Below are 57172 nucleotides of genomic sequence, written 5' to 3' on the forward strand. Positions count from 1 at the left end.
ACAGTTAAGCCTAATTTTTGGTTCAAATCTTGCAACAAGGCCAAAATCTGCTTGGTTGTCTTAGGGTCAAGGGCAGAAGTTGACTCGTCTGAAATCAAGATTTTTGGATCATTTGCTAAGGCACGCGCAATGGCCACACGCTGTTTTTGCCCTCCAGATAGTTGTGAAGGGTAGTTTTCAGCACGGTCTGCCAAGCCAACCAAGTCCAACAACTTGGCTACTTTAGCCTTCTTTTCTTCCTTGCTGAGTCCAGAGTGTTTGAGGGCAAAGGCTACATTCTCCTCTGCCGTCTTCTGGCTCATCAGGTTAAAATGCTGGAAAATCATTCCAATATCTTGACGTTTACGACGTAACTGCTCTGCCGTCAAGGTCACCTTACCATCAAAAATCACATCGTCGTCAATGGTAATTTTCCCTGCAGATGGTTTTTGCAAGAGGTTAATTACCCGTACAAGGGTTGATTTCCCTGCTCCAGAATATCCAACGATTCCGTAGATATCCCCTTCTTGGATGTGAATAGTCACATCCTTGACCGCTGTGATGGTTCTCTTCTTTTGGTGAAAAGTCACATCGATCTGATCTAACTTGATAATATCTCTACTCATAGCTTCTAATCAGCTCCTCTACTAATTCAATATGGGTGTAGTAATCGGCGATTCGCACGTTCTCATCTCCACCGTGGTCTCGGCTATTGGCATTTCCTAGACCAAAAGCCACCATTGGCACCTCTAGGGCATCAAAGACCGTATGCATAGGCCCTGTCCCCGCTGTCGTCGGCAAGACTGAAACGCCCTGTGGATAGAATTTCTTGGCCAACTCGATCACATTGAGAATGGCTGGTGCGCTCATATCGCTTCGATAGCTCATCTCTCCCAAGGTATAGTATAATTCTACCTTATCAAAGCCATTTTTGTCTAGCTGTTTCCGAATTTTTTCCAGAACATCATGCGGTTCTAGACCAGGAACCAAACGAACCTCTAGCTTGGCACTGGCTTCTGCAGGTAAAATCGTTTTGACTCCTTGTCCTTGATAACCTGACTGAATCCCTTCGATATTAAGGGCTGGCTCGAAAAAGAAACGTTTTAGAAAGGCTGCACGCTCCTCTTGTAAGAGAGGCAATTCCAAACCATAAATCTGGCTGATTTCCCCTGGATTTCGTTGGGCATAAGTGTCCACCAAGGCAAACTCTCGTTCATTTGGTCCTTGAACTTCTTCGTACAAACCTTCAACCAAGATACGACCATCTGCGGCACGAAGAGACTGTAGGGCTTGAAGGAGGTACCAGGGAGCTGACTCCACAACCCCACCATAGCTAGAGTGGATATCCACATCAGCACTTTTCACCTTGGCATCAAAGGTTACAATTCCCTTATTCCCTCCAGAAATTTCCAGTTGTTCCAAGGCATTTTTAGTCCCTTGTTCCCAGACCAACAAATCCGCCCCACGGAGTTTATCCGCATGCTTTTCCAAATACTTATCTAGGTCTGTCGAAGCCGATTCCTCCGCGCCCTCCATGATAAAACTGATATTGACAGGCAAATCATCATGGTGCTGCATATATTTTCTCAAAGCACTCAAACGAGCCGTGATATGACCTTTGTCGTCATCAACCCCACGCCCATACATGAAGCCATTGCGGACCGAAAGCGTAAAAGGATCCTCTGTCCAGACCTGATCCCCGTCCGCTGGCACAGTGTCATAGTGGTTATAGAAAATCAAGGTTTTGGCATCTGGACGCGAACTCTTGAAATGCGCCATGACAAAAGGCGCCGTGTAAGACTCATCAATCTCCACTTCAGCCCCAACACGCTTGAAAATCTCACCCAGATAGTTGGCAACTTCTTTGAGACCCACCTGTTGGGCAAAGACCGACTTCTTAGAAATCAAGGTACGCAAAACCTCAAAATAATGCTGGGCTACATGATCCTTTTCAAATTTTTCAATCTGTTCTTGTTCACTAGGAAAAACCATATTCTCTCTACCTTTCTATGAACTACTCTTCCTGACAATCCATGCTCTATACAAAAGCAAGAGGTGGAATTCTCTCTCCCACCTCCCTGTTTCTTATTACCAAACTGGTTGATCCAAACCGTCTGATGTTTCTTCGATAACTTTTTTCACTTCATCTGTATGGTAAGCTGCGATCACTTTCTTGATAGCATCAGCTTTTGGTGATGTTTCCCAATCTTTTTTCGCAACGATGATGTTGTACCATTGTTTTGAGTTTTCATCAGCTTGTTCTTTGAAAAGTGCTTTCTTGTAGTCCAATTTTGCTTCTGTAACGAAGGTATTGTTTACAACGGCAGCGTCAACTGATGACAATGAACGAGCTGTTTGGCTAGCGTCCAATTCAGTGATTTTCAAGTTCTTTGGATTTTCTTTGATGTTAGCAACTGTTGCAAGAGCAGTTCCTGAAACGTCCAATTTAATCAAGCCAGCTGATTGAAGCAAGTAAAGCGCACGGCTTTCGTTTGTAGCATCGTTCGGTACAGCGATTTCTCCGTTTGCTGGGATGTCTTCTACTTTAGTGTACTTGTTGTCACTTCCATTCAAACCTGAGTAAAGGCGGATTGGAGAGATGTAAGTATCAGCAATCGCTACAAGGTCTTTCCCGTTTTCCTTGTTCCAGTTGTTCAAGAAGTTATAGTGTTGGAAAGCGTTCAAGTCTACTTCGCCATCAGCAGTTGCCTTGTTTGGTTGTGAGTAGTCTGTGAACTCTGTAAATTCCAAAGTGATTCCGTCTTTTTTAACCAATTCTTGAACTTTATCCCAACGAGCTTCTTCAGAACCGCTACGGTTAACAGTTGCAATTTTGATAGTTGTTGCATTGTCTGCTTTCTTTTCTGAGTTTCCGCAAGCTGCAAGAGCCAAACCTGCGACTGTAGCAAGGGCTGCTAGGCCAAGCCATTTTTTAATTTTCATGATTCTTTCTCCTTAAAAATAATACCGTACTAGTATCTCACAATTTGTTTTATTTCACAAATTGTTATTAGATAGTCAGATATATAGTTTAAAACTATATCCTTAAAGACTCAGAAATCACCCATCTTACTCAGAATGGATGACTTCAAAAAATTATTTAATATCAGCTTCTGCTGGTAGATAAGTATCTCCGAAGAATTGTTTAGACAATTTTTCAAGCGTTCCGTCTTTGTAAAGTTCTTTGATGCGTTTGTCTACAAATGATTTCAACTCATCTTGACCTTGAGCAAGAAGTGGGTAAACGTAAGGTTGTTGGTCGCTTGGAAGTTCGATAACTTTCAAGTTGTCCAAACCTTGGTTCTTGATCACTGTTTCAACACCGATTTTATCAAAAATCTTATAGTCAAATTGGCCATCGCTCAAACGTACCATGATTTGTTGGAAGTCTGCCTTAGTATAGTTAAGGATAGTTGGGTTATCCGGGTGTTCAGCGTTGTATGCTTCTAACTGCTTAGCTGATGTAGTGGCTTGAACGACTTCCGTCGATTTTCCACCGATATCAGCGAGAGACTTGATACTAGAGTCATCTTTCTTCACTACAAGGACATTAGGGTTTTGGGCAATTGGTGCGGCATAAAGGTATTTCTCCGCACGTTCTTTAGTGTAGCTAAGATTGTTGACAGCCATATTGTAACGGTCAGCGTCAAGACCTGCAAAGACACCTGACCATTCTGTCTTTTCAAACTTGACATCATATTTGTCAGAATCTTTAAAGATAGCGCGAACGACTTCAATCTCGTAACCAGTCAATTCGCCATTTTCTTCATAGATAAATGGTTTTGGCGAGCCATTGGTTGCAACGATGATTTCTTTCTTGCTAGCTGCTGCTCCTTCTTTCTTAGCACCACCTGAGCAAGCCGCAAGCACACCTGCAGCAATAAGCCCTAGAGCAGCAAGAGATGAGTATTTAACGATTTTTTTCATGTCATTTCCTCCAAAATAAAATACCTTATAATCTTAACAGAAAAAGACCATTTACGCCATTATATGATATCTATCTCTGTGATAGGTTTTCTTTATGGCTGATTTAAAAGACCAAACGCAAGATGGCAATCAAGACTACTCCGAAGAGAACCGTTCCGACTAGATTACGGTAGCGAAAGGCTATCCAAGCCGTCGGAAATACTGCTAAGAAGTCCAGCCATTTGATTTGAGGAAGGTTCCCAACCTTGCCTGTCACTACGCTTGAAAGAATCAAGGCAAAGATAATAGAAACGGGCAAGAACTTCAAAAAACGCTCAACGATTGCAGGCAAACCCTTATACTTGACCAAGATGAAGGGAATCATACGGGGAATCCAGGTCACCAAGCCAGAGAAGAGAACTGCTAATAAAAGATACTTACTGACCATCTAAAACCACCCCCATTGTACAACCAAGTAGCGTCGCAAACAGAACAGCTAGTGACTGAGACACCACTGTCAAGAGCAAAAAGAAGGACACCGCAACAACTGCTAGAATAATAAGCAGATTGCGGACAGGAATCCGTCTTTGCATAATCTGGAATTGCGAAGCAAAAATCCCAATGAACATCCCAACCAGGGCAAAATCCAAGCCAAAGATTTCTGGATTTGGCAGCAGACCACCCAGAGCCGTTCCAACCACTGTTCCCACAAACCAAGCCACATAGCTATTGAGGTTGTTTCCGTGCATCCACATAGGATTGACCTTGTCTGTATGGGCTAACTCGCCCATCAAAACGCCATAAGTCTCATCTGTCAAGATGCTAGACATACCGATATTGTGCCAGAGACTAGTATGACGAAAATAGGTCGACGCATGCAAACTCAACAAAAAGAGACGCAAATTGATCAAAAAGACCGTCATCGCAATAGCTGCTACAGGTGCTTGAACCGCAATCAGTGCCAGCATGGCAAACTGGGCACTCCCAGCATAAACAAAGAGGCTCATCAAGCCCATCTCCACAGGTGTCACATAGGGCGCACCAATAATCCCACAGGCCAGGCCGATACTGACATAACCAAGTGCCGTTGGCATAGCTGCCTGCGCCCCCTCCCAAAATCCTTTTTCTTTCATCTTTCTCCTCATATTGTCTTAATAAATGGGCTGAAAAGGCTCCAGCCACAGCATGGACTATTATAACATATTCAGGAAAGAGAAAAAAGTCTGCTGATTGTAATCAGACAGACTCCATTTTATTCTATAGTATCAAAAACAAGACTTGGTTTGGCATTGAAATCCAAGTCTTGCTCATATTCAGATTCATCCATTATGCGATGCTCATGCCGTATTTTATAATGAATCATATTTTAAAAATACCAGACCACACTACTCCCTGCTTATATTTAGCTTCTTTCTTTTGGACAAATTTTGCCAAATCCAATAACTCTGTCGGTGGTTCACCTTTAAAGCCCAATAATTCTTTAGAGACGGCAAATGAGAGACGTACAGCTAGCAAATCTTCACTAGTACTAGAGAACTGTTTTGCTGTTTCCAGCAATTGCTTCCTAAATTCTTCCGTCAAGCTAATTTCTTTATTATTGTACAGGGAATGAATTAAAATTTGTAACTGACTCTGTTTTTCCATCGTTTACCTCATTTTATCTAGGACGCCAAGGACCATATTTAGCCCAACCATCCACCATAACATTTACAGTGTGTTCCAAATTAGAAATATATTGTACAGACTTCCAGTTGCTAGGTGAAATTTCGTTTCTTTCATGGACACCTCTAAAAATTTTTAGAAGTTCTTTTCAAATAATCATGCAACATTCATATAAAATAAATTTTAACAATTAGTATCATTCTTTTTGAAAAAATTACAAATAACTAATAAATAAATTCCTATAGATAGTGTAAATCCATTTATTAAAATACCCAAAATTTTTATATCTGTATAAAATTGAGGAATAATCAAAAATAGAATGGCAAATAAAGCATATAAACTTGAATTAGTCGAATATATCAATCCCATAGTGTCGTATCTATACTCTGAGTAAATCATTTTTTCAAACATATTTCCTGATATACCTATTAAAATAAATGCTAAAAAAAATAACAACAACTTTATTAACGGAAATGGAGTAATAAATACTAGCATGAGTGCTAATCCAGATACAGTATAATCAATAAAGAAAAACATTTTATACGGAATTCCCACTCTAGGAGCCAAAATTGCTCCTATCAAATCGGCAAATCTTTGAGCTCCTAGTACCAATCCCAAATATTGAATAGGTATGCCTTCTGATAAAAGATACAGTGGCATTAAAGTTAAAAGTAGATCTGTACCCCCACTTAAAATTGACTCTGTAACTACTATAAAAGAGGCAAATTTTGATTCTCGAAAAGCAGAAACAGTTTCCAAAAATTGGAAAGAAGAATTACTTTCCAAATCTACCTTTTCAGGTCGAACACTTTTAGTATTGTTTTTGGAACCGGGCAATCTGATTTTAATCATAAAATAAATAGCAGCCACAAAAAACGGAATACTTAAATTAAAAACAACAAAATAAGATAGAAGCCCTAATAGTAGAGATGCAGTTAAATTACTAATAATATCTAACACATTTGATGCCAAGTATTGAACATCTATCGATTTCTTTATTAGCATGTCATCATTATTTAAAGTTTCTGGAACAATTTTCATCTGCAGTGTATTTAATAAATTAGTTGATAATGCGAACAAAAAATTCAATACATAGATATACACAACACGAAAATGATACCTTAAACACAGAATTGTAATCACAATTATAATAAACTGGAGAATCTGGAAAATCACTAGCCAAATTTTATCTCTCTGAATTTTATTTATAAAACTTCCATAAAAAACAGCAAGCAAATTTGGGATAAAACCAATTAGAGTAAATAGAGATAACTGTCCTGCCTCAATATGATATACACTTACTAACCCTATCGATAAAGCAATAAAGTAAAAACTATCTGCAATATTCCTAGACGATCTACCTAATATTAAATTTATAAAATTTTGGCTAAATTTTCTTAATATCATGCTTATAAACCTCAAAATTCATGCAATCGATTTGAATATAATCCGTTAAATTCAATAATCCTGTTAAAGTATCTAATACTTTATAAGATATGATTGATGCAGCCATATATGATATTGGAGAAATAACACTATACGGTATTCTACTATCCAAAACATGATCATCTGTTATCATAAAGTCCCTATAAAACTCCCTCAATGAAATAGTTTTGCCCGGAATAATATGTAGGTAGTTTATTACCGTAGATGCATATGAGCCAACAATAATAGGTCTCGTATATTTATGAGCTAAATCATCAAACCAGTAGTCTATCTCTATTCTAGGAGTATCTGCACAGCATAAAGCAATGTCAAAATTATAATCTTTAAAAATAGTTTCTAAGTCATTCTGACACTCTAACTTCCTATAAATAGTTGTCACATTTGAATCAGAAATCTCTTGAATATGCTGTTTTATTATGTCTATTTTTAGCTTACCAATATCAGATTTCTTAAAGGATGTTTGTCTAGTAAGATTTGACTCTTCCACAATGTCAAAATCTACTAATATGAAATTACCTATACCTAGACGAGCTAAAATTTCGACTGTTGTTGATCCAATACCCCCTACACCAACAATTAAAACTGTTGAATTTAATAATCTATCCTGATACTTACTAGGGTCTAAATTTTCTGACAAATCAACCCACTCAAAGAAATTAATATTTCGGGAATATTTGGAATTATCATATTGATTACTAGTCACTAATCCCATAGATATCATCGACTCAACAACTTGTTTTTCTCCATTAGACAACAATTTTATATCAATGTCATTATCTAATTTTTTTATTAAATTGATGTTCTCTTCATTAAAATCAATCTCCCTTACAAGAGAAGCATTACCAAAACCAAATTTTATTTTATCTTTAAATATATACGGTTGAAGAGTTCTCTTTATTCTCATTTAGATCCTCCTAATCAAAAACTATTAAAAGATAAACAACAAATAGGAGTTTGGAAAATATTTTCCTAAACTCCAAAATTATAAATACGAATACAACTCACTTATAATTTCTATCCATATAATAAATTAAAATACAAAAAACTTATCGACTTCTAAAATTCAGTTAAAATCTTAATAGCATGCAGATATTAACTTTTAAACATTATGAATATCATCATTCTTCACAATTATTAAGATTTAAGATTTTTTGTATAATATCCGTTGCATTTGCAGCAAAATATATATTAATTAGAATTTTTGTCGTATATGTTTATCTTGATTTCAATCCACTATATCTAATCCAAAGTTTATCTTTTCTATCCTATAGATTGCTATTATTTAACTAACGGCCACCTAAACGATGCCCTTGAAATGAATATGGTACAGCAGACATTGTTTCTCCTCCAATTATTTTTCTTTGTAAACCACTTATGCGACCTAGGATTTGCTTCAAGTACTTTACAAGAACACTATAACACGAAAATTGGCGTATTTGAGAAAATCGCATATTTGATATTTTTTCTTATAGAAATTTCTGATTTGCGATTTTAGTGGATTTGATTATTTCACTGGTATAATAAAGTTATTACTAACAAGGAGGGATATAATGATGAAGAAAAGAAAAATCCAACTGATACTCCTGCTTATTTCGGAGTGGGTTATCGTCTTCCCGTTTCTAATCAATCGATAAGTTCTTTGTATTGCTGAAAACGCAATTCGAAGAGGGCTGTTAATTGTGAATTTTCTAATACTTGCAGAGATTGGATAAAGTGTTCAATCTCTTTTTGATTACTTCCTTTGGTTTGAAGAAATATACTCATTTTCTTTAAAAATTGCCACGATAATTTCTCAAAAACATCGTATGGACGGAGCATACTCTCCAGCTCTGCTTCAAAGATTGGGATATAGGAGAAAAGCTTGCGCTCCATGAGCTCTGATAAGATATTTAATAGTCCTTGCTTCATATACAATCGATTGTGTACTAACTCTTTAAATTCTTTGGATTTTTCAAGCAAAGAGGTTGATAAAAAAATCAGATCTTGATTGCTTAGGAAGGGCATGGTATTGCAAAAAAGATAGAGTTCAAACCAGGTCCAAGACTCAATAGCATAGAGATAAGTAGTCAAAAACTCCCTATCCTCCTCTGTTAGCAGATAGCTCTTATTTAAGGAATGAATAGCATTTTTAATCACAATGGCATTCAAACAACGATAGGTCTCTGCCATCTGTCCTTGCTCGACTTCCTCCAACAGTTGCTCTAAGCCAGCTATATCTTGGTGGGCAAAGCGATCCACAACCCTCCTACCAATCTGCATATGTGGAGATTCTTGATAGTTGTTGAGTTTGTGCCCAAACTCATCAAAATTCATATTGATCCCTTGGATGGCTAGAATCAACTTATCCGCAGATAGCATAGACTGCCCTAGTTCAAACTTGGACAGCTGAGAAGCTGTTAGTCCAGCACAAGCCACATCTGACTGCTTGAGCTTTCTAGCCAAGCGCAACTCCTTGTAAAATTCTCCCAATTCCATTCTCTCGATCATCTTACCACCTCCTAGCTTTTGCATATTATATCATTATTTTTATAGTTTTGTCAAAATATTCTGACACTTTGGTGATTGAAAAAGCCAGCCTTAAGCTGACTCCATTTTATTCCATGGTATCAAAAGCGAGACTTGGTTTGGCATTGAGGTCCAAGCCTGAGAAGTTTTCTTTGTTCCACTCACTGACGCTGGCATAGGCAATCATTCCTGCATTGTCTCCGCAGAGGCGCAGAGGTGGGATGATGACATTGACATCTGTGATTTCAGCCGCCAGGCGTTCTCTGAGACCTTTATTGGCTGCCACACCACCTGCCACGACAAGGGTTTTAACAGGGTATTTCTCCAAAGCCTTCTTAGTTTTTGCCATAAGAATATCCAAGACAGCTGCTTGGAAGGAAGCACACAAATCCTCTGTGGACAAGCTCGCTCCCTTTTGCTCGGCATTGTGGTGAAGATTGATAAAGGCAGACTTCAAACCAGAGAATGAAAACTCCAGATTATCTTCCTTGATCATGGCACGAGGGAAATCATAAATATCCTGTCCCTGATGAGCTAGCTCGTCAATCTCACGACCAGCAGGATAGGTCAAGCCCATGACACGGCCGACCTTATCATAGGCCTCGCCAACCGCGTCATCTCGCGTTTCCCCAACAATCTTGTAGTCACCAGCCTCCGAAACATAAACCAACTCTGTGTGTCCACCGCTAACCAAGAGGGCTAGCAAGGGAAACTCCAAAGGCTCTACATTTTGAGCTGCCATGAGGTGACCAGCCATGTGGTTAACAGGGATAAGTGGAAGTCCATGTGCCCAAGCAAAGGCCTTAGCAGCTGACAAGCCAACTAGCAAGGCTCCGACCAAGCCTGGTCCATAGGTAACTGCCACAGCTGTCACATCCTCTTCTGTAATCTCTGCTTCTGCTAGCGCCTCCTCGATACAGGCTGTAATGACCTCGACATGGTGACGACTGGCTACTTCAGGCACTACGCCCCCAAAACGTTTGTGACTCTCAATTTGACTAGCAATGACATTGGACAAGAGCTCATCGTCGTTTTTCAAGACGGCAACACTAGTCTCATCACAGGATGTCTCAAATGCTAAAATATATCTATCCTTCATCTATTTCTCTCTTCATAATGATGGCGTCCTCGGCTGGATCATGGTAGTAGGCCTTTCGCTCAGCGATGACTGCCATCTTTTCTTTCTTGTAAAATGCTTGCGCTCGTTGGTTTGACTTTCTGACTTCTAGGAAAATCTCCTTGTCTGTCGGCAATTGAGCAAACAAGGCTGATGCAATTCCCTGACCCTGATAGTCTCCTTTAACAGCGATTTGCAGGACTTCTGCTTCAAAGATATTTTCCTGAACAGCTAGAAAACCAATCACTTCTGCCCCATCATAAGCCAGAGCATACCAAGTCTGGTCTTGAGCCAGGTCTGCTTGGATTTGTTCCAGCGTCCAAGGACTGACTGAGTAAACATCCACCATGACAGCGTAGATGGCTTGAGCCAGTTCAGGCTGTTGTTGGATTCGTTTGATTTCTATCATAGGCGTTTAATGTAAGACTCACCAGACTCTGTGTGGTTCTTAAGCCAGTTTTCCTCAGCCTCGACACGCTTGAGGTAGTTAGGCACAAAGTCGTGCAAGGAGTCTGCTGCCTTGTCCCAGGCCCAGAGAGCTAGATTAGCTGCATTTGGCAAGGTTTCTTTGAAATTAGTCCTTGGCAAGTGTTCTTGAATCTGCTCAACAAAGGGGCCAACTTCTCCGACAAAGGTTACCTGACTAGCACCCTTGATTAGCTCAATCACTCGATCAAAAGGCAGGTGCGCTTCTGGCATGACAGGTTTCGCATTTTCATAAAATCCTGCGTAAACATTGTTGCGACGCGCATCTATCAAAGGGACGAACAAGCCTTCTTGTTGGTATGGCACCAGAGCCAAGAGGCTAGACATACCAACCAACTCGATGTTCAGGGTATGAGCTAAGGTCTTGGCAGTTGCCACCGCAATTCGCAAGCCTGTGTAGCTACCTGGCCCTTCTGCCACCACGATTCGGTCCAAATCCTTGGGCGTCCAGTCCAAACTCTCCATCAAAAAATCGATGGCTGGCATGAGGGTAATACTGTGATTTTTCTTAATATTAATCGTCGTCTCGGCAAGAACCTGCTTGTCCTCTAAAATAGCGAGAGAAAGAGCCTTGCTGGACGTATCAAAAGCTAATACTTTCATAACACATTCCTATCTTTTTGTCTGCTTACTATTATACTACAAAAGCTGGCACATGGGAATTTTCTTTATCCCTAAACAAGAGTGCCCTCACTTAACTAAAAATAATTTAAAAAAATGTTCACTTTTCCTTTTCTTTTACGAATATAAAAGTGAACAAGAAAAAAGGAGGAAAGTTCAATGACAAATTTTGACGTTCTTGACAATCAATTTTTATCCTTATCTGAAAATGAATTATCAGATATTGATGGCGGTCTCGCTCCCTTGGTTATCTTTGGAGTAGCAGTATCTTGGAAAGCTATTGCAGGTGGAACAGCACTTATAGGTTCTGGTTTGGCAGCTGGTTATTTTTTAGGAGGAGATTAATATGATGAAAGATTTGAACAACTATTGTGAAATTTCTAATAAGGAATTGCAAGAAATAAAGGGTGGCTTTGGTGTAGGTGTTGGTATCGCTTTATTTATGGCAGGTTATACCATTGGAAAAGACCTTCGTAAAAAGTTTGGTAAGTCATGCTAGATAAGAAACACATTTTTAGAAGGATAAATTTTATTGTCTTCATCTCTTACAGTTTGCTCAGCATTCTCAATGATTTAAACATTACTACTATCCCTTTACCATTCGATTTATCTGTTTGTATTGTTTTATTTTTATGCTTCAACTCTATTTTTGAGCAGAACAATGACTCCCATAAAAATAATAAGCTCTGAAAATTCCATTGTCATGTCATTTTAAAAAATGCAAAACCGCCTCATCTGGATAGATGGGGTGGAATTTTCGTATAGTAAATCTACTATCTCTTTATCCCCAAACAAAAAACCCCAGCATAAGCGGGGCATCTAAGCATTTAATCCAAAGTAAAATACAAACCAAACGACATAGGTTACGAGGAGGAGAAAAAGCGAGTAGAGAGTCACAAAGGTAATTTTCCACAAGAACTTAGTTTGTCGTCGTTCCATTTTGGCAAATAGAAGATTCCCTCCATAAACACAAGCAACAAAAACGATAAAAGCTACCAAGCGAGCTCCGATAGCAAAAGCAAATAAGTTATACATAGGGCAACCTCCTTGACTTAAAAACTATATGGAATTATGACAAGCAATAAATTTCACTTCCATTATCAATATAACACATTTTTGTTTTTTTGCAAGCGTTTACTCGACAAATCGTCCTGTGACTTTCTCGTTTCCGTCTTTTACTAATTTTTCATTTTGTGGTATAATTGAAATAATTGTAACGAATCAAGGTCAATCTAGACACAAAATGGAATGAAATCAAGCAAATCTATGCTAAAAGTTTGGAATAAGCTGACCTGTAAAATAGAAAGGAACTATATGATTTACAAAGTTTTTTATCAAGAAACAAAAGAACGTAGCCCACGTCGTGAAACAACACGCGCACTTTACCTAGACATCGATGCCAGCTCAGAACTTGAGGGCCGCATCGCTGCTCGCCAACTTGTCGAAGAAAATCGCCCAGAGTACAATATCGAATATATCGAACTCTTGTCTGACAAATTGCTAGATTACGAAAAAGAAACTGGCGCCTTCGAAATTACGGAGTTCTAATATGGCCTATACTCTTAAACCTGAAGAAGTCGGCGTTTTTGCCATCGGTGGTCTGGGAGAAATCGGGAAAAACACTTACGGAATTGAATACCAAGATGAGATTATCATCGTCGATGCTGGGATTAAATTCCCAGAAGATGACTTGCTGGGTATCGACTATGTCATTCCTGACTACTCTTACATCGTAGACAATATCGACCGCGTCAAGGCTGTCTTAATCACACACGGACACGAGGACCACATCGGTGGGATTCCATTCCTACTCAAGCAAGCAAATGTCCCTATCTACGCTGGGCCGCTTGCCTTGGCTTTGATCCGTGGGAAACTCGAAGAACACGGCCTCTTGCGCAACGCCAAACTTTACGAAATCAACCACAATACTGAGTTGACCTTTAAAAATCTCAAGGCAACTTTCTTTAGAACGACTCACTCTATTCCAGAACCTTTGGGGATTGTCATTCATACTCCTCAAGGGAAAATTGTCTGTACGGGTGACTTCAAGTTTGACTTAACACCAGTTGGTGAACCAGCAGATTTGCACCGTATGGCAGCTCTTGGTGAAGACGGTGTACTCTGTCTCCTGTCTGACTCGACAAATGCAGAAATTCCAACCTTTACCAACTCTGAAAAAGTCGTTGGCCAGTCCATCATGAAGATTATCCAAGGCATAGAGGGACGTATCATCTTTGCATCCTTTGCCTCAAATATCTTCCGTCTCCAGCAAGCAACAGAAGCTGCTGTTAAGACTGGGCGCAAGATCGCTGTCTTTGGTCGTTCTATGGAAAAGGCCATTGTCAACGGAATCGATCTTGGCTACATCAAAGCTCCTAAGGGAACCTTTATCGAGCCAAATGAAATCAAAGACTACCCTGCAGGAGAAATTCTGATCCTCTGTACAGGTAGCCAGGGTGAGCCGATGGCAGCCCTCTCTCGTATCGCCAACGGAACCCACCGTCAGGTACAACTCCAACCAGGTGATACAGTTATCTTCTCTTCTAGTCCAATCCCTGGAAATACGACTAGCGTCAACAAGCTGATTAACATCATTTCTGAAGCTGGTGTCGAAGTTATCCACGGTAAAGTGAATAATATCCATACATCTGGACACGGTGGCCAGCAAGAGCAAAAACTCATGCTCCGCTTGATTAAGCCAAAATACTTCATGCCTGTCCACGGTGAATACCGCATGCAAAAAGTCCATGCTGGACTAGCGGTAGATACTGGTGTTGAGAAGGACAATATCTTTATCATGAGCAATGGTGATGTGCTTGCCCTTACTGCTAACTCTGCTCGTATCGCAGGTCATTTCAACGCCCAAGATATCTATGTCGATGGAAATCGTATCGGTGAAATCGGCGCAGCTGTCCTCAAAGATCGTCGTGATCTATCTGAAGACGGTGTCGTTCTGGCAGTCGCAACTGTTGACTTCAAATCGCAGATGATTCTATCTGGCCCAGACATCCTCAGCAGAGGCTTTGTCTACATGAGAGAGTCTGGAGACTTGATTCGCCAAAGCCAGCGTATCCTCTTCAATGCCATTCGTATCGCACTGAAAAACAAGGACGCTAGCGTGCAATCTGTCAATGGTGCCATTGTCAACGCTATTCGCCCCTTCCTTTATGAAAATACAGAACGTGAACCGATCATCATCCCGATGATCCTCACACCAGATGAAGAATAAAGCAAGAAAACAGCCCCGTCTTCGGAGCTGTTTTTTCTATGCTTTCTTTTTAGATTAAAACTCAATAAAAATCGAAATCAGACTAGAAGGCTAGGCGAAAGCATAACTTGAGTTAGCTCCCATAGTTCGGGGAACTATGGGAGACTGTAGATGAATCAAAGCCAAGCTTTGAATTCATTCGTAAGAAGCCGACGACGTATTATTTTGATTTTTGAAGAGTTTTAGAAATACTACGATTTTTACCTTCAAGATACACCATCAAAATAGAAATATCTGCTGGGTTTACTCCCGAAATACGGCTGGCTTGGCCGATGGTTTCTGGATTGATAAGTTTGAACTTCTGACGAGCTTCGGTTGCAATAGAATCAATGTCATCCCAGTCGATATTGGCTGGAATGCGCTTTTCTTCCATGCGTTTCATCTTGGCAACCTGATCCATGGCTTTGGAAATATAGCCTTCGTACTTGATTTCTGTCTCAATCAATTCGATAATCTTGTCATCCAAGTCCTCTGTTGCTGGTCCGATGAAAGCCACCACATCTTGGTAAGACACTTCTGGACGGCGAAGGAATTCCTTGGTTGTCACTGCATCGGTCAACGGCTTGAAGCCCATCTCCTCAACCTTAGCATTGGTTTCTTTGACTGGCTTAAGTTTGATGCTATCTAGTCGCTTCATCTCATTTTCAAATTGATTTTTCTTGATTTCAAAGCGAGCCCAGCGTTCATCATCCACAAGTCCAATCTCACGCCCCATCTCTGTCAAACGCATATCAGCATTGTCATGACGGAGGATGAGACGGTATTCAGCACGACTGGTCAAGAGACGGTAGGGTTCAATGGTTCCCTTGGTCACCAAGTCATCAATCATCACCCCAATATAACCATCACTGCGCTTCAAAATCAACTCAGGCTTGCCTTTGATTTTCAGAGCCGCATTGATACCCGCGATAATCCCTTGGCCAGCAGCTTCTTCATAACCTGATGTTCCATTTGTCTGACCAGCAGTGAAAAGTCCGGAGATTTTCTTGGTTTCCAGAGTCGCACGCAACTGATGAGGCAAGACCATATCATACTCAATGGCATAACCTGTCCGCATCATCTCTGCATTTTCCAAACCTTTGATGGAATGAACCAAGTCACGCTGGACATCCTCAGGCAGACTGGTTGAAAGTCCTTGAACATAGACTTCCTCAGTATTGCGCCCTTCTGGCTCAAGGAAGAGTTGGTGGCGTTCCTTGTCCGCAAAGCGTACAATCTTGTCTTCAATCGACGGACAGTAACGAGGTCCCACTCCCTTGACCACACCTGTGAACATAGGCGCACGGTGGAGGTTGTTTTGGATAATCTCATGACTGGTACCATTGGTATAGGTCAACCAGCATGGCACTTGGTCCTTGACATAATCCTCATCAGGCGAGGTATAAGAGAAGTGGTTTGGTGCTTCATCTCCTGGCTGAATCTCTGTCACATCGTAGTTGATAGAGGAAGCCTTGACACGTGGAGGGGTTCCCGTCTTGAAACGACCGATTTCGAGGCCCAGTTCCTTGAGATTGTCAGCTAGGTTAATCGAAGCTAGGCTGTGGTTAGGACCTGATGAATACTTAAGGTCTCCAATGATAATTTCCCCACGGAGGGCTGTTCCTGTCGTCACGATAACAGCCTTGGCAGCATACTCTTGATGGGTAGCTGTACGCACACCGACAACCTTGCCATCTTCCACCAAAATCTCATCAATCATGGTTTGACGAAGGGTCAGATTTTCTTGATTTTCAACTGTCTTGCGCATCTCCTTAGAGTAAAGCTCCTTGTCAGCCTGCGCACGAAGGGCACGAACAGCTGGCCCCTTACCTGTGTTGAGCATCTTCATCTGGATGTAAGTCTTGTCAATGGTCTTAGCCATCTCGCCACCGAGGGCATCAACTTCACGCACAACGATTCCCTTGGCAGAACCACCGATAGAGGGGTTACAAGGCATGAAAGCCAGCATTTCAATGTTGATGGTCGCAAGCAAGACCTTGCAGCCCATACGGCTAGCTGCCAAGGAAGCCTCAACCCCAGCGTGTCCCGCACCAATTACAATAATATCGTATTCTTCAGTAAAATTATATGTCATGTTTCTCTCCTATTCCTCAAGATGAATGTGTCTTAGTTGGCCGTCCCAATCTGGCAAGGCTGTTTTTAAAAAGGCTGGAACTAGATTGATACCCTCAAGCTTGTCTATGTCAATCCATTCACAGGGCTGCCTTTTATCATCTTCCTGCATGGTCAATGGGGCATCCTCAAGCAAATCCACCAGATAATGAAACTCGATATTGTGATAGGAAACACCGTCCTGTTCAAAACGATTTTCAACCACAAAAGCTAGCTGGCCAGCTTGAGCTTTGACACCCAGTTCTTCCCTCACTTCACGGACTACCGCGTCTTCCGTGCTTTCATTGACTTGAATCGCACCGCCAATAGTGTAATACTTGCCCTTATCTTTGGTAACTAGGAGCTTGCGATTTTGGACAATCAAGGCTGTCGCCCGAACACCAAAAACCGTATTTCCTACTTTTGTCCGAAAGTCTTGTTGAATCATTCTTGTCCTTTCCCTTAAACGACACAAAAACAGTCAAAACTCCAAAGAAGTGCAGGACAAAAAAGCCTGCAACATCCATGAGCTTTGACCATCATTTCTATTGCTTTTATTATTGTAGCAAATTGAGAAAATTTGTCAATCTAAATGTACTGACAAACTTGTCCATCGCGGTAAGCATTGTCAATCAAACCACCACCTAGACACTCTTCGCCATCGTAAAAGACAACTGCCTGTCCTGGTGTGATCGCGCGCTGTGGTTCCGCAAAGATGACCTCTGCCTTATCTCCTTTGACATGGACGGTCACCTTAGAATCAGGTTGACGGTAGCGGAATTTAGCCGTACATTCTAGCGTAAATTCCTCGGGCATGTCACGAGTAAAGTGGACTTGACTAGCCTCTAGGCTAGTTGACATGAGCGAATCATGGTAGAATCCTTGGCCGACATAGAGGATATTCTTGCTTAGGTCTTTTCCGACAACGAACCAAGGTGCATTGTCACCGCCGTGTTGCCCACCGATACCGAGACCTCCACGCTGACCAATCGTATAGTACATAAGCCCAGCATGCTCGCCCATATCGCGACCATCCACAGTCATCATGCGACCAGGCTGAGCTGGCAGGTAGTTGCTGAGGAAGTTTTTAAAGTTCTTTTCTCCGATAAAACAAATCCCTGTCGAGTCTTTCTTCTTAGCAGTCGCAAGACCTGCTTCTTCTGCGAGTCTGCGAACTTCAGGTTTTTCCAAATGTCCCAGTGGAAACATGGTTTTTTGCAGTTGTTCTTGCGAAAGTTGGCTGAGGAAATAGGTCTGGTCCTTGCCATTGTCCACGCCACGAAGCATATGAACGATGCCATCCTCATCACGCGCCACTCGGGCATAATGCCCAGTCGCTACATAGTCTGCTCCCAAGGTCATGGCATAGTCCAAAAAGGCCTTGAACTTGATTTCCTTGTTGCACATAACGTCTGGATTTGGCGTGCGTCCTGCACGGTATTCCGCTAGGAAATACTCAAAAACGCGATCCCAATACTCTTTTTCAAAGTTGACAGAGTAATAGGGAATGCCAATCTGGTCTGCTACCGCAGCCACATCCTTGTAATCTTCGGTCGCCGTACAGACGCCATTTTCATCTGTGTCATCCCAGTTCTTCATGAAGATACCGATCACATCGTAGCCCTGCTCCTTGAGCAAAAGAGCCGTCACCGACGAATCAACACCACCACTCATCCCCACGACAACACGTGTTTTAGAGTTATCACTCATGGTAAGTCTCCCATCTATTCGTTTATTTATACCCCTCGAAATTCTATTTACTATGACTTTCAATAGAATTTACTTGAGTATAGTCATTTCGTTTACTTTTAGTAGTAAAATGATCTGGGAGACCATTTTAGCCTATCATCTTAAAATGAAAATATGATAGGCAACGAGTCGCAGGCATAACTTGAGTTCGCTCAATCAGTCTGGGAGACTGATTGAGGTTATAAATAAGACAAGCTCAGCTTGCATCTCATTTCGAGTTAACGACGTAATAAAAGATAAACGAAATGACTAGTTCACGATTGAAGGTCGTGTGTGCTTTAACGATTGAAGGTCGCTTGAGCAGTATTCATTATAACATGCTTGGTTAGAGAAGACAAGAAAGAGGCTGATAATCTACCAACCTCTTGTTCTGAACCTATCAATCTAGCACTTTTTAGCTTCATTCGCTTTCTTAGCAACTGCAATCTGGTATTTCACTTGGTCAAATCCTGTACCTCCCAAGGAATTTCGTCTTTGAACAGCAGTTTTAGGTTGCAAGTAGACATAAATATCCTCGGTAATGAGGGAATGATAGGTTTGTAATTCCTCCAAAGTCCAATCTTGAATATTTTTAGCAGACTTGATAGAGTCTAACACTAATCTTCCCACAACCTCATGAGCTTCTCTAAATGGCAAACCTTTCCCTGCCAAATAATCTGCTAACTCAGTTGCATTTGAAAAGTCCTTCTCTGTCGACTCTTGCATTTTTCCCTTGTTTACCTGCAAGCTAGATAGCATACCTGCCAACACATCAAGGGAATTTAAAATCGTTTCGACCGTATCAAACATTCCTTCCTTATCCTCTTGCAAATCCTTATTATAAGCTAAGGGCAAGGACTTCATGACTGTCAATAGTCCAAACAGATTCCCATAAACTCTACCAGTCTTTCCTCGAATCAACTCAGCCATATCTGGATTTTTCTTTTGGGGCATAATAGAGGAACCTGTTGTAAACGTATCTGACAAGGTAATGAATTGGTACTCAAAACTACACCAATTGATCATTTCTTCGCAAAAACGGCTCATATGCATCATGAGTATGCTGGCATTGGATAGAAATTCTAAGATAAAATCGCGGTCACTAACAGCATCCAAAGAATTTGTATAAGGTTGCTTAAACTCCAGCAAATCGCTAGATAATTGGCGATCAATGGGGAAAGTCGTTCCTGCCAAAGCTGCCGCACCTAGAGGGCATAGGTCTGTATGCTGCTGGTTAAATTCAAAACGTTCACTGTCTCTTTGAAACATATTGTAGTAAGCCATCAGGTGGTGGGCAAAACTAATAGGCTGGGCATGTTGCAGATGGGTATAGCCCGGCATGATCGTCTCCACATGATTTTCCGCCAAGTCTAATAAAACACCCTTGAGATGAGTCAGCTTATCTAGGACATGACCTAGTTGCTCCTTGAGATACAAGTGCATATCTGTCGCAACTTGGTCATTTCGAGAACGAGCCGTATGTAACTTCCCTGCAAGGGGACCGATTTTTTCTGTCAGCAACACTTCCATATTCATATGAATATCTTCGTTTGCAATATCAAAGTCAAGTTGGCCTGCCTCTAGCTCTTCTAAAAGCTCTTTCAAGCCTGCTTGAATCTTTTCTGACTCATTCAAACTCAAAATGCCCGTCTGACCCAACATCTGAACGTGGGCTAAAGAACCAATCACGTCAAATTTAGCTAATTTCTGGTCAAAAGATATACTCGCACCAAAGCGCTCTACCCAGTCTTCGACAGTACCTTCAAATCGACCACCCCATAATTTTGTATTCTTAGCCATATCACATCCACCTCTCTATCCAATCGCCCTATTTGGCACTTTTTTGAACCTCAGAATGAACCTTGGTTGGAAGTCCCCACAACTTAATAAAGCCAACAGCCGCATCTTGGTCAAAGGTATCTGCACTAGTATACGTCGCCAAATTTTCATCGTAAAGAGAATTTGGTGATTTCCGAGCCACGACCTGAGCGCTTCCCTTATACAGTTTGACTTTTGCAGTCCCATTGACAACTTTTTGAGTCTCTTTAATATAAGCAATCAAGGCTTGTGTAGCCGGACTAAACCACAAAGCATTATAAATGAGATTTGATAATTCATTTTCTATGATTGGTTTAAAATGAGCCACTTCTCTCACAAGCGTCAAATCCTCAATTTCCTTATGAGCTGTCAGCAGAGTCACTGCCCCTGGGCACTCATAGATTTCTCTTGATTTAATCCCAACCAAGCGATTTTCCACGTGGTCAATCCGTCCGACCCCATGTTTCCCAGATATTTCATTGAGTTTTTGAATCAAATCTGCCAATTTTAACCCTTCTCCATTGAGGGAAACTGGAACACCTTCACTAAACTCAATCTCAATGTATTCTGGCATATCTGGAGCTTGCTCTGGAGAAGTTGTGATGCCAAAGGCTTCTTCTGGAGCCTGATTCCACGGATTTTCCAAAATACCACACTCATTGGCACGTCCCCAAAGATTTTGGTCGACAGAGTAGGGATTGTCAAGGTCAGCAGGAACAGGCACCCCATTTTCCTTGGCATAATGTATTTCTTCCTCCCGAGACCATTTCCATTCACGAACTGGAGCAATCACTTTTAAATTGGGATCCAAGGCTGCAATCGATACTTCAAAACGTACTTGGTCATTCCCCTTACCTGTACAACCATGAGCAATTGTAGTCGCTCCTGTCTGATGCGCTATTTCAACCAATTTTTTAGAAATAAGAGGGCGGCTCAAGGCAGATACCAAGGGATACTTTTGTTCATAATAGGCATGTGACTGAAGAGCCACTAGCACATAATCTGTAGCAAATTCGTCCTTAACATCAATGACATGAGATTCGACTGCTCCAACCTGGAGAGCCTTATCATGGATGAAATCCAAGTCTTTCCCTTCACCCACATCCATACAAACTGCAACAACATCATAGTCTTTCTTTAACCAGGTAATAGCAACTGATGTGTCTAAACCGCCAGAATAGGCCAAAACTACTTTTTCTTTACTCATGTTCTTTTCCTTCTTTCTATTTTTCAATGGACGCTTTAAAGGCATCCTCAATGAGTTTGTCTAATTCTCCAGACTCCTTCAACTTTTGAATGATTTTATCGACTGCCTCTTTCAATTCCTTGCTATCTTTTTTCATGGCGACCGCATAAGAATCATCTTGCTCTTTTTCAAAATTGAGGTCTGCGATTGCTAAATCAGAATTATTTTCCACAAATCCCTTGGCAACAGGTTCTTCAAAGATAACGGCATCCACTTGTCCTGATTTTAAATCTGTAATTAAATTCCCATTTTTAGGCAGAGATACGAGGGAAGAATTTTGTAGCAAATCTTTCGCCATCGTCTCTTGAATCGAACCTTTCTGCGCTCCGACCTTTTTCTGCGCTAAGTCGTTGACAGACTGATAAGTAGCCAAGTCAGATTTTTTGACAATGAGCTTATTTTTTGAAGTATAGTAGGGAGTTGAAAAATCGAACACCTTGCTCCGTTCATCTGTCTTAGAAACACCAGATATGGCAAGATCGGCTTTTCCTGATTGAACACTAGCCAGTACATTGTCAAAACTCATGGGAGATAGTTCCAATTCGACACCTAGTTCTGTTGCGATAGCCTTGGCTAATTCGATATCTGAACCCATAATCTGATTTTTCCCATCAACCACTTTTTGGTATTCAAATGGAGCAAAATCTGGATTGAGAGCTACAACCAATTTTCCTTTGGACTTGATAGCTTCAATTCCAGCCGATTGATTGTTACTACAAGCAAATAGTAGGGGGAGCATCACTAAACCAAACATCGTCATCAACACCTTCTTCATCTTATTCATAACAAAACCTCCTTTATGTTTATTCCTTTTGATTGTATAAATAATACACCCATCTTCATTCTTTGTCAAGCCCAAATTGAATTTTTTTCAATTTGAAACAAAAAAACCTAGAAATACTACATAAAAATGTCATTCCTAGGCGTATTTATGCTATTTCTCTCTGGAAAGTATGAGTATTCAGTCAGTCAAAAGAAGCCGAACGAACTCATTTCCCCTCGCCCAATTCAATGATACGATGACATTGTTGGGCTACATAAGCATCGTGGGTCACAATAATAACTGTTTTCCCCTCGCGATTCATCTCTAAGAGAAACTTCAAGACCAAATCTCTATTTTCAGGATCCAGCGAACCTGTAGGTTCATCGGCTAAAATCAGCTGGCTGGGTTTTAAGATGGCTCTAGCAACTGCAATTCGTTGTTGCTCCCCACCAGACAACTCGGAAACCTTTTGATGCAAAGTAGCTGACAAACCTACTCTCTCTAAAATCTCTTCCACCTTTTTGAGTTTGTCTTTCTTGGACAATTTCACATATTTCAGCGCCAGCATAAGATTGTACTCGACCGTTTCATCATCAATCAGGGCAAAATTTTGAAACAGATAAGAGATATGTTCACGAATTATTGTTTGTGATTTAGCAGAATTGACTGCTAGATTTTTCTGACCAAAAATCTCATACCGTCCGCCATAATCACCATCTATCAAACCTAATAAATTTAACAAGGTCGACTTACCACTACCACTCTTGCCAACAATGGCTACCAAATCTCCCTGATCAATCCTGAGAGATAAGTTATCCAAAATCACTTTTCCTCCAATGGTTTTGGTAATATTTTTCAACTCAATCATAAGATGCCCCCTTTCAATAACTCTACTAGACTTCTTTTCTCCATCCTAGAAGCCAAGCCTAGCACAAATAGTATATCCAAACATGTAAAACCTGCAAAAAGTAGGAGTGGCAAGAGCGCATGGGCAAAGAAAATCAAGACTAGAAGAGGCAGACTATAGCCCAGCAAGAGCAGAACGAGGAGAGGGCGGTAGCGATCGACCAGTTTCCACCCCATAAACTTCTTGGTAATGATATCCCTGCGCTTCAACAAGAAAGTAGTAACGAGTAAAAAGTAGGAAATCATCATGCTAAGGAGACCAAACAAAGCAAAGAGTAGGTTAAAATTCCGAACAGCATCTCTATAAGAATCCACTTTCTCTTGTTGAATGGCTTGAATCGATGAAAATTTTAAATAATTTCCATCTGACAATTTCTCAACTAACTCTGTAATCTCTTTTTGATGTTGAACCGTATTTTCAATTTTAATCGGATTATTTAAGCCAGTTGTTGACAGGGAGGCTTTCTCATCCCACATCATATCAGAATCATTGACCAAGCTAATAATTGGATTGGAGAGATTTTCCTTTCGCTTATCACTATATGGGAAAAATGACCAATCTCCTTCATAATAGGCAATCTCGACATCCATCTCCTCTATCGTTCGTTTTTGCTGCTCTTCATACTTCATCGAATGAAAGGCAATTAACTTCCCCAAGAGCTGATTTTTATCTTCTTCACCTTTCGTACTTGCTGGCATCAAAATAACTTTTTTAATACCGGTATCTGGTAGCTTGAATCCCTTGCTCTTTAGAAAATTGCGATTGGCATAGTAAACATCCACCGTATCTGTTAACTGATATTGCTGAATCTGTTCTGATTGGACAAAATTTTTTACAGGAAGACTGCTACTCTGCACATAGCCCGCCTGCGTTTTTTCTACCAAATCCTGATAAAATCGATAGAAATAATCTGTAGATTTCCCTGACCCTGCTAGCTCTTCTTGCCACAGATTATCATTGAGTTTGAAGGTTTCTAAGGTCAGGTAATTACCTTGACTTACCCACTGTTGCTGATAAGCAAGTTCTTTGTTTTCTTGTTCTAAACTTCTGCCCACCCCAATCAGTAAGGCCGTCAGTAAAATAGTTGTCCCTATTTTCATCACATAATTGAAGATAAGACCAAATTTGAAAGATGAAAAACCTTTCAGCAGAGAGCTGATTGTCATTTTTTGGATTAAGAGGTAAGTCAACCAACTGATAAAGAGATAAAGCTGCAACAGCAAAAAATGAGACAACCACAGCATAGGAAACAAATCTTTTGGCTTATAATCAAGCAAGAAAAACACGCCTAGATTGATCACAAGAGCCCCACCTAGGAGGAGGTAAAGGTTGCCTTTTACAACATCAGCTAAAACAGCCCTATCTTGAAAACCAAGTAATTTTTGTACCCCAACTCTTTTCATCTCCATCATCGGTTGATACACTGTCACTAACACAAGAAGCAAAATAGCCAAGACAAAAACAATGGCAGATAAAAGCAAATCTCGATTTATGACTTCCACTGCACTTTTGTAGGTCGGCTCTAGCAAGGTAGCCTGGTCTATCTTGAAAAAATCGCTCCATTTCTGTACAATCCTATCCTTGTCCATCTCTTGTGTAGAAGTTATCGTATAGCGACCATTTAAACTACGAGATGTATCCTTGATATAGGTTTGAAAAGTCATAAGCTGAATAGGTTTGGCTTTTAGAAAGGTCGGAATCGTACCAAGTTTATTGGAAATTTCTTTATTACTATAGACTCCTTCACCATCTGTGGTAAAATCAAGAGAAGAAATCCCAAACTCTTGGTAGGGGAAGGTATCTTTATCAAAAACACCAGACTTGATTACCTCATCACCACTGTCTGTTTTGATGATGGAGACTTTATACTCCTTTGATACATCCTCAAAAAATCGAAGAACAGACGCTGCAGGTTCGTTAATATCTTTCAAATACAAATCCAAAGAATCTACAGTCTTTCCCATTTCTTGAATCCGAACCACTTCTCGTGTATAGTTTACATTAAAAACAAAAAAAGTGGTACACAGAAGCAGGAGTAACATACAGAAATTACTGATTTTTTTCATAAAAGTGCCTCCACTACAGTTTTCCCCCTCCAAATAGGAGAGGGAAGAATTTTACTCAAATCCATAGAAATATTCCATTCCTGTTGGCGGAATCTTGGTGAGGGAAGCTCTAGCCCATGCCTCAGGTTTTGCATAATCCTTAGAGAATTTATTTCCATCTTTAACAGTTGCTGTATGATATCGAGTAGAATGTAAATAATCAGAATATCCAAAAGTTCCTGTCCAACCTACTCCATAGTTCCATTGACCACCCTCAACCCATACTGCTAAAGCATTTGTAGTAGCAAGTATACCACATACCATTAAAGATGCAACACCAATTTTAACTAATTTTCTCATGATTTATTTCTCCTATTATCGAGAGCTGTTCCGTAAAAACAGCTATAGTAATTTATCAACAAGTATCGTAGTCCATTGGACTCACCTTCCTTTCATTTTTACAACTAGCGCATTATATCGGCCATTTCCATGGGAAAACCGTAGCAATGCTGAATAAGAAAGCAAGAAGAACTAAAAAGCGAAAAACTTTTTTATTCATACTTTTTCCCTCCTATCTGTATTTTGTATCTATAGTATACCTCTTCTTTATTCTATTTTAAAATTAGTTAACTTTTTTCACACATTATTTTAGTTTTCTTTTTTACTATTCCTGTTATTATGATACAATATTTTTAATAGGATTTTATTATTTGTTAACTTTTTTCACGAAAAGGAGAAAATTATGCGTTATGATTTCGGAAAGGTCTATAAAGAAATACGCGAGTCAAAAGGATTGACCCAAGAAGAGGTCTGTGGAAATGTCATCTCAAGAACCAGCCTATCAAAGATTGAAAGCGGCAAGGTAACTCCCAAATATGAAAATATGGAGTTTCTTCTCCGGCAAATCAATATGAGTTTTGAAGAGTTTGACTATATCTGCCATCTCTATCAACCAAGCCAACGAACAGAAATCATGCAAACCTATCTCAATATGAGCTCAATTCTAGGGACTAGTGAACTCGAAAAACTATTTCAAAAATGCCAAAACTATCTCAAGACCCGCCACGACCTACCTATAGAAGAAATCAGGGATATGCTGGAAGTTGTTATTTATCTCCGTCAACATGGGACTGGGGAACTGTCAGATCAAGTGAAACAGACTATCAAAAATCTTTGGGAAAAAATTGAAAAACAAGATACATGGTATGAAAGCGACCTAAAAATCCTCAATACCATCCTTTTCAGCTTTCCCATCGAACACCTCCATCTCATCACTGGAAAAATATTGCAACGCCTAGAAGTCTATAAAAACTACCAACATTTATATGACTTACGAATGGCAATCCTACTCAATCTGTCCACCATTTACTTATACCATCAAGACAAAAACATGTGTCAACAAATCTGCTATACTTTACTAGAGGATGCCAAGAAAAAGAAGCACTACGATAGGCTTGCTATCTGCTATGCCCGTATCGGGATTTGTAGGGATGACGCTAGACTTATCCAAAAAGGTTTCTCACTTCTGGAGCTGACCGAGGAAACTTCTATGCTGTCTCATCTCAAAAAAGAAGTAGAGACCTATTATCAACGGAAGGAAAGAGAAAAGGGCTTAGAAAAAACTAACTTCTAAATAAAACCACACTGTAATTCCAATCTTGAATACAATCAAGTTGAAAGGAATACCCTGTGGTTTTTAAATTTTTGAAGTTTCATAGGTCAGTTTGTTGGATAACGTTATAAGAAAATTCAGGCTCATCAATAGAAATCTTAATCCCCCTACTACTATCTGTTTACCTCTAATATATTCTAATTTTCTTTAATCAGTGCAACCTCTTTTTATTTTTTACTAAATTTTAAGTAGGTGTAAATAAATCCTGCACTGATAGCCAGAGTTGTCCACCACTTAAAATCAATATGCAAAAGTGAAAAGATTAGAAAATTGATGATTAGCGAGGCTAAAATATAAATAATGATTAAAATTTTATTTTTCATAGGAATTGCCTTTCTGAATGGATTCTAGTATTTACAGCTTATCTGTAAAGTTTACAATAAGCCGCTAGGGCAATTGTCTATCAGAATGTCCTTTTATCTGTCAATAATCCTAGAAAATCTTGTCGTTTCAAGTCTGAGAAATGTTTGGTAGAAAGACTTCCTTTTTGAAGTCCATCATCTCTAACCTGCAAATAATAGCTATGTTGGCTTGTTTTAATTGTCAAAAAATCGCCAAATACAAAAAATTTTTTCCAGTTACGAATCTCAAATTCTTTCATCTCTGATTTTGGAATGCGGATAAGGCCTTGTCGCAAATCACGATGATGCTCACTTGTGAAAGTCATCCCATTCCCAATATTTCTTATCAGTAGTTCATCTGGAGTTACCATCACCAACGCTATTTTAGTTAAGAAAATTTCAACTGTTGGTGGTAAAATCGCCAAATCAAACCAAGGATGTAGGTAGCGATAGGCTAAGAAATAATGAGGCTCCTCACCCAATCCTAGTTGTTTATATAAGTCCTTGACCTCACTATCTAACCTCGCTTCAAAAGACACATCCGAATGCTCTTCTTCCTTCCTCTGATTAAAATAACGCATCCAGACTAGGAAACCTATAAAGACTAGGACAAATATTCCTGATAAAAGATATTTTAAATTGTAGTTCATCACTTAACCTCCTGATTAACTTTTCCGCCTAAAACAGAGGCCTATCTATTTTGAAAATAGTTCCATAACAACTTTAAATAAGACTGGTAGTATTGTATCAAACTAGAATTCTTTCTTTTCTAGCTACATCATAATTCTTTGCTGAATACAAAGTTAAGGGCACTGCATTTGTTAACGCTTACACAACTCCTGCTTTACCTATATTATAAATCAACATATATAACCTGTCAAGTAATAAAAAAAAGAGCCATTCAAAGCTCCTTCCCTATTTCTTAATACCAGCCATTGTTAAGCCAGAAGTTTTTAGCGGCTGTCCATGAACCGTAACGTCCTGCAACATAGGCATCTGCTACACGTTCTTGGTTTTCAGCTGAGTAGTCACCGTTCAAGTATGAATCTGTCAATTGGTAACGTCCGATATAACGTCCGTTTGTAGCTGTGTAGCTACCGCCTGATTCTTTTTGAGCGATCCATTCTTTGGCTTCTGCTTCAGATCCGCTTACAGTTGAAGCAACTGTTTCTTCTGCTACTGCTTCGCTTGCTACTGGAGTTTCTTCCACTACTTCTGTAGTTTCTGCTACTGGAGCTGAAACAGTTTCATCTTGAGCAGCTGGTGCTGCATAAGTCGTTGAAGCTGGTGCTACTGGAGCTGCTGGACCGTCGATAACCAACTCTTGACCAACATAAATCAAATGAATGTTGTCGATGTGGTTGTTTTCTGCCAATTTTTCAACTGTTGTGTTGTGAGTTTCAGCGATTTCTGAAAGTGTATCACCTTCTTTAACAGTGTAAGTTGATGATTCTTGAGCAGATACAAATGATGGAGCAAATACTGCAAACAAGGCAGCTACTCCTGCAAGAGTTGTTTTAATCTTTTTAGTTGTTGATTTCATATCTAAAAATTCTCCTTCTTTCTATAGTTCTATCATACCCTTTAAATATTACTGTTTCTTAACACTTTTATGTAGAAATATTACAAAATTATTTTTTATTTCCCTAAATAAGGTATTTTTTGTCATAAAAGATACTATTTTTATGCTATTTGAGGTATTAGAAAGGTTTTCATCCACAATTAAAGTCAAGACCTTTATTCTTTGATATAATAGAGATAAGAATTTTTATAAGGGGAAACTGATGAAATCACTTCGTTTTCAATCTGTCTTTGATATCATCGGACCAGTTATGATTGGCCCATCTAGTAGCCATACCGCTGGTGCTGTTCGTATTGGGAAGATTGTCTCTTCCATTTTTGATGATACTCCGACAGAAGTCGAATTCCAACTTTTTAACTCATTCGCTAAAACCTATCGTGGTCACGGGACAGACCTAGCTCTTGTTGCAGGTATTTTGGGCATGGATACAGATGATCCTGAAATCCCAAATAGTCTTGAAATTGCCCACAAGCGTGGTATCAAGATTGTCTGGACTATTCAAAAAGACAGTAATGCTCCTCATCCAAACACCACTAAAATTACCGTCAAGAATGCCCACAAGACCATCAGCGTAACTGGTATTTCTATCGGTGGAGGGAATATTCAGGTCACCGAACTCAATGGCTTTGCCGTCTCTCTCAATATGAATACACCGACTATCATCATCGTTCATCAAGATATTCCAGGTATGATTGCCCTCGTAACGGAGGCCCTTTCACGCTATGGTATCAATATCGCCCAGATGAATGTTACTCGTGAAAAAGCTGGTGAAAAAGCTATTATGATTATCGAAGTTGACAGTCGCAACTGTGATGAGGCCATCGAAGAAATTCGAAAAATCCCTCATCTCCACAATGTCAATTTCTTTAAATAGGAGGAAGCATGTTTTATTCTATCAAAGAATTGGTCGAGCAAGCAGATCTGGACTTTCAAGGAAATGTCGCAGAACTCATGATTACAACAGAGTTTGAATTGACCGGTCGCGAACGTGAAGAAGTCTTCCTTCTCATGGAACGCAATCTGGAAGTCATGAAAGCCTCTGTCCAACTCGGCCTCAATGAAAATAAATCTCGTAGTGGTCTGACAGGTGGAGATGCTGCCAAACTGGATCACTACATCAAAAACGGAAAAACTTTATCAGATTACACGATTCTCTCTGCTGCCCGAAATGCCATCGCAGTCAATGAACACAATGCCAAAATGGGCTTGGTTTGTGCCACTCCGACCGCCGGAAGTGCTGGCTGTCTCCCTTCCGTTCTCACTGCTGCTATTGAAAAATTAGACCTCAGCCATGAGCAACAACTGGATTTTCTCTTTGCTGCTGGTGCCTTTGGACTAGTCATCGCAAACAATGCCTCTATCTCAGGTGCTGAAGGTGGTTGTCAGGCCGAGGTTGGTTCGGCCTCTGCTATGAGTGCTGCAGCCTTGACTCTAGCTGCCGGTGGAACACCTTATCAGGCCAGTCAGGCCATTGCCTTTGTCATTAAAAATATGCTAGGTCTCATCTGTGACCCTGTTGCCGGCTTGGTTGAAGTTCCCTGTGTTAAACGTAATGCCATGGGAGCTAGCTTTGCCTTTATCGCAGCAGACATGGCTTTGGCAGGTATCGAATCTAAAATCCCTGTGGATGAAGTTATCGATGCCATGTACCAAGTAGGAGCAAGCATGCCAACTGCCTTTCGTGAAACAGCTGAAGGTGGACTCGCTGCCACCCCTACTGGTCGTCGCCTTCAAAAAGAAATTTTCGGAGAATAAGCTTATCAAATAGGAGAAACCATGACCTCTATCACAGCGATTTTTTTCGATCTGGATGGAACACTCGTCGACAGTTCTATCGGGATTCACAATTCCTTTACCCATACCTTTAAGGAGCTGGGGGTGCCTAGCCCTGATGCCAAAACGATTCGTGGTTTTATGGGACCGCCTCTTGAAAGTAGTTTTGCGACCTGCCTGCCCAAAGAACAAATCGCTGAGGCTGTGCAGATATACCGTTCTTACTACAAGGAAAAAGGCATCTATGAAGCTCAACTTTTCCCTCAGATTGTAGAATTACTTCAAGAACTATCCAAGAATTACCCTCTCTACATCACCACTACAAAGAATACTCCAACCGCTCAAGACATGACTAAAAACTTGGGGATCCATCATTTCTTTGATGGAATTTATGGTTCTAGCTCTGAAGCACCCCATAAGGCAGATGTCATTCGCCAAGCCTTGCAGACACATCAACTAGCACCGGAACAAGCCATCATCATCGGAGATACCAAGTTTGATATGCTTGGAGCTCAAGAAACAGGCATTCAGAAATTGGCCGTCACTTGGGGATTTGGAGAGCAAGCAGACTTGCTAAACTATCAGCCTGATTATATCGCTCACAAACCCATAGAAGTTTTGGAGTATTTTCAATAACATAGACTGAGCGACAACCCCATTTCAGAAGAAAATGAGGTAATCTATACATAACAAAACGCATATTACCAAGGTTCTTATGAACAACTTGATAATATGCGTTTTTCTTTTTTATTCAACGTGGGTTGTTTGATTGGCAAAGGCGATAATGGCTTGTTTCAACTCATCTCCTCTGAGAGTTCGGAACTCTTCAATCTTTTTATCGATGGCTTCTAGAGGCATGACATTAACCTTACCAACGAAAATCTTATCCATAACCTGATTATCAACCAGTTCGGTGGATACCAAGAGTTCTTCGTAGAGTTTTTCACCTGGACGGATTCCAACTTCAACGATTGGAATTTCGCTCTCAGTGTGTCCACTTAGAAGGACCATTTTCTTAGCCAAGTCATAAATCTTGACTGGTTTACCCATATCAAGGATAAAGACTTCTCCATCCTTGGCATAGGCACCAGCATGGATAACCAAACGGCTAGCTTCTGGAATGGTCATGAAATAACGGGTCATGCGGAAGTCTGTCACCGTTACAGGCCCACCTTCAGCAATCTGGCGTTCAAAGACTGGAATGACACTACCACGGCTACCAAGAACATTCCCAAAACGAACCGCACAGTAGGTTGATTGGCTACGTTGGTTAAAGCCAGTGACAATCAACTCAGCCACGCGCTTGGTTGCTCCCATAACATTTGGTGGATTAACCGCCTTATCTGTCGAAATCATAACCATTTTAGGAACCTTGGCTTCATCAACAGCCTTAGCAACATTGTAGGTTCCACGAATATTGTTTTTGAAGGCTTCTTTTGGATTGCGCTCCATCATAGGAACGTGCTTGTGGGCAGCCGCATGATAAACAATAGCTGGCTTGTACTGCTCAAAGACTTGCAAGAGACGGTCATAGTCTTGAATATCGGCAATAACTGGTACATAATCAATCCCTTGGAACTTGCGAATCAATTCATGATAAACAAGGTAGATTGAGTTTTCCCCATGCCCGAGCAAGACGATGCGTTCAGGATTGAAGCGACTAACTTGGCGACAGATTTCAGAACCGATTGAGCCACCAGCACCCGTAACCAAGATTGTTTTTCCAGTAAGTTCTGCACCCAGACGCGATTCGTCAAGACGAATTTCCTGACGGCCCAAAAGGTCCGTAATATCAATTTTTTGGAAGCCAGTACCTGCTTGGTGAAGACCTTGAACAACCGTTTCAACCTTAGGCATCTTGTAACATTTGACACCCAGCTTATTACACATCTGCAGGATACGTTCATATTCTGACGGGTCAAGCGACGGAATCGCAACGATAACACGCTCGATTTGGTGGCGTTTGGCTAATTCAGGCAGATTGTCATAAGAGCCCAAAACAGGGATTCCACCAAGTTTTTGACCCTTTTTCTTAGAATCCTTGTCCAAAATACCAACAAGTTCCAAATCACTGGTTGGATGTTGGTAGCTGTTCATAAAGAGGGCTCCGCCATCACCAGCACCAATCAAGAAGGTTCGACGGTGTTCTCCATCGCCACTTCCTTTTTTGCGTCTAGAGTAGATTAACTGCCAAGTAATCCGTGGCAATAAAATCAAGAAGGTACTCAACAAGATAAAGAGAATAATGAAACGGATGGAGAAGAGTGGCAAGAAGGCATAGCAGATTCCATAAGACAAAACACTGCTGACAGTCACACCAAAAAAGATTTTCATAAAGTCCGTAATCTTGCTGTAACGACTAATACTAGCATTCAAGCCCCAAAATGCAATCATCAATTGATAGAACAGGAAGGCCAAACTCGTATAGATAATGTAGTCAACAGGTGCTGGATTAATCAAGCCGTAGAATAAGATATAAGATACAATGATGGAAACCACCATACTCAAAATATCAAATATTCCCCAAAAAACCTGCTTTTGTTGTTTATTTAAAATTTCCACCAGATCAATCACATAATCTGTGAGTTTTTTATTCATAGAAATTTACTCCTCCTTAAAAGAGCTGGATATTTATATTGTTATTATAACACTTTTTATCCAGTTTACGATTTGCTACAATCTTTTAATTGCTTTTTCGTAACAGTTTCATAAAAATAAACTGTCTGACAAATCCTGGACAAAGAGCGACCACCATCTGAATGGCAACACTCTTGGCATACTCCATGTAAGAAATTTGCCCTCTCTTCAGCATGCGCTGACGAGCCTGACGATAGAGTTTAAGGTAACGCAGTCCCCCACGACGCTCAAACATCCCTGCTCCGACACGAACCTTACACAAGATTTGATCCAGATTTCCAGTCTTGGCTCCTGCAGCAATCATATTGAGCCAGAGGAGGTCATCTTCCATATAAAGCCCATCTTCATAGTTGCCTGCCTTGAGAACCATGTCCTTCTTGAACATGACAGTCATGTGGTTAAAGGCACTTCTCATCCTTTGATAAGCTACAATATCTGCATGTTGGGTTGGAACACGACGGTAAGAAACAATCTCATCAGGATTGTCAATAAACTCTGCAATATGTCCACCTAATAGGTCAAGGTTGTTCTTCTCCATTAGCTGAACCTGTTTCTCAAAACGGTCTGGAACAGCTATATCATCTGTATCCATACGGGCAATAATATCATACTGACACTGCAAAACACCGTATCGAAGAGCTAGACCCAAACCTTGATTCTGCTCAAGAGGACAGCGTTTCACTGGAATATCAGACTCAGCTTCAAGCTGGTCTAATACCTGATAGAGTTCAGGTGTCAAAGGCCCATCCTCAACCAGAACCAATTCGCTCGGTTTCAGGGTCTGATTTTGAACACTCTCAATAGCATCCTTTAAAAATGTCGGATTTTCCTTGATATAGACCGACATCAATACGCTGATTTTTTGCTTTTCAGACACAGTTTTTCTCCAATGTATAGATTTCCTTCCACTATTTTATCATAATTTTCAAGACTTTCCCATTTTTATCTTGAAAGCCAGAAACCTTACTTGACATTATAAGGAAAAAACCTTAAAATAAGCTGTTATTAAAATCAGCTAGAAGAGGTATTATATGAAAAAGCAATCACTCTTTTTTGTTCCAGGTATTATACTAATTGGTGTTTCCTTGCGAACTCCTTTTACTGTTTTACCCATTATTTTGGGAGATATTTCGCAAGGACTGGGAGTAGAAGTTAGTTCGCTTGGTGTACTGACCAGCCTTCCTCTCCTCATGTTTACCCTCTTCTCACTCTTTTCTACCCGACTGGCTCAGAAAATCGGCTTGGAGCATCTCTTCACCTACAGCCTTTTCTTCTTGACCATTGGCTCACTTATTCGACTAATCAATCTGCCCCTGCTCTATCTAGGAACCTTGATGGTTGGGGCAAGCATCGCAGTCATCAATGTGCTGCTTCCTAGTCTTATCCAAGCCAATCAACCAAAGAAGATTGGTTTTCTGACCACCTTATATGTAACGTCTATGGGGATTGCAACGGCTCTAGCCTCCTATCTGGCCGTGCCTATTACACAAGCCAGTTCTTGGAAAGGACTTATCATCCTCCTCACCCTGCTCTGTCTAGCAACTTTTTTGGTCTGGCTGCCTAATCACCGATATAATCACAGACTGGCTCCACAAACCAAACAAAAAAGTCAAACAAAGGTCTTGCGTAATAAACAGGTCTGGGCAGTTATTGTCTTTGCAGGTTTTCAATCCTTGCTCTTTTACACCGCTATGACCTGGCTACCTACAATGGCTATCCATGCAGGCCTATCCAGTCACGAAGCTGGCTTACTGACTTCTATCTTCTCTCTGATTAGCATTCCTTTTTCAATGACCATCCCAAGCCTGACAACTAGTTTATCTACTCGCAACCGTCAGCTCATGCTCACTCTGGTTTCACTGGCTGGTGTGATCGGTATTTCCATGCTCTTTTTCCCAATCAATCATTTCATTTACTGGCTTGCCATCCATCTTCTCATTGGAACCGCAACCAGTGCCCTCTTCCCTTATCTCATGGTCAACTTTTCACTCAAGACAAGCGCCCCTGAAAAGACAGCCCAATTGTCCGGCCTTTCTCAAACAGGAGGCTATATCCTAGCAGCCTTTGGGCCAACGCTATTTGGTTACAGTTTTGACCTTTTCCACTCTTGGGTGCCAGCTGTAGCTGCCCTCTTACTCGTCGATATCCTGATGACTGTAGCCCTCTTTACAGTGGATAGAGCTGATAAAATCCTTTAAACTTCTAGTTTTTCCTAGAAGTTTTTTTATATATAAAAATTTTACACATTTCTCTTGACAGGGCTTTCTTTTAGATGTACAATGTATGTGTAGAAAAATTATATATAAAAATCTTACACATTAGAAAAGGAGGTTTCTCATGTACTTTCCAACATCCTCTGCCTTGATTGAATTTCTCATCTTGGCCGTACTGGAAAAAGGGGATTCTTATGGTTATGAGATTAGCCAAACCATTAAGCTGATCGCTAATATCAAAGAATCCACACTCTATCCTATCCTAAAAAAATTGGAAGGCAATAGCTTTCTGACAACCTATTCTAGAGAGTTCCAAGGTCGCATGCGCAAATACTACTCCTTGACAAATGGTGGTATAGAGCAACTCTTGACCCTAAAAGATGAATGGACACTCTATACAGACACCATCAATGGCATCATAGAAGGGAGTATCCGCCATGACAAGAACTGAATACCTGACTCAGCTAGAACTTTATCTCAAAAAACTGCCTCAGGCTGACCAAATTGAAGCCATGGACTATTTCAGGGAACTCTTTGACGATGCTGGAGTCGAAGGAGAAGAAGAACTCATTGCTAGTTTGGGAACTCCCAAAGAAGCGGCCCACGAAGTTCTCTCTAATCTTCTCGATAAAAAAATCAATGAGGCACCTGCTCAAAAAAATAACCGACAAATTTTGCATATCGCCTTGTTAGCCCTCCTTGCAGCACCCATCGGTATTCCTCTGGGAATCGCCATCCTCGTGTCCCTGTTCGCAATCTTTGTGGCAGCCTTGACTGTCATCTTGGCTTTCTTTGCGGTTTCCATACTGGGTATCATCGGCGGATTCCTATTTTTAGTTGAAAGTTTCACTGTCCTAGCCCAAGCCAAATCAGCCTTTATCTTGATTTTCGGTTCTGGTTTACTGGCTATCGGTGCTTCTTCACTAGTCTTACTAGGTATTTCCTATGTAGCTCGCTTCTTCGGTCTACTCATTGTTCGCTTGGTGCAATTTGTTCTTAAAAAAGGAAAGAGAGGTGACCAGCATGCGTAAATTGACAAAAGGATTTCTCATTTTTGGTGTGGTGACTACCGTTATCGGCTTTATCCTGCTCTTTGTAGGTATCCAATCTGATGGGATTAAGAGCCTACTTTCCTTGTCCAAAGAACCTGTCTATGATAGCCGTACGGAAGAACTAACCTTTGGCAAGGAAGTCGAAAACCTAGAAATCACTCTCCACCAACACGCGCTGACCATCACAGACTCTTTCGATGATCAAATCCACATTTCTTACCATCCATCTCTTTCTGCTCACCATGATCTTATCACCAATCAGAACGATAGAACTCTGAGTCTCACTGATAAGAAACTGTCTGAAAGTCCATTTATCTCTTCTGGAATTGGCGGAATTCTTCATATCGCAAGTAGCTACTCTAGTCGTTTTGAAGAAGTTATTCTCAGACTGCCAAAAGGGAGAACTCTAAAAGGGATCAACATCTCAAGCAATCGTGGACAAACCACCATCATAAATGCTAGCCTTGAAAATGCGACCCTCAATACAAACAGCTATATCCTCCGAATTGAAGGAAGTCGTATCAAAAACAGTAAACTCACAACTCCCAATATCGTCAATATCTTTGATACAGACCTTACAGATAGTCAGCTAGAGTCAACAGAGAATCACTTCCACGCTGAAAATATCCAAGTCCATGGTAAGGTTGAACTAACTGCCAAAGATTATTTCAGAATCATCCTAGACCAGAAAGAAAGCCAACGAATTAACTGGGACATCTCAAGTAACTACGGTTCTATCTTCCAATTCACAAGAGAAAAGCCTGAATCAAGAGGCACGGAATTAAGCAACCCTTACAAAACTGAAAAAACCGATGTCAAGGATCAACTCATTGCGAGATCTGATGATGATATTGAACTAATATCCACACCAAGCAGACGTTGACAAAAACGCTTACATCTGCTACTATAGAAGCATATTTATCTAACTAAAAAGGAGGTTCTACCATGAAACAAGAATGGTTTGAAAGTAATGATTTTGTAAAAACAACAAGCAAGAACAAGCCTGAAGAGCAAGCTCAAGAGGTTGCAGACAAGACTGAAGAAATGATAGCCGATCTCGATACACCAATTGAAAAAAATACTCAAGTAGAGGAGGAAGTCTCTCAAGCTGCAGTCGAACTGGAAAGCCAGCAAGAAGAGACAATTGAAACGCCTGAAGACAGTGAAGCGAGAACAGAAATAGAAGAAAAGAAAGCATCTAATTCTACTGAAGAAGAGCCAGACCTTTCTAAAGAAACAGAAAAAGTCACTATGGCTGAAGAAAGCCAAGAAGCTCTTCCTCAGCAAAAAGCAACCACGAAAGAGCCCCTTCTTATCAGTAAATCTTTAGAAAGTCCCTATATCCCCGACCAAGCTCCAAAATCTAGGGATAAATGGAAAGAGCAAGCGCTTGATTTTTGGTCTTGGCTAGTGGAAGCAATCAAATCTCCTACGAACAATCTTGAAACAAGTAGCACACACAGCTATACAGCCTTTCTCTTGCTCATTCTGTTTTCTGCATCTTCCTTTTTCTTTAGTATCTACCACATCAAACATGCTTACTATGGACATATAGCAACTATAAACAGCCACTTCCCTGAACAACTAGCTCCTTTAACTCTCTTTTCAATCATCTCTATCCTAGTAGCAACCACACTCTTCTTCTTTTCATTCCTCTTGGGTAGTTTCGTTGTGAGACGATTTATCTACCAAGAAAAGGACTGGACGCTAGAAAAGGTTCTCCAACAATATAGTCAACTCTTGGCAATTCCAATCTTCCTCACTGCTACTGCTAGTTTCTTTGCCTTCTTTGACAGCCTACGATTTACAGCCCTCTTGTGTGTGATTAGCATTGGAATCATCCTGCTTGCTAGCCTTCATATCATTACAAGACCAAATCAAGCAAGTGAAACCGACTCCTTCTATCAGTTATTCTTGTCTGTCCTTGTGAACGGAGTCATTATCCTCCTCTTCTTTGTAGCTGAGGTGGCACTGATTGGAGATTATCTTCGTATCTTGGCCTTTCTTTAAACTTCATACTCTTCGAAAATCTCTTCAAACCACGTCAGCTTCGCCTTACCGTAGATATATGTTCCTGACTTTGTCAGTCTTATCTACAACCTCAAAACAGTGTTTTGAGCAGCCTGCGGCTAGCTTCCTAGTTTGCTCTTTGATTTTCATTGAGTAGCAATCCTGTCTTTCATGGCAGGATTTTTTATATATCAAAAAGCAAGTCGATTGACCTGCTTCTGCTTTACTCTTCTTGTGCTAATGTTTTAAAATCTTTGTCTAAGATGGGTTGCACTTCTAATTGATTGGCGTCTAGTTGGTGGTAAAAAGATGGGGGTAATACCTCTAAGAATTTTGCATAGTCCAAGCGGGCGATGGCTTCATAGTCTTCTGGTTTAGAGCCGTCTCCTGTGATTTGAACCAAGTCAATCTCCCACTGGACTTCCTTATCCAGCAATTGCTCAATATAGGCTACAGGTACAAATGGCTCTCTCGGTAAAACTGTCTTGACGCCTTGAGCCAGATGGTAAACACCATGCACTTGCCCTTCTCCATCCTGATAGAAGGAAACTCTTGCAAAGTAGGCATCTGTCTCTTGAAGCGCACGTACACGCGCTTCAAATTGAGCCAAGCCATCTTCCTCTAAAAAGCTTTTCAAGTCCACATGACTAAAGAAAACAGGATTAAAAATTCCTTGGCAAATCGTAAAACGAGCAGCAGTGTCTGCAAGATGAGCTTGAATACCTGCTTGGAAATAAGCTTCAAAATCAAAACCATCTAGCCCTTCAATCTCAGTTCCTGTATAAGCAAGCAGGGCATCTAAAAATGCTTTGATAATCTGCCAGTCTGTCTTCGTTAGTAGGTCAGGAAAATCGACACGATAAGCCTTTTGACCATCAGCATAACTGACCTTAAAGAGAAATTGTGATTGCCCCACTATCGCACACTCGATAGACTCGAGACGGTTAAGAGGCTGACGGAGATAGACTGCATCATAGCTATGTGACTCCAAGCCATCTACCAAGACCAAGATCGACTTGGCAGTCAAAATCTCCTGTTCTCCTAAAATGCTCTGTTTATTTGGAATAAAAAATGTTTTCGTCATAACTGGACTCCTTTGAAATCGTTTACATACAGTATACCTTATTTTTCTGAAAGATACAGAAACAAACTTTAGATTTTTGAGTAAAAAGCATAGAAAAACAGCCCCTAAGGACTGTTTAATCTTATACAGTAGCTGCTTGATCCAAGCTTTCACCGATAGCGGCTAGGCGTTCGATCACTTCTGCTTGTGTCAATTCATGTTCTGAAACATAGCGGTTACGTGGGTGAACACGGCACTCGTGTGAACATCCACGAAGGTACTTGTCTTCATTTTCTTCTGATGTCAAGATACGACGGTTACAGAATGGATTTCCACAGTTGACATAACGTTCACATGGTGTTCCATCAAACCAGTCTTTCCCTACGATGGTTGGGTTAACATGGTTGACATCAACGGCGATACGCTCGTCAAAGACGTACATTTTTCCATCCCAAAGCTCACCTTGGACTTCTGGGTCTTTACCGTAAGTTGCGATTCCTCCGTGCAATTGGCCGACATCTTTGTAGCCTTCACGTACCATCCAGCCTGAGAATTTCTCACAGCGAACGCCACCTGTACAGTAAACCACGACACGCTTGTCCATGAATTTTTCCTTGTTATCACGAACCCACTGTGGCAACTCACGGAAGTTGCGGATGTCTGGGCGGATAGCCCCACGGAAATGTCCTAGGTCGTACTCATAATCGTTACGTGTGTCAAGGACAACGGTATCTTTATCAAGAAGGGCTTCTTTGAACTCTTTTGGAGACAAGTAAGCACCTGTTGTTTCAAGTGGGTTAATGTCATTGTCAAAGTCGTTGTCTTCCAAACCAAGGTGGACAATCTCTTTCTTGTAGCGAACAAACATCTTCTTGAAGGCTTGTTCACTTTCTTCGTCAATTTTGAACCAGAGGTCTTCCATGCCTGGGAGGCTGTGAACGTAGTCCATGTATTTTTGAGTTGTTTCATAGTCACCTGAAACTGTTCCGTTAATTCCCTCGTCAGCGACTAGGATACGGCCTTTAAGGCCGATTGATTTACAGAAAGCCAAGTGGTCTGCAGCAAATTGCTCTGCATTTTCAATTGGAGTATAAAGGTAGTAAAGTAAGACACGAATATCTTTTGCCATAAGATTTGTTCTCTTTTCTATTCTTAAATTTTCTAAATTTTTTATTTATCCATACTAGTATACCTGCTTGAGAAAACGAATGCAATTTATTTGACTGGAAATTGCTATATTTCAATTTAGAAAAAAATTTCTTGTACACTACACTTAGTATCAATCATATTTTAAAAAATCCTTGGATTTTCCAAGGATTCATTTTTAAACTTTTTTAGCTTTAGCCATATAGAACAGTTGGAGTAGAATACCAAGGATAGCCATGCCGATAACGATAAAGAAGGCCATTGTATAATCTCCTTGGTTTGCCTGTGCAAGACGTGCTCCTAATTGAGGACCAGCAATAGCAGCTACGCCATAAGCAGTAAACATCCATCCATAGTTTGTCCCTACGTATGTAACTCCCCAGTTTTCAGCAGTAATTCCTGGGAATGAACCGAGGAAGCCTCCAAATGACAAGGCAACCATCATAATTCCAAGGATGGCCAAGATGCTTCCAGGACCTTTGAATAAGGCTGTGAGCAACAAACCAGTAGCAACCGCTCCAAACATGGCAATAACGGTAGGATAGCGACCAATCTTATCAGATACCGTACCCCAGAAGATACGACCAAATGTATTAGCGATAGATACCAGCATAACGAAGAGTGTAGCTTCTCCTACAAGTTTATACTGGTCAGAAATTGATGCTGCAGTACCGATAATCATCATTCCACCAGTAGCACCGAGAACGTAAATCAACCATAGAAGCCAGTAATTTCCATCACGAAGCATTTCTTTATAAGTTTTACCTTCTGGTTGAGCTGTTCCAGCTGCCGGCGCTGCTGCAGGAGCTTTCTCCATTACCAATGAAGAAGTGCAAATAACAATTAGAAGAATGATACCCAATACTTTGAATGTTGAGTAAACACCCATAGAAGCAATCAAAGCTTTGGCAACTGGACCGATAATGAGCGGGCCTAACCCGAAACCTGTTGCTGTCAAACCACCAGCTAAACCTTTTTTATCTGGGAACCACTTAGTGGCAACTGAAGTAGATGCTCCATAAGCTGAACCAATACCAAGTCCTAGGACAACCCCGTAAGTGAGGTAAAGGACTGGAAGAGAAGTAGCAAATCCAGTAGCAAACATACCAGCACCGAAGAGAATACCACCTAGGAATACAAATTTCTTAGGTCCTGCTGAATCAACCTTAGGACCGAAAATAATCATACCAACAGGTACCATTGCAAAAGAAATACTAAAGGCCAAAGAAGTTTGGGATTGAACCCATCCTTGACTAGAATTGGTTTCTAGCAGCGCCTTTTGAAAAACTGACCAGGCGTAACCAGCACCTAGAGATAGATTCGTTAAAATGGCTGCTGCCAAAATTAACCATCGATTGGGTGTTTTTTTCATTTGAATAACCTCATGTAAAATTTCTTGTTCCTAAAAAGAATAGAGAACAACTTTTATCATTTTTTCACCTACCTCGTTTAAATTGATCATTGTATAAATTTTTAAGTATATAGAACTGTGTAAATGACATACATCTATATACGACTGCTTAAAAATTTGTATCTTTAGATCTCTTAAATCAGAACAAGATGAATTTTCACAATGTTAAGCGCTTTCATCGTACTCTTATTATAAGCTACTTTATTCTAAAAATCTACTTAATAAAAATTAATAAAGATATAAGAAATTTTAATATTTTAATCACCTGTTATCATTTTAATATTGTTTATATCATCTAATTCGGATAATTATCTAAATAAGGTAAAAAATCACTGCCCTCCTCAGACCAACCTGAGGAAAGCAGTGATTCTTATTTTAGGAGTTAGGAATGAATGTAAGGAGCTACATTTGACGTTACTATACTAAAAATCAAAAACAAGGTATAATCTTTATTGAAAACGACCATAAAGATAACCACTTAAACACTAAGTACACCTTCCTACAAGTCATCCTTTACCTCCAATCTCTCTAAAACAAACCATTTTAATAACCAAAATCCGACAACATAGCCAGCCCCTAAGAATATAGCTATAAAAGCTAGCATGGGATTCAGGAAAGAAAAAACCACTACAGATACAAAGGTTAGCACAAAAACATTAAATGCAATGGTGTCAGAAGCCAAGACTAGAATATAGGGTGTCAACCAGTCTAAGATTTTTGAATATGGAAAAAATAAGTGTTTATACATGATACGTTCCTATACAGTATAGAGAGTATAAGCGCAAAGAGATACCCAGATTAATAATTCTATATCCTAACTAAATCCTCTAATGTGGCCATAAAACTGAAGCTGCCGCCCCACCAGCTGCACAAATTAAATAAATCTGCGGAGTTGGGAAGGGGATTGTCTGTGCACAAAGCGAAAGCCCCTCAACTGCACCACCTACTCCACTTAAAAATCTGTCTGCAAGTTGTTTATCACCAGCTGTTATCATTGTTAATTTTTCATCGGATAAAATGATAAAATTATTTACTGATTGTTCCATTCTTTTCACACTTTCTTTGTTAAATTAATTTGGCTAGTAGACAAAAGATAAACTAAGGCATTAAAGACAATGAAAATATTTCCATAAAGTAAAATCAGTCTCTCATCCAAACCAAGATAAAGTTTTACCGCCAAAAAGATGAGCAAAAGAATTTGAAACCATAACGTTTTTCCAAAAATAAATTTAAAGCGTTTTTGAATGTCTGATTCCTTGATTTTTACCGCCAAACCTTTATTAGCAAGAAGGAAAACTCCTGCTTCAAATAAGCCACTGTAGAGAACAATCCACCCAATCGATACATTCGAGATTTTCAAAAATGTACCTAAAAGAATATCCAAAACACTACTCAAGAAAATAATAAGAAATAATCTGTATTTCATATAAATCACCTCCTTTTACTACTATTTCCAATCTACTATATCGCTAAAAGTTTAACTTGCTCTAAAAGCTCCCCAAGCCGCTGTACAAAACTGTGCTCCTAAAACCCCGCCGGCAAGAGTTCCCACAACTGGGATAACACTCCCCAGAGCTGCACCTCCTATTGTACAAATTCCTAATGCTTGAACAACTTCTCCAGCCCCTACTTTATCTCCACCTTCAACACGAGCAAGCATTTCATTATCCATAACAGAAAATTGTGACATTGTTTTTGTATTCATGATGAATACCTCCTTTTTATTTTTAATTTTTGTCTTGTTGCAACCTTGACAACATCAATATATCATAATTAACTGATATCATTTCTTTAAAATCATAAAATGTCTTTTTTTCATCACGAAATGTTTTTCATAAATTTTATCAAAGACCAAAACTAATATATACTATCGTCAACTATAAAAATCAATGGTTCATCTTACTTAATAAAAATTACTGTTCATGACAATATAAATACCGTTTACGATTTAGCAAGAAGTTTTTTAGTAAAGTTTGGCATAATATACCTATCTACTATATGAAAGGAATTGCCAATGACTTCTTATAAACGTACATTTGTTCCTCAAATAGATGCGAGAGACTGCGGTGTTGCTGCCTTAGCCTCGATTGCTAAATTCTATGGTTCAGATTTTTCTCTAGCTCACTTGAGAGAACTTGCAAAGACCAATAAAGAAGGAACGACTGCCCTTGGCATTGTAAAAGCCGCTGATGAAATGGGCTTTGAAACAAGACCGGTTCAAGCAGATAAAACGCTCTTTGACATGAGTGATGTCCCCTATCCATTTATCGTTCACGTTAACAAAGAAGGAAAACTCCAACATTACTATGTTGTCTATCAAACAAAGAAAGACTATCTGATTATTGGTGATCCTGACCCTTCTGTAAAAATCACTAAAATGTCAAAAGAACGCTTTTTCTCTGAATGGACTGGAGTAGCTATTTTTCTAGCTCCCAAACCCAGCTATCAACCCCATAAAGATAAAAAGAATGGTCTACTAAGCTTCCTTCCTCTGATTTTCAAACAAAAATCTCTCATTGCTTACATTGTTCTCTCAAGCTTATTGGTCACGATTATCAATATAGGTGGTTCTTATTATCTCCAAGGAATCTTAGATGAATACATCCCAAATCAGATGAAATCAACTTTAGGAATCATCTCAGTTGGTCTGGTTATCACCTATATCCTCCAACAAGTCATGAGCTTCTCCAGAGATTATCTCCTAACCGTTCTGAGCCAGAGATTAAGCATTGATGTGATTTTATCCTATATTCGCCATATTTTTGAACTTCCTATGTCTTTCTTTGCGACACGTCGTACAGGAGAAATCATTTCACGGTTCACAGATGCTAACTCTATTATAGATGCCTTGGCTTCTACCATTCTTTCTCTTTTCCTGGATGTTTCTATTCTGATTCTTGTAGGGGGAGTCTTACTGGCACAAAACCCTAATCTCTTCCTTCTTTCTCTTATTTCTATTCCTATATACATGTTCATCATCTTTTCTTTTATGAAGCCTTTCGAAAAAATGAACCATGATGTCATGCAAAGTAATTCTATGGTTAGCTCTGCCATTATCGAAGATATCAACGGGATTGAAACTATAAAGTCGCTCACAAGTGAAGAAAATCGCTATCAAAATATAGACAGCGAATTTGTAGATTATTTGGAAAAATCCTTTAAGCTCAGTAAATATTCTATTTTACAAACGAGTTTAAAGCAGGGAACAAAATTAGTTCTGAATATCCTTATCCTATGGTTTGGCGCTCAATTAGTCATATTGAGTAAAATTTCTATCGGTCAGCTGATTACCTTTAACACACTTCTTTCTTACTTTACAACTCCTATGGAAAATATTATCAACCTCCAAACCAAACTCCAATCTGCGAAGGTCGCTAATAACCGTTTGAACGAAGTCTATCTAGTCGAATCTGAATTTAAAGTTCAAGAAAACCCTGTTCATTCACATTTTTTGATGGGCGATATTGAATTTGATGATCTTTCTTATAAGTATGGTTTTGGACGAGATACCTTAACAGATATTAATCTCACGATTAAACAAGGAGATAAGGTTAGCCTAGTTGGAGTTAGTGGTTCTGGTAAAACAACTTTAGCCAAAATGATTGTCAATTTCTTTGAACCCTACAAAGGACATATTTCCATCAATCATCAGGATATTAAAAACATTGATAAAAAAGTCTTGCGCCGTCATATTAATTACCTACCCCAACAAGCCTATATCTTTAATGGCTCTATTTTGGAAAACTTAACCTTGAGTGGTAATCATATGATTAGTCAAGAAGATATTCTAAGAGCTTGTGAATTAGCTGAAATCCGTCAAGACATTGAAAGAATGCCTATGGGCTATCAAACTCAGCTCTCTGATGGAGCTGGTCTATCAGGAGGACAAAAGCAACGAATCGCTCTCGCTCGTGCTCTTTTAACTAAAGCTCCTGTTTTAATACTGGATGAAGCTACTAGCGGTCTTGATGTCTTGACTGAGAAAAAAGTTATAGATAATCTTATGTCCCTAACTGATAAAACCATTCTCTTTGTAGCCCATCGTCTCAGTATAGCCGAACGAACCAACCGTGTCATTGTTCTTGACCAGGGGAAAATCATTGAAGTGGGTAGTCACCAAGAGTTAATGCAGGCGCAAGGTTTCTACCATCATCTATTCAATAAATAAGGAGAATGTCATGAATCCTAATCTTTTTAGAAGCGTCGAGTTTTATCAGAGACGTTACCATAACTATGCGACAGTGTTAATTATACCTCTTTCATTACTACTTACTTTCATCTTGATTTTCTCCCTTGTTGCCACAAAAGAAATTACTGTTACTTCCCAAGGAGAAATCGCCCCTACAAGTGTCATTGCATCTATTCAGTCAACCAGTGATAATCCTATCCTTGCTAATCATTTAGTGGCAAATCAAGTAGTTGAAAAAGGTGACTTACTCATCAAATACTCTGAAACAATGGAAGAAAGTCAGAAAACTGCCTTAGAAACTCAATTACAAAGACTTGAGAAGCAAAAAGAAGGACTTGGAATTTTGAAACAAAGCTTAGAAAAAGCGACTGATCTTTTTTCTGGCAAGGATGAGTTTGGCTACCATAATACCTTTAGGAATTTTACTAAACAATCCCATGATATTGAACTGGGTATCACAAAGACTAACACTGAGGTTTCAAATCAAGCTAATCTTGCCAATAGCAGTTCATCAGCTATTGAACAAGAAATTTCAAAAGTTCAGCAGCAGATTGGAGAATACCAGGAGCTGAGTGATGCTATCATAAATAAAAGGGCTCGCTTACCAACTGGCAATCCGCACCAGTCAATTTTGAATCGTTATCTTGTAGCCTCACAAAGACAAACACAAGGAACTGCAGAGGAGCCATTTTTATCTCAGATTAATCAAAGTATTGCAGGTCTTGAATCATCTATCGCAAGCCTCAAAATTCAGCAAGCTGGTATCGGAAGTGTAGCAACTTATGATAACAGTTTAGCAACCAAAATTGAAGTACTCCGCACTCAATTTTTACAAACAGCCTCACAGCAACAACTAACAGTGGAGAATCAATTAACAGAATTAAAAGTACAGCTAGATCAAGCAACGCAGCGCTTAGAAAACAATACTTTAACCGCTCCAAGTAAAGGTATCGTTCATCTGAACAGCGAATTTGAAGGTAAAAATAGAATTCCAACTGGTACAGAAATTGCTCAAATATTCCCTATCATCACAGATACAAGAGAAGTACTAATCACTTACTACGTATCTTCTGACTATCTACCTCTACTAGATAAAGGACAAACTGTAAGATTAAAACTGGAGAAGATTGGAAATCACGGCACCACCATCATCGGCCAACTTCAGACAATTGATCAAACTCCTACCAGAACAGAGCAAGGCAATCTCTTTAAACTAACCGCTCTTGCAAAACTATCTAATGAGGATAGTAAACTCATCCAATACGGCTTACAAGGTCGCGTCACTAGTGTAACTGCAAAGAAAACATATTTTGATTATTTCAAAGATAAAATTTTAACACATTCTGATTAATTTTCAGATAACACTCTATAACTATTTATTATCTTATCAAAAAGGAGAATCATAACATGGATAAGAAACAAAACCTAACTTCATTTCAAAAACTAACAACTACTGAACTCAACCAGATTACAGGTGGAGGATTGTGGGAAGAGCTATATGAAACTATAACAACACCATTAAAATTACGGACTACTTTCAAACCATAAAAAATCTATAGAATTATAAAAACGCATAATATCAGATTTCAAAATGACTGATACTATGCGTTTTATCATGAAAAGATTATAGAAGATACAAGTCACCCATCCCCACCTATACTTCTATCTCTAAGACTTGTTTAAATCTAAAATTAGAACTTGTAGTTTTTAGAATGATATTTGGGTATTTTGTCAAAATACTATTAACATTAGACAAACCAACTCCTCTATTCTGCCCTTTAGACGACATTCCTCTCTCAAATATTTTTGTAACATCAATCTCTCTATCTAGGGTCGGATTTTGGATAATTAAAACTTGCTTATTATTTCTCATATCTTCAAAAAAACAAACACTTAGAGGTTCCTCGACAGTGGCGCTTGCAGCGGCCTCTATCGCGTTATCTAACAATATAGAAACAACTGTTAAAAAATCAATTTCCTCAATCTTTTTGATAACGATTGGTTTTTCTATTTCCAAAGAAACTGGCACTAGTAAACTCTGAGCCTCGGATAATTTTGAGATTAATAAACTCTTCAAGGATAAATCCTCTATATTCCTCAATCTCACTACATCAAATTTTGTATCTTTTAAATTTTTCCCTGAGTCTTTCAAGACACTGTCATAAATTTGAGCAACTAAATCAATATCTTTTCGGTCTATCCCTATCTTTAAACTTGTTAAGATATTTGCATAATCATGCCTAAAGCTTCTAACCTCTTGATAAAGTCCTTCTACTTGTTTACTATAGCTCTTAAGATTTTGAAGTTGAATCTCTTTTTGAAGTACTAAATCTTTTTGCAATTCCTCACGTACATTTCTGTCCAGTATATTGACAAAATAGATAAATAAAAAGAAATAGATTGCAGTTATAGCTCCTTGATAATGATTTACAGATAAATTCAGGCTGTTTTTAATGTAACCAATAAAAGGAATAAGGATAAAATAACCCAACATTGCAGCATTAGCAATCCTCATTATTTGATCCAGATGTTTATCCAACACTTTACTTCTTAAATAGCTAAAATCATACTGAAAAACTTTTATTATAAGCAAAGATAGGAGACTTGCTAAAATTGAGAAAATGGTGGCATCGTAATAAACATATATGTCTGTTAAACTAGCAAAATTAGGAATAATAAAATCAACAAAAAAATCATAGATGATCGACCAAAATGTGATAGGAAACAGAGCATAAAAAAGTGTCGATATCAGACTGTATTTCTTTTTATCCAACAACAATGTATAGATAATAAAAAAGATGGGATAATCTAGTACTGTAATAACAACAGGGATATAGAACATCTTAATCAAGGTTAAAAGTAAAAACTCTAATAAAAAATAGAAAAACAATAACTCTAAAGATCTCTTTATAGTCAATTGATAGCCATAAATTTTTGCATGAAGAAATAAAAATATGTAAAAATTCAAAGATACTAACACAAATGACATTTACTACTCCTTACTATCATGTAAATCTTTAACTATATTCAGCAATGCCCTCATTTTTAACCTAGATACTAGGCAACTTGACCCGTTCTTCAAATAGACTAGTTTTTCTTCCTTATCTATTGAAGAGATATTATAAGGATTCACAATAAAAGAACGATGACACTGAACCAATCTGGGTTCTTGCTTCAATATATCAGAAATTTTACCGTAAAATTCTATTCTTTCTCTCATAGAATAAAGAACTAGCTTATGAGGAATCATTGACGTTTCTATATAAAGCAAATCCGAAAATGGAACCTGAACGAGTGCTTTAGAATTTGTAAACACAAAAGAATCTTCAGTCATTAGTTGATGTTTATTCTTGTGAACATAAGCGATTGCCTTTTCCACACGTTCCCTAAAAGAGCTTTCAGGCAATTCCTTATCAATAAAATCTAAAGCTGATACTTGATATTGAAAACTAACAGGCATAAATTCTGAATGAGTTGTTACAAAAACAATGACTGCATTTGGATCTCTATCTCTGATTTCCAAAGCAATATCTAACCCTTTTCTAACATCGTTTTTAATTTCAATATCCAAAAAGAAAAGTTGATGACCTCCACGTTCCATCATATCTTCTAACAATTGATTCGGTTTACCATAAACACCACAGTGCTTTACTTCCCAACAATTCTTCTCTAAAATATCATACACCAGATTTTCCATCCTAGTCTGCTGTATAAAATCATCCTCTAATATAAAGATATTCATTTCTCGTCTCCTTTAGTATTTAACCATCTTTCTTTTACAGTTTTAAAATATCTTCTAGAGCAGATAATATCCGATACTCTTTCATCCATAAATAAAATGGTCTTCGTTTCATACTTCAATCCTATTACTTTGGATAAGTTAACAAGAAACTTTCTATGACACCTGAACAATTTCCCCAGACTCATTTCCTCAACTCTAGCTAGGCTCATATACTTCTCAAATACTCCATCAGCTGTAATAAAAATAACAGCATGTGCCTTCGTAGGATGTGTTGTCACATAGTAAACCTTAGAATGAGGCACTTTAACAACTGCTCTGCCTTGGCTTAAAATATATTCTTGCATATTTTTCCTCCTTACTCTCCTATATCATATCAAAACTAGTATCCTATGATGGAAAAAATCTTAAAAGGTATCTGAGTTATCATAAATGGTTATTTTTCAACATTTCATGCTAACAGTTATACAATCTAAGATTTCGACATCTTCTATCGGATGTTTTTGATATGATAGAGCCAGAGGAGAAATATGGATACAATTCAAATTCTACATTTTTCATTATTAGGATATATCATCACAAGTGACATCAATTCTTATATTAAAGAAAACTTATCAACAAAAACGAGAATTATAGTTTCTAGGCGTATCATCTATTCCTATAACACTACTACCTATTTTATCATAAAATCAATGTTTTTATCTTCAGATACAATGTATTCTTATATAGAAGATATACGACTCCGTTCTGAATTTGCCAACATTATCATCATAGGAAGTTACATTGATTATGATAAACTTTTCCGTAGTCATTACAGAATATTCGGTGTCATTGATACAGCTAGAAATCATTCTTTACAATCTATACGACAAGAAATTCACTCATATTTAGATGGTATTTATAATAACCTGAAATAAATTAGGTTTGGTAGTCTTTATACATTTCCTCAGCATACATGGCTTCAACAACTTTCAAAAAATCACTGCCCTCCCCAGACCAACCTGAGGAAAGCAGTGATTCTTATTTTAGGAGTTAGGAATGAATACACGAAATCAATTGATCTTATGATTTTTTGTTTTTCAAGAATTCATCGTATTGTTTTTGCATTTCGTTCAATACTTTTTCGTAGGCACCTTCAGATTTCAATTTTTCCATCAATTCTGGAATCGCTTTATCTGGGTCTACAGTACCAGTGTTGATAGCTGTATCAAATTGTTGCATTGTGTTAGAAATAGCTGAGATTTCAGATTTCACATTGTCAGTGTTAAAGATAAATCCAAGCGCTGGAGATTCTTTAGCTTCTGCCAATTCTTTCTTAGAATCTGCAATTTGTTGATCTGTAACGTTTTCGTTGATGTAAAGAATCCAGTTGTTACCAGTGTTCCATCCACTCATGTGAGTGTTTCCTTTGTAGCCATCAAGAACGCGAACACGGTTTTCTTTACCTTCAATTTTTTCCCAGTTCTTGCCTTCTGGACCGTAAACAAGGCCGTTCAAAAGTTCTGGGTTCGTATTCAAGAGGTTCAAGATTTCCATTGATTTTTCTTTGTTCTTAGAGTTGTTTGAGATGACAAAGTTAGCAACTTGTGTTGTTTGGTTTTTCTTAATAAAGTTTGTGATTGGTTTGATTTGGATGTCTTTGTTAGCAACGCGTGAGAGCAAGCTGTTACCGTAGTCAGCTGGTCCTACTGTCTCTTCACGAACGAACCAAGTATCTTGTTGAAGGTCAAATGTAGTGTCACTTGTTGCGACGTCTTTTGGAATGTAGCCAGCTTCATAGAATTTGTGAAGAGTCTTCAAGTGTTCTTTGAAACGAGGAACGTCATAACGGTTTACAATCTTAGTAGTATCCCCTTCAAGGTCGATAACGAATGGAAGACCGTTTGCTACTGGGTAGTCAAAGTTCTCAGAAGGGATGAAGTTCTTAGTAGCTGCAAATGGTACTACGTCTGGAGCTTTTTCTTTGATTTGTTTCAAGACTGGCTCAAGAGTTTCGTAAGAAGTAACACCTGAAATATCGATACCATATTTGGCAAGGAGAGTTCCGTTGAAGGCGAAGTTTTGAGATGATGCAACGTTGGCTGCAACTGGAACAGCGTAAATTTTACCGTTTACAGTATTACCCTTGATGTAGGCTGGGTCAAGTGCTTTGTAAAGGTCTTTACCTTCTTTTTTGTACAATTCTGTCAAGTCAGCATAAGCACCTTTTTGAGCATTTACAATATAGTTATCTGCAAAGGCAATATCATAGTTTTCACCAGATGATGTGATAACTGACATTTTCTTACCATAGTCACCCCAGCCAAGGTATTGGATATCCAATTTGGCACCAACTTTTTCTTCGATGATTTTGTTGGCATTTGCTAACAATTCATCCAAGTTGTCTGGTTTGTCACCGATTTGGTACATTTTGATAACAGGTTTGTCACCTGAATCAGCAGCTTTTTTGCTGTTACCTGTCAAATTTCCACAAGCAGCAAGACCTGCAGCCAAAGCGACTACACTAGCAGATGTAAAAGCATATTTTTTCCAGTTTTTCATGATAAAAACTCCTTTTTTTATTTTTAAACTTATAAACAATGTAATGATCTTAACTTCACACAAGGGAAGTTGGGAACTGAGAAATGTTCTTTCTCAATAAGCACTATTCTTTCACACCACCGATAGTCAAACCTTTTACAAAGTAGCGTTGGAAGAATGGATACAAAATCGCGATTGGAAGGGTTGCGACCACAACCATGGCCATACGACCTGTTTCTTTCGGTAGAGCAACTCCCAGTTGACCAGTCAAGCCGACCGCTTTGGCAATGTAGTCCATATTTTGCTGGATTTGCATGAGCAAATATTGCAATGGATACAAGTTGTCACTCTTGATGTACAGAAGGGCGTTGAACCAGTCATTCCAGAAACCAAGAGCTGTCAAAAGCGTGATGGTTGCGATACCTGGTAGTGACAATGGCAAACAGATTTGGAAGAAAATCCGAGCCTCACTGGCACCATCGATACGAGCCGATTCGAGAATGGCTTCTGGAATGGTCTTCTTGAAGAAGGAACGCATCAAGATGATGTTAAATGGTGAGAGAAGCATTGGAACAATCAAGGCCCAAACAGTATCCCCAAGCTGAAGCACACGAGTCACCATGATATAACCTGGTACCAAACCAGCGTTGAACAACATACTGAGCAGGACGAAGATAGTAAAGAATCTGCGATACTTAAAGGTTGTCCGTGAAATAGCGTAGGCATAGGTTGTTGTGATAAAGACATTTGTAAATGTCCCAACTACGGTTACAAAGACTGAGATGAAGAGGGCTTGTAAGATTTTATCCTTAAACTGTGCCAAGAACTCAAAACCGTCTAATCCAAATTGGGATGGGAAGAAGCTGTAGCCGTATTGGAGGAGGCTTTTCTCGTCCGTCACTGAAATAATGATAACGAATACGAAGGGTAGGATACAAGAGAGGGCAATCAAACCCGAAATGATACTGAAGAAGATATCTGCTTTCTTACTGAAGGAGTGAATGCCGACATTATCAATTTTTTCTTTTTTAATTTTCTTTTCTGCCATATTCTCCTCCTTTCTAGAACAAAGCTGAGTTTGGATCAACTCGTCTTGCCAGTAAGTTTGATAGAACCACCAGAATCAAGCCGACTACTGATTGGTAGAGACCTGCTGCTGAAGCCATCCCGATGTCCGCTGTCTGGGTCAAGCCATTATATACATATACGTCCAAGACGTTGGTTACGTTATAAAGCTGACCAGCATTGTGAGGGATTTGGTAGAAAAGACCGAAGTCTGCACGGAAGATATTTCCGACTGCCAGGATAGTCAATACGGTTACCAACGGTGTCAGCTGCGGAATGGTTACATTGCGAATTCGTTGCCATTTGCTGGCTCCATCCACTGTCGCTGCTTCGTAGTAGGTTGGATCAATTCCCATGATTGTCGCATAGTACATGACACTGCTATATCCAAAGCCTTTCCAAATACCAAGGAAAAGTAGGAGATAAGGCCAGATACCCAAATCAGCGTAGAAATTGATTTCCTTCATTCCGATAGATTCTAGGAAATGGTTGAACACACCTTTGTCAATGTTTAGGAAGGCATCTGTAAAGAAACTGATGATAACCCAAGACAAGAAGTAAGGGAACAACATGGAAGTTTGGAAGATCTTAACCATTCTCTTAGAACGGAGTTCACTTAAGATGATAGCAATCCCTACAGATACAATCAAACCGATAAAGATAAAGCCGAGATTGTAGAGGACGGTATTTCGTGTGATGATAAAGGCGTCTTTTGAACTAAATAAGAATCTGAAATTATCGAGTCCGACCCATTTACTATTCACGATACTATCTATAAAACCATTACTGGTCATGTGGTAGTCTTTAAAGGCAACCACGTTCCCAAATACTGGAATGTAGAAGAATAGAATCAACCAGAGTGCCCCTGGTAAAACCATCAAGAGAAAGATCCAGTTGTCTCTCAAGGTTTTTGAAAACTTATTCATAATTTCCTCCCTTTTTTATTTTGATATCCATCTAAAAATTCCTTTTTAGATTTTTGATAACGATTACATTATTAGTATACTCCTATTTGCAGGTTAGGTTAAACTACTAATTATAGAAAAAACTCCACAAATTATGTAGCAGATTTAAAACTTTATCACCACTATCAAACAAATGTCCTAAATCAATTGTTTATTTTATCTCTATTAGCCCAGTGATGGCGTCACTCTGTTACCCTGTGCTAGCTCTCTCAAACAAAATTTTAGGAGCAATGAAGCCCACTATTTTTAGAAAACAAGCCTATTATCAAGTTCCTTAGACTTTTGACCATAGGCGTTCTTCTCTTTTTAACGTTTTTTCTCAAAACTCATCATGAGATCTGTCTAAAAATAAAGGTACTACTTTTCTCAACTTTTTTAGAAAGCTAATACTCTTCGAAAATCTCTTCAAACTACGTCAGTTTCCATCTGCAACCTCAAAACAGTGTTTTGAGCAACCTGCAGTTAGCTTCCTAGTTTGCTCTTTGATTTTCATTGAGTATAAGGCAAGGCCAAATCAATTTATAACAATGTTTTAGAAGCGATATTGTACTAGTCCAGACTCAGTTCATTATAGTGTCTGATTTCTCCCAGACTGACTCCCTACAAAAAGTGCAAATAAGAAATCTCCAGCTTAGTAACTATCAGTGAGTTCTCGAGTCTGAAAATTTTTCAATATACCTCGTTATTGAACGGTTATAGTTTGCCGTCCACTTCCTGACATGCAAAAATCTCCTAGCAGGCTTTCCTACTAGGAGATTTTCTTATGAGAGGTACTTGTTTCAGCTTTGAAAATCGGACTTATCATCTGATAATTATCAAACAATCTACCAATTAAGCTTCTTCGTCTTCTTTACGACGACGTCCTACAAGACCAAGACCAAGTAAGGCACTTGCGGCAGCTGCTACCATAGCTACAGTAGAATCTGCTGTACCTGTATTTGGCAATTCTTTAGATTCTTTAGGCGCATTTGCTTGTGCTGATGCTTCTTGGTTGGCATTCGCTGCTTGAGCAGTAGCTGGAGCTACAGCTGGTGTTTGAGATGCTTGATCCTCAGCTGGAGTTACATGGTCAGCTACTGGAGTAAGTTTCGCCATAAAGTCTTCGATACGTTTCACCATTGCATCCACTTCTGCTTGACTTGCGTCTGCGTTAGCAAATACTTTCTTAGCATCTGCTGATAATGCATTCGCTTCTTTTGCAGTTTCTGCATCAAGCTTAGCTGATTCTTGGATGATTAGCTCATCTAGCTGATGAATAGCACTTTCTAACTTGGATTTATTCACTTTGGCTTGAGTGTTCGTCATTCCGTTATCGGCAGAAGGGCCGTAGTTTCCACCATTATATGGAGGTATCATATCTTGATTGTTTGGTGAAATCACTTCAACTGGAACTTCAAGTTTTTGTACACTTCCATCCGCTAGTCTTAATGTCACTGTAGCAATTTTAGTACCGATAGTATTCGTATCAGGCAATACCATCTTGATGACTGAGATTTCTTCTGGTAAATCTAATTTCGCTAACACATCTGCTTGGGAAAGGGCTGTACCGCGTTCAACTTTCACTACTCCATTGATTAAAGCTTTCAGGGCGTCTTCTAGTTTTAATTCTGGAAGATCAGCTACAAGTGCATCTTGATCAACTTGGTATAAGAAGGTTCTGAGAACTTTATCGAGTTCTGCTTGGGTTGTGGAGCTATCGATTGCAATATTAGCTGCTTCCGCTTCTTCTCTTACCGACTCTTTTTTCTTATCTTTTTCTTCCAAAGTTAAATCTGTTCTCGCATCGATTTCTTTCAGCTTATCTGCCAGTACTTCTTTAACAGCTTTCTTAAATTCTGCTTTTGCACCTACTGGATCAATCTTTGCAATATTAGCTTTTCCAACTTCCGTTACTTTAGCAACATCGTCTTGACTCATTGCCTTACGAATCGCATCCTTAGCTGTTTCTGCTTCTGATTCTGCGGCTTTTTTGGCAGTAGTTTTTTCTGCTGTCAATAAATCAGTTCTTGCATCAATCGCTTTTGATTTTTCTGCTAAAGCTGTCTCAATTTCTGCTAGGGCTTTCTCTTTCCCTACTGGATTTACTGCTGATATAGCTGTTATTCCTGTTGTTTTAGCTTCATCTACTTCTGCTTGTGTTGTAGCTGATTCAATAGCTTTCTTAGCATCTTCTGCCGCTTTCTTAGCCACTGCTTTGGCTGCTGAT

The 57172-nt window shown here is 39.4% G+C and carries 59 protein-coding genes (2 of these 59 running past the window's edge); 17 read left to right on the top strand and 42 right to left on the bottom strand.

The window, feature by feature from the left end:
* The 13 genes from SP4011_RS10495 to tsaB form a co-directional block, all read right to left on the bottom strand.
* On the bottom strand, positions 1-605 hold the 5' portion of the coding sequence (locus SP4011_RS10495) for a methionine ABC transporter ATP-binding protein (protein WP_000085661.1). The gene continues 457 nt to the left of window position 1, outside the view; the window shows 605 of its 1062 coding nt (coding positions 1-605); it begins with the start codon at positions 603-605; the stop codon falls past the left edge of the window.
* Entirely contained in the window at positions 598-1971 is a 1374-nt protein-coding gene (locus tag SP4011_RS10500) for a M20 family metallopeptidase (RefSeq protein WP_000231789.1), read from the bottom strand. Before SP4011_RS10500 ends, SP4011_RS10495 begins: the two co-directional genes overlap by 8 nt.
* Before the next feature lie 96 nt (positions 1972-2067).
* The gene (locus tag SP4011_RS10505; RefSeq protein WP_000694496.1) at positions 2068-2922 is read right to left on the bottom strand and encodes a MetQ/NlpA family ABC transporter substrate-binding protein; all 855 of its coding nucleotides are present in this window, start codon (positions 2920-2922) and stop codon (positions 2068-2070) included.
* A gap of 153 nt (positions 2923-3075) precedes the next feature.
* On the bottom strand, positions 3076-3906 hold the full coding sequence (locus tag SP4011_RS10510; protein WP_000724937.1) for an amino acid ABC transporter substrate-binding protein: 831 nt from the start codon (positions 3904-3906) through the stop codon (positions 3076-3078).
* A gap of 103 nt (positions 3907-4009) precedes the next feature.
* On the bottom strand, positions 4010-4333 hold the full coding sequence (locus tag SP4011_RS10515) for an AzlD domain-containing protein (RefSeq protein ID WP_000253947.1): 324 nt from the start codon (positions 4331-4333) through the stop codon (positions 4010-4012).
* Positions 4323-5018 carry an AzlC family ABC transporter permease gene (locus SP4011_RS10520; protein ID WP_000659737.1) on the bottom strand — a complete coding sequence of 232 codons (696 nt, stop codon included), beginning with the start codon at positions 5016-5018 and terminating at the stop codon, positions 4323-4325. Before SP4011_RS10520 ends, SP4011_RS10515 begins: the two co-directional genes overlap by 11 nt.
* Positions 5019-5244: 226 nt before the next feature.
* Positions 5245-5529, bottom strand: coding sequence for a hypothetical protein (locus tag SP4011_RS10525; protein WP_000415011.1), 285 nt, complete (start codon positions 5527-5529; stop codon positions 5245-5247).
* A gap of 201 nt (positions 5530-5730) precedes the next feature.
* On the bottom strand, positions 5731-6954 hold the full coding sequence (locus SP4011_RS10530; RefSeq protein ID WP_000603362.1) for a hypothetical protein: 1224 nt from the start codon (positions 6952-6954) through the stop codon (positions 5731-5733).
* Positions 6935-7897 carry a HesA/MoeB/ThiF family protein gene (locus SP4011_RS10535; protein WP_050271616.1) on the bottom strand — a complete coding sequence of 321 codons (963 nt, stop codon included), beginning with the start codon at positions 7895-7897 and terminating at the stop codon, positions 6935-6937. The genes SP4011_RS10530 and SP4011_RS10535 overlap by 20 nt, the downstream gene beginning before the upstream one ends.
* 719 nt (positions 7898-8616) lie before the next feature.
* Positions 8617-9480: an XRE/MutR family transcriptional regulator gene (locus SP4011_RS10540; RefSeq protein ID WP_050271615.1), complete on the bottom strand. Its 864-nt coding sequence runs from the start codon at positions 9478-9480 to the stop codon at positions 8617-8619.
* A 106-nt stretch (positions 9481-9586) separates the two neighbouring features.
* Positions 9587-10597, bottom strand: a complete 1011-nt coding sequence (tsaD, locus tag SP4011_RS10545) for a tRNA (adenosine(37)-N6)-threonylcarbamoyltransferase complex transferase subunit TsaD (RefSeq protein WP_000655024.1) — start codon at positions 10595-10597, stop codon at positions 9587-9589.
* On the bottom strand, positions 10587-11024 hold the full coding sequence (rimI, locus tag SP4011_RS10550; protein WP_000569844.1) for a ribosomal protein S18-alanine N-acetyltransferase: 438 nt from the start codon (positions 11022-11024) through the stop codon (positions 10587-10589). The genes tsaD and rimI overlap by 11 nt, the downstream gene beginning before the upstream one ends.
* A complete protein-coding gene (gene tsaB / locus SP4011_RS10555) occupies positions 11021-11704 on the bottom strand; it encodes a tRNA (adenosine(37)-N6)-threonylcarbamoyltransferase complex dimerization subunit type 1 TsaB (protein ID WP_000865719.1) in 684 nt (227 codons plus the stop codon). The genes rimI and tsaB overlap by 4 nt, the downstream gene beginning before the upstream one ends.
* 177 nt (positions 11705-11881) lie before the next feature.
* Between tsaB and cibA the strand changes: the two genes are divergently transcribed.
* Complete coding sequence (gene cibA, locus SP4011_RS10560; RefSeq protein ID WP_000180841.1) at positions 11882-12067, top strand: fratricide two-peptide bacteriocin subunit CibA; 186 nt, start codon at positions 11882-11884, stop codon at positions 12065-12067.
* 1 nt (position 12068) lies between these two features.
* Entirely contained in the window at positions 12069-12221 is a 153-nt protein-coding gene (gene cibB / locus SP4011_RS10565) for a fratricide two-peptide bacteriocin subunit CibB (protein WP_000974044.1), read from the top strand.
* Between the two features lie 320 nt (positions 12222-12541).
* On the opposite strand, the gene SP4011_RS10570 is transcribed toward cibB, so the two are convergent.
* Positions 12542-12757, bottom strand: coding sequence for a hypothetical protein (locus tag SP4011_RS10570; protein WP_000282482.1), 216 nt, complete (start codon positions 12755-12757; stop codon positions 12542-12544).
* A 279-nt stretch (positions 12758-13036) separates the two neighbouring features.
* On the opposite strand from SP4011_RS10570, the gene SP4011_RS10575 reads away from it, so the two are divergent.
* Together SP4011_RS10575 and rnjA are read left to right on the top strand one after the other, a co-directional pair.
* Positions 13037-13270, top strand: a complete 234-nt coding sequence (locus SP4011_RS10575) for a DNA-dependent RNA polymerase subunit epsilon (RefSeq protein WP_000639572.1) — start codon at positions 13037-13039, stop codon at positions 13268-13270.
* Between the two features lies 1 nt (position 13271).
* Positions 13272-14951, top strand: coding sequence for a ribonuclease J1 (rnjA, locus tag SP4011_RS10580; RefSeq protein ID WP_000331990.1), 1680 nt, complete (start codon positions 13272-13274; stop codon positions 14949-14951).
* Positions 14952-15150: 199 nt separating this feature from the next.
* On the opposite strand, the gene mnmG is transcribed toward rnjA, so the two are convergent.
* The 10 genes from mnmG to SP4011_RS10630 all read right to left on the bottom strand — a co-directional run bounded on the left by mnmG (position 15151) and on the right by SP4011_RS10630 (position 25948).
* Positions 15151-17064 (bottom strand): tRNA uridine-5-carboxymethylaminomethyl(34) synthesis enzyme MnmG, encoded by a 1914-nt coding sequence (mnmG, locus tag SP4011_RS10585; RefSeq protein ID WP_338619293.1) that lies wholly within the window; start codon positions 17062-17064, stop codon positions 15151-15153.
* Positions 17065-17073: 9 nt separating this feature from the next.
* Entirely contained in the window at positions 17074-17529 is a 456-nt protein-coding gene (locus tag SP4011_RS10590) for an NUDIX hydrolase (protein WP_000615910.1), read from the bottom strand.
* Between the two features lie 140 nt (positions 17530-17669).
* A complete protein-coding gene (mnmA, locus tag SP4011_RS10595) occupies positions 17670-18791 on the bottom strand; it encodes a tRNA 2-thiouridine(34) synthase MnmA (protein WP_001282944.1) in 1122 nt (373 codons plus the stop codon).
* Between the two features lie 317 nt (positions 18792-19108).
* The gene (locus SP4011_RS10600) at positions 19109-19234 is read right to left on the bottom strand and encodes a hypothetical protein (protein WP_001827144.1); all 126 of its coding nucleotides are present in this window, start codon (positions 19232-19234) and stop codon (positions 19109-19111) included.
* Complete coding sequence (gene argH, locus SP4011_RS10605; RefSeq protein WP_001107622.1) at positions 19215-20609, bottom strand: argininosuccinate lyase; 1395 nt, start codon at positions 20607-20609, stop codon at positions 19215-19217. The genes SP4011_RS10600 and argH overlap by 20 nt, the downstream gene beginning before the upstream one ends.
* A 28-nt stretch (positions 20610-20637) precedes the next feature.
* Positions 20638-21834: an argininosuccinate synthase gene (locus tag SP4011_RS10610; protein ID WP_001827143.1), complete on the bottom strand. Its 1197-nt coding sequence runs from the start codon at positions 21832-21834 to the stop codon at positions 20638-20640.
* Between the two features lie 16 nt (positions 21835-21850).
* Complete coding sequence (locus SP4011_RS10615; protein ID WP_001038467.1) at positions 21851-22657, bottom strand: ABC transporter substrate-binding protein; 807 nt, start codon at positions 22655-22657, stop codon at positions 21851-21853.
* A 205-nt stretch (positions 22658-22862) separates the two neighbouring features.
* On the bottom strand, positions 22863-23504 hold the full coding sequence (locus tag SP4011_RS10620) for an ABC transporter ATP-binding protein (protein WP_000571326.1): 642 nt from the start codon (positions 23502-23504) through the stop codon (positions 22863-22865).
* Positions 23501-25609, bottom strand: a complete 2109-nt coding sequence (locus SP4011_RS10625; protein WP_338619294.1) for a bacteriocin-associated integral membrane family protein — start codon at positions 25607-25609, stop codon at positions 23501-23503. Before SP4011_RS10625 ends, SP4011_RS10620 begins: the two co-directional genes overlap by 4 nt.
* 51 nt (positions 25610-25660) lie before the next feature.
* Positions 25661-25948: a lactococcin 972 family bacteriocin gene (locus SP4011_RS10630; protein WP_001230162.1), complete on the bottom strand. Its 288-nt coding sequence runs from the start codon at positions 25946-25948 to the stop codon at positions 25661-25663.
* 382 nt (positions 25949-26330) lie between these two features.
* Between SP4011_RS10630 and SP4011_RS10635 the strand changes: the two genes are divergently transcribed.
* Positions 26331-27221: a helix-turn-helix domain-containing protein gene (locus SP4011_RS10635; protein WP_001268180.1), complete on the top strand. Its 891-nt coding sequence runs from the start codon at positions 26331-26333 to the stop codon at positions 27219-27221.
* Between the two features lie 442 nt (positions 27222-27663).
* Here the strand turns inward: SP4011_RS10635 and SP4011_RS10640 are convergent, their stop codons facing one another.
* Entirely contained in the window at positions 27664-28251 is a 588-nt protein-coding gene (locus SP4011_RS10640; protein ID WP_001108794.1) for a hypothetical protein, read from the bottom strand.
* Positions 28252-28523: 272 nt separating this feature from the next.
* On the bottom strand, positions 28524-29144 hold the full coding sequence (locus SP4011_RS10645) for a LysM peptidoglycan-binding domain-containing protein (RefSeq protein ID WP_000843460.1): 621 nt from the start codon (positions 29142-29144) through the stop codon (positions 28524-28526).
* Between the two features lie 241 nt (positions 29145-29385).
* Here SP4011_RS10645 and sdaAB point away from each other — a divergent pair, with 241 nt between their 5' ends.
* From sdaAB to SP4011_RS10660, 3 genes are read left to right on the top strand one after another with little or no spacing between them, the layout of a single operon-like run.
* Entirely contained in the window at positions 29386-30057 is a 672-nt protein-coding gene (sdaAB, locus tag SP4011_RS10650) for an L-serine ammonia-lyase, iron-sulfur-dependent subunit beta (RefSeq protein WP_000838912.1), read from the top strand.
* 8 nt (positions 30058-30065) lie between these two features.
* A complete protein-coding gene (sdaAA, locus tag SP4011_RS10655; RefSeq protein ID WP_000500041.1) occupies positions 30066-30938 on the top strand; it encodes an L-serine ammonia-lyase, iron-sulfur-dependent, subunit alpha in 873 nt (290 codons plus the stop codon).
* A 21-nt stretch (positions 30939-30959) separates the two neighbouring features.
* Positions 30960-31592 carry an HAD family hydrolase gene (locus tag SP4011_RS10660; RefSeq protein WP_338619296.1) on the top strand — a complete coding sequence of 211 codons (633 nt, stop codon included), beginning with the start codon at positions 30960-30962 and terminating at the stop codon, positions 31590-31592.
* Positions 31593-31703: 111 nt separating this feature from the next.
* On the opposite strand, the gene SP4011_RS10665 is transcribed toward SP4011_RS10660, so the two are convergent.
* Both SP4011_RS10665 and SP4011_RS10670 read right to left on the bottom strand, forming a co-directional pair.
* Positions 31704-33554, bottom strand: coding sequence for a nucleoside-diphosphate sugar epimerase/dehydratase (locus SP4011_RS10665; RefSeq protein ID WP_338619297.1), 1851 nt, complete (start codon positions 33552-33554; stop codon positions 31704-31706).
* A gap of 85 nt (positions 33555-33639) precedes the next feature.
* On the bottom strand, positions 33640-34470 hold the full coding sequence (locus SP4011_RS10670) for a glycosyltransferase (RefSeq protein WP_001291457.1): 831 nt from the start codon (positions 34468-34470) through the stop codon (positions 33640-33642).
* 154 nt (positions 34471-34624) lie between these two features.
* Here SP4011_RS10670 and SP4011_RS10680 point away from each other — a divergent pair, with 154 nt between their 5' ends.
* The 5 genes from SP4011_RS10680 to SP4011_RS10700 all read left to right on the top strand — a co-directional run bounded on the left by SP4011_RS10680 (position 34625) and on the right by SP4011_RS10700 (position 38868).
* Entirely contained in the window at positions 34625-35791 is a 1167-nt protein-coding gene (locus SP4011_RS10680) for a CynX/NimT family MFS transporter (RefSeq protein WP_000744881.1), read from the top strand.
* Positions 35792-35930: 139 nt separating this feature from the next.
* Positions 35931-36257 (top strand): PadR family transcriptional regulator, encoded by a 327-nt coding sequence (locus SP4011_RS10685; RefSeq protein WP_000273855.1) that lies wholly within the window; start codon positions 35931-35933, stop codon positions 36255-36257.
* A complete protein-coding gene (locus SP4011_RS10690; protein WP_000198699.1) occupies positions 36244-36837 on the top strand; it encodes a DUF1700 domain-containing protein in 594 nt (197 codons plus the stop codon). Before SP4011_RS10685 ends, SP4011_RS10690 begins: the two co-directional genes overlap by 14 nt.
* Complete coding sequence (locus tag SP4011_RS10695; RefSeq protein WP_338619298.1) at positions 36830-37741, top strand: DUF4097 domain-containing protein; 912 nt, start codon at positions 36830-36832, stop codon at positions 37739-37741. Before SP4011_RS10690 ends, SP4011_RS10695 begins: the two co-directional genes overlap by 8 nt.
* Positions 37742-37803: 62 nt before the next feature.
* Positions 37804-38868 carry a DUF6574 domain-containing protein gene (locus SP4011_RS10700; RefSeq protein ID WP_338619299.1) on the top strand — a complete coding sequence of 355 codons (1065 nt, stop codon included), beginning with the start codon at positions 37804-37806 and terminating at the stop codon, positions 38866-38868.
* Positions 38869-39091: 223 nt separating this feature from the next.
* On the opposite strand, the gene SP4011_RS10705 is transcribed toward SP4011_RS10700, so the two are convergent.
* From SP4011_RS10705 to SP4011_RS10735, 7 genes are all read right to left on the bottom strand, one after another.
* Positions 39092-39952 carry a DUF4299 family protein gene (locus SP4011_RS10705; protein ID WP_338619301.1) on the bottom strand — a complete coding sequence of 287 codons (861 nt, stop codon included), beginning with the start codon at positions 39950-39952 and terminating at the stop codon, positions 39092-39094.
* Positions 39953-40073: 121 nt separating this feature from the next.
* A complete protein-coding gene (locus SP4011_RS10710; RefSeq protein ID WP_001030028.1) occupies positions 40074-41060 on the bottom strand; it encodes a rhodanese-related sulfurtransferase in 987 nt (328 codons plus the stop codon).
* Between the two features lie 195 nt (positions 41061-41255).
* Positions 41256-42449: an OFA family MFS transporter gene (locus SP4011_RS10715; RefSeq protein ID WP_338619302.1), complete on the bottom strand. Its 1194-nt coding sequence runs from the start codon at positions 42447-42449 to the stop codon at positions 41256-41258.
* Between the two features lie 538 nt (positions 42450-42987).
* A complete protein-coding gene (blpZ, locus tag SP4011_RS10720; protein WP_112444786.1) occupies positions 42988-43236 on the bottom strand; it encodes an immunity protein BlpZ in 249 nt (82 codons plus the stop codon).
* Positions 43237-43315: 79 nt separating this feature from the next.
* Entirely contained in the window at positions 43316-43534 is a 219-nt protein-coding gene (locus tag SP4011_RS10725) for a hypothetical protein (protein ID WP_173213201.1), read from the bottom strand.
* Between the two features lie 5 nt (positions 43535-43539).
* Positions 43540-43914: an immunity protein gene (locus SP4011_RS10730; RefSeq protein ID WP_173213199.1), complete on the bottom strand. Its 375-nt coding sequence runs from the start codon at positions 43912-43914 to the stop codon at positions 43540-43542.
* Positions 43915-43965: 51 nt separating this feature from the next.
* The gene (locus SP4011_RS10735) at positions 43966-44193 is read right to left on the bottom strand and encodes a Blp family class II bacteriocin (RefSeq protein WP_164226314.1); all 228 of its coding nucleotides are present in this window, start codon (positions 44191-44193) and stop codon (positions 43966-43968) included.
* A 309-nt stretch (positions 44194-44502) separates the two neighbouring features.
* Here SP4011_RS10735 and blpA point away from each other — a divergent pair, with 309 nt between their 5' ends.
* The 3 genes from blpA to blpC are packed head-to-tail and all read left to right on the top strand — an operon-like array spanning position 44503 to position 48225.
* Positions 44503-46656, top strand: a complete 2154-nt coding sequence (blpA, locus tag SP4011_RS10740) for a peptide cleavage/export ABC transporter BlpA (protein ID WP_338619304.1) — start codon at positions 44503-44505, stop codon at positions 46654-46656.
* A 10-nt stretch (positions 46657-46666) separates the two neighbouring features.
* Positions 46667-48028, top strand: a complete 1362-nt coding sequence (locus SP4011_RS10745; RefSeq protein WP_338619305.1) for a bacteriocin secretion accessory protein — start codon at positions 46667-46669, stop codon at positions 48026-48028.
* 56 nt (positions 48029-48084) lie between these two features.
* Positions 48085-48225, top strand: coding sequence for a quorum-sensing system pheromone BlpC (blpC, locus tag SP4011_RS10750; protein ID WP_112444774.1), 141 nt, complete (start codon positions 48085-48087; stop codon positions 48223-48225).
* A gap of 106 nt (positions 48226-48331) precedes the next feature.
* Here the strand turns inward: blpC and SP4011_RS10755 are convergent, their stop codons facing one another.
* Genes SP4011_RS10755 through SP4011_RS10765 form a run of 3 tightly spaced genes read right to left on the bottom strand, consistent with a single transcriptional unit; the run spans position 48332 to position 50763 of the window.
* Positions 48332-49666 (bottom strand): sensor histidine kinase, encoded by a 1335-nt coding sequence (locus SP4011_RS10755; protein ID WP_338619307.1) that lies wholly within the window; start codon positions 49664-49666, stop codon positions 48332-48334.
* A 3-nt stretch (positions 49667-49669) separates the two neighbouring features.
* Entirely contained in the window at positions 49670-50419 is a 750-nt protein-coding gene (locus SP4011_RS10760; RefSeq protein WP_173249820.1) for a response regulator transcription factor, read from the bottom strand.
* The gene (locus SP4011_RS10765) at positions 50416-50763 is read right to left on the bottom strand and encodes a LytTR family DNA-binding domain-containing protein (protein ID WP_112444768.1); all 348 of its coding nucleotides are present in this window, start codon (positions 50761-50763) and stop codon (positions 50416-50418) included. Before SP4011_RS10765 ends, SP4011_RS10760 begins: the two co-directional genes overlap by 4 nt.
* Before the next feature lie 183 nt (positions 50764-50946).
* Between SP4011_RS10765 and SP4011_RS10770 the strand changes: the two genes are divergently transcribed.
* Positions 50947-51333, top strand: a complete 387-nt coding sequence (locus SP4011_RS10770; RefSeq protein WP_225904702.1) for a hypothetical protein — start codon at positions 50947-50949, stop codon at positions 51331-51333.
* Positions 51334-51478: 145 nt separating this feature from the next.
* Here the strand turns inward: SP4011_RS10770 and SP4011_RS10775 are convergent, their stop codons facing one another.
* The 4 genes from SP4011_RS10775 to SP4011_RS10790 form a co-directional block, all read right to left on the bottom strand.
* Positions 51479-52957 carry an ABC transporter substrate-binding protein gene (locus tag SP4011_RS10775; protein WP_338619309.1) on the bottom strand — a complete coding sequence of 493 codons (1479 nt, stop codon included), beginning with the start codon at positions 52955-52957 and terminating at the stop codon, positions 51479-51481.
* A gap of 103 nt (positions 52958-53060) precedes the next feature.
* Complete coding sequence (locus tag SP4011_RS10780) at positions 53061-53984, bottom strand: carbohydrate ABC transporter permease (protein ID WP_000818348.1); 924 nt, start codon at positions 53982-53984, stop codon at positions 53061-53063.
* A 13-nt stretch (positions 53985-53997) separates the two neighbouring features.
* Positions 53998-54927, bottom strand: a complete 930-nt coding sequence (locus tag SP4011_RS10785) for an ABC transporter permease (protein ID WP_049552653.1) — start codon at positions 54925-54927, stop codon at positions 53998-54000.
* 870 nt (positions 54928-55797) lie between these two features.
* Positions 55798-57172 carry the final stretch of a DUF1542 domain-containing protein gene (locus SP4011_RS10790; RefSeq protein WP_338619310.1) on the bottom strand. The gene runs 4880 nt beyond the window's last position, so 1375 of the gene's 6255 nt are visible here — the last part of the coding sequence; the start codon falls outside the window, past its right edge; its stop codon occupies positions 55798-55800.

It is taken from the genome of Streptococcus parapneumoniae, from assembly GCF_037076355.1.
Lineage (GTDB): Bacteria > Bacillota > Bacilli > Lactobacillales > Streptococcaceae > Streptococcus > Streptococcus parapneumoniae.

Excerpts from the sequence above, each read along its gene's own strand:
- SP4011_RS10505 (WP_000694496.1), bottom strand. The coding sequence starts at position 2,922 with ATGAAAATTAAAAAATGGCTTGGCCTAGCAGCCCTTGCTACAGTCGCA.
- SP4011_RS10705 (WP_338619301.1), bottom strand. The coding sequence starts at position 39,952 with ATGACGAAAACATTTTTTATTCCAAATAAACAGAGCATTTTAGGAGAA.
- SP4011_RS10510 (WP_000724937.1), bottom strand. The coding sequence starts at position 3,906 with ATGAAAAAAATCGTTAAATACTCATCTCTTGCTGCTCTAGGGCTTATT.
- SP4011_RS10755 (WP_338619307.1), bottom strand. The coding sequence starts at position 49,666 with ATGTCATTTGTGTTAGTATCTTTGAATTTTTACATATTTTTATTTCTT.
- rnjA (WP_000331990.1), top strand. The coding sequence starts at position 13,272 with ATGGCCTATACTCTTAAACCTGAAGAAGTCGGCGTTTTTGCCATCGGT.
- SP4011_RS10695 (WP_338619298.1), top strand. The coding sequence starts at position 36,830 with ATGCGTAAATTGACAAAAGGATTTCTCATTTTTGGTGTGGTGACTACC.
- SP4011_RS10665 (WP_338619297.1), bottom strand. The coding sequence starts at position 33,554 with ATGAATAAAAAACTCACAGATTATGTGATTGATCTGGTGGAAATTTTA.
- SP4011_RS10535 (WP_050271616.1), bottom strand. The coding sequence starts at position 7,897 with ATGAGAATAAAGAGAACTCTTCAACCGTATATATTTAAAGATAAAATA.
- SP4011_RS10645 (WP_000843460.1), bottom strand. The coding sequence starts at position 29,144 with ATGAAATCAACAACTAAAAAGATTAAAACAACTCTTGCAGGAGTAGCT.
- SP4011_RS10690 (WP_000198699.1), top strand. The coding sequence starts at position 36,244 with ATGACAAGAACTGAATACCTGACTCAGCTAGAACTTTATCTCAAAAAA.
- SP4011_RS10780 (WP_000818348.1), bottom strand. The coding sequence starts at position 53,984 with ATGGCAGAAAAGAAAATTAAAAAAGAAAAAATTGATAATGTCGGCATT.
- blpA (WP_338619304.1), top strand. The coding sequence starts at position 44,503 with ATGACTTCTTATAAACGTACATTTGTTCCTCAAATAGATGCGAGAGAC.
- tsaB (WP_000865719.1), bottom strand. The coding sequence starts at position 11,704 with ATGAAAGTATTAGCTTTTGATACGTCCAGCAAGGCTCTTTCTCTCGCT.
- mnmG (WP_338619293.1), bottom strand. The coding sequence starts at position 17,064 with ATGACATATAATTTTACTGAAGAATACGATATTATTGTAATTGGTGCG.
- SP4011_RS10640 (WP_001108794.1), bottom strand. The coding sequence starts at position 28,251 with ATGAACTACAATTTAAAATATCTTTTATCAGGAATATTTGTCCTAGTC.
- SP4011_RS10625 (WP_338619294.1), bottom strand. The coding sequence starts at position 25,609 with ATGAAAAAAATCAGTAATTTCTGTATGTTACTCCTGCTTCTGTGTACC.
- argH (WP_001107622.1), bottom strand. The coding sequence starts at position 20,609 with ATGGCTAAGAATACAAAATTATGGGGTGGTCGATTTGAAGGTACTGTC.
- SP4011_RS10635 (WP_001268180.1), top strand. The coding sequence starts at position 26,331 with ATGCGTTATGATTTCGGAAAGGTCTATAAAGAAATACGCGAGTCAAAA.
- SP4011_RS10660 (WP_338619296.1), top strand. The coding sequence starts at position 30,960 with ATGACCTCTATCACAGCGATTTTTTTCGATCTGGATGGAACACTCGTC.
- mnmA (WP_001282944.1), bottom strand. The coding sequence starts at position 18,791 with ATGAGTGATAACTCTAAAACACGTGTTGTCGTGGGGATGAGTGGTGGT.
- blpZ (WP_112444786.1), bottom strand. The coding sequence starts at position 43,236 with ATGTATAAACACTTATTTTTTCCATATTCAAAAATCTTAGACTGGTTG.
- SP4011_RS10760 (WP_173249820.1), bottom strand. The coding sequence starts at position 50,419 with ATGAATATCTTTATATTAGAGGATGATTTTATACAGCAGACTAGGATG.
- SP4011_RS10520 (WP_000659737.1), bottom strand. The coding sequence starts at position 5,018 with ATGAAAGAAAAAGGATTTTGGGAGGGGGCGCAGGCAGCTATGCCAACG.
- sdaAB (WP_000838912.1), top strand. The coding sequence starts at position 29,386 with ATGAAATCACTTCGTTTTCAATCTGTCTTTGATATCATCGGACCAGTT.
- SP4011_RS10730 (WP_173213199.1), bottom strand. The coding sequence starts at position 43,914 with ATGAAATACAGATTATTTCTTATTATTTTCTTGAGTAGTGTTTTGGAT.
- SP4011_RS10775 (WP_338619309.1), bottom strand. The coding sequence starts at position 52,957 with ATGAAAAACTGGAAAAAATATGCTTTTACATCTGCTAGTGTAGTCGCT.
- SP4011_RS10530 (WP_000603362.1), bottom strand. The coding sequence starts at position 6,954 with ATGATATTAAGAAAATTTAGCCAAAATTTTATAAATTTAATATTAGGT.
- SP4011_RS10725 (WP_173213201.1), bottom strand. The coding sequence starts at position 43,534 with ATGGAACAATCAGTAAATAATTTTATCATTTTATCCGATGAAAAATTA.
- SP4011_RS10715 (WP_338619302.1), bottom strand. The coding sequence starts at position 42,449 with ATGAAAAAAACACCCAATCGATGGTTAATTTTGGCAGCAGCCATTTTA.
- SP4011_RS10515 (WP_000253947.1), bottom strand. The coding sequence starts at position 4,333 with ATGGTCAGTAAGTATCTTTTATTAGCAGTTCTCTTCTCTGGCTTGGTG.
- SP4011_RS10570 (WP_000282482.1), bottom strand. The coding sequence starts at position 12,757 with ATGTATAACTTATTTGCTTTTGCTATCGGAGCTCGCTTGGTAGCTTTT.
- SP4011_RS10610 (WP_001827143.1), bottom strand. The coding sequence starts at position 21,834 with ATGAGTAAAGAAAAAGTAGTTTTGGCCTATTCTGGCGGTTTAGACACA.
- SP4011_RS10620 (WP_000571326.1), bottom strand. The coding sequence starts at position 23,504 with ATGATTGAGTTGAAAAATATTACCAAAACCATTGGAGGAAAAGTGATT.
- SP4011_RS10615 (WP_001038467.1), bottom strand. The coding sequence starts at position 22,657 with ATGAATAAGATGAAGAAGGTGTTGATGACGATGTTTGGTTTAGTGATG.
- SP4011_RS10575 (WP_000639572.1), top strand. The coding sequence starts at position 13,037 with ATGATTTACAAAGTTTTTTATCAAGAAACAAAAGAACGTAGCCCACGT.
- SP4011_RS10745 (WP_338619305.1), top strand. The coding sequence starts at position 46,667 with ATGAATCCTAATCTTTTTAGAAGCGTCGAGTTTTATCAGAGACGTTAC.
- sdaAA (WP_000500041.1), top strand. The coding sequence starts at position 30,066 with ATGTTTTATTCTATCAAAGAATTGGTCGAGCAAGCAGATCTGGACTTT.
- SP4011_RS10735 (WP_164226314.1), bottom strand. The coding sequence starts at position 44,193 with ATGAATACAAAAACAATGTCACAATTTTCTGTTATGGATAATGAAATG.
- SP4011_RS10525 (WP_000415011.1), bottom strand. The coding sequence starts at position 5,529 with ATGGAAAAACAGAGTCAGTTACAAATTTTAATTCATTCCCTGTACAAT.
- blpC (WP_112444774.1), top strand. The coding sequence starts at position 48,085 with ATGGATAAGAAACAAAACCTAACTTCATTTCAAAAACTAACAACTACT.
- SP4011_RS10630 (WP_001230162.1), bottom strand. The coding sequence starts at position 25,948 with ATGAGAAAATTAGTTAAAATTGGTGTTGCATCTTTAATGGTATGTGGT.
- SP4011_RS10785 (WP_049552653.1), bottom strand. The coding sequence starts at position 54,927 with ATGAATAAGTTTTCAAAAACCTTGAGAGACAACTGGATCTTTCTCTTG.
- cibA (WP_000180841.1), top strand. The coding sequence starts at position 11,882 with ATGACAAATTTTGACGTTCTTGACAATCAATTTTTATCCTTATCTGAA.
- SP4011_RS10540 (WP_050271615.1), bottom strand. The coding sequence starts at position 9,480 with ATGATCGAGAGAATGGAATTGGGAGAATTTTACAAGGAGTTGCGCTTG.
- SP4011_RS10700 (WP_338619299.1), top strand. The coding sequence starts at position 37,804 with ATGAAACAAGAATGGTTTGAAAGTAATGATTTTGTAAAAACAACAAGC.
- SP4011_RS10765 (WP_112444768.1), bottom strand. The coding sequence starts at position 50,763 with ATGCAAGAATATATTTTAAGCCAAGGCAGAGCAGTTGTTAAAGTGCCT.
- SP4011_RS10770 (WP_225904702.1), top strand. The coding sequence starts at position 50,947 with ATGGATACAATTCAAATTCTACATTTTTCATTATTAGGATATATCATC.
- SP4011_RS10600 (WP_001827144.1), bottom strand. The coding sequence starts at position 19,234 with ATGAAGCTAAAAAGTGCTAGATTGATAGGTTCAGAACAAGAGGTTGGT.
- SP4011_RS10590 (WP_000615910.1), bottom strand. The coding sequence starts at position 17,529 with ATGATTCAACAAGACTTTCGGACAAAAGTAGGAAATACGGTTTTTGGT.
- tsaD (WP_000655024.1), bottom strand. The coding sequence starts at position 10,597 with ATGAAGGATAGATATATTTTAGCATTTGAGACATCCTGTGATGAGACT.
- rimI (WP_000569844.1), bottom strand. The coding sequence starts at position 11,024 with ATGATAGAAATCAAACGAATCCAACAACAGCCTGAACTGGCTCAAGCC.
- SP4011_RS10710 (WP_001030028.1), bottom strand. The coding sequence starts at position 41,060 with ATGGCAAAAGATATTCGTGTCTTACTTTACTACCTTTATACTCCAATT.
- SP4011_RS10680 (WP_000744881.1), top strand. The coding sequence starts at position 34,625 with ATGAAAAAGCAATCACTCTTTTTTGTTCCAGGTATTATACTAATTGGT.
- SP4011_RS10500 (WP_000231789.1), bottom strand. The coding sequence starts at position 1,971 with ATGGTTTTTCCTAGTGAACAAGAACAGATTGAAAAATTTGAAAAGGAT.
- SP4011_RS10685 (WP_000273855.1), top strand. The coding sequence starts at position 35,931 with ATGTACTTTCCAACATCCTCTGCCTTGATTGAATTTCTCATCTTGGCC.
- cibB (WP_000974044.1), top strand. The coding sequence starts at position 12,069 with ATGATGAAAGATTTGAACAACTATTGTGAAATTTCTAATAAGGAATTG.